The organism is Bacteroidota bacterium, from assembly GCA_016713765.1.
Classification (GTDB): domain Bacteria; phylum Bacteroidota; class Bacteroidia; order AKYH767-A; family 2013-40CM-41-45; genus Pollutiaquabacter; species Pollutiaquabacter aromativorans.
The window spans coordinates 1845483-1903153 of the sequence record JADJON010000001.1 but is presented as its reverse complement, the minus strand read 5'-3'; the positions used below and the strand labels follow the sequence as shown (position 1 = coordinate 1903153).

52 protein-coding genes and 1 tRNA gene (1 of these 53 only partly in view) are annotated in these 57671 nt (G+C 53.6%); 32 read left to right on the top strand and 21 right to left on the bottom strand.

Annotated features, from left to right (window positions below):
- From crcB to IPJ96_07215, 7 genes are all read left to right on the top strand, one after another.
- Window positions 1–37, top strand: partial view of a fluoride efflux transporter CrcB gene (gene crcB / locus IPJ96_07245; GenBank protein MBK7910144.1) — the end only. Its footprint begins 341 nt before the window's first position; 37 of the gene's 378 nt are visible here — the last part of the coding sequence; its start codon lies off the left edge, out of view; it ends in the stop codon at window positions 35–37.
- Between the two features lie 99 nt (window positions 38–136).
- Window positions 137–1597 carry a hypothetical protein gene (locus IPJ96_07240; protein MBK7910143.1) on the top strand — a complete coding sequence of 487 codons (1461 nt, stop codon included), beginning with the start codon at window positions 137–139 and terminating at the stop codon, window positions 1595–1597.
- Between the two features lie 69 nt (window positions 1598–1666).
- On the top strand, window positions 1667–2953 hold the full coding sequence (locus IPJ96_07235) for a T9SS type A sorting domain-containing protein (GenBank protein ID MBK7910142.1): 1287 nt from the start codon (window positions 1667–1669) through the stop codon (window positions 2951–2953).
- Complete coding sequence (locus IPJ96_07230) at window positions 2928–4442, top strand: GIY-YIG nuclease family protein (GenBank protein ID MBK7910141.1); 1515 nt, start codon at window positions 2928–2930, stop codon at window positions 4440–4442. The genes IPJ96_07235 and IPJ96_07230 overlap by 26 nt, the downstream gene beginning before the upstream one ends.
- Window positions 4439–4996 carry a redoxin domain-containing protein gene (locus IPJ96_07225; GenBank protein MBK7910140.1) on the top strand — a complete coding sequence of 186 codons (558 nt, stop codon included), beginning with the start codon at window positions 4439–4441 and terminating at the stop codon, window positions 4994–4996. Before IPJ96_07230 ends, IPJ96_07225 begins: the two co-directional genes overlap by 4 nt.
- Window positions 4978–6354: a cytochrome c gene (locus IPJ96_07220; GenBank protein MBK7910139.1), complete on the top strand. Its 1377-nt coding sequence runs from the start codon at window positions 4978–4980 to the stop codon at window positions 6352–6354. Before IPJ96_07225 ends, IPJ96_07220 begins: the two co-directional genes overlap by 19 nt.
- Window positions 6351–6815 carry a GNAT family N-acetyltransferase gene (locus IPJ96_07215; protein MBK7910138.1) on the top strand — a complete coding sequence of 155 codons (465 nt, stop codon included), beginning with the start codon at window positions 6351–6353 and terminating at the stop codon, window positions 6813–6815. Before IPJ96_07220 ends, IPJ96_07215 begins: the two co-directional genes overlap by 4 nt.
- A gap of 4 nt (window positions 6816–6819) precedes the next feature.
- On the opposite strand, the gene IPJ96_07210 is transcribed toward IPJ96_07215, so the two are convergent.
- The 7 genes from IPJ96_07210 to IPJ96_07180 all read right to left on the bottom strand — a co-directional run bounded on the left by IPJ96_07210 (window position 6820) and on the right by IPJ96_07180 (window position 13569).
- Window positions 6820–7749: a sensor histidine kinase gene (locus tag IPJ96_07210; protein ID MBK7910137.1), complete on the bottom strand. Its 930-nt coding sequence runs from the start codon at window positions 7747–7749 to the stop codon at window positions 6820–6822.
- Between the two features lie 164 nt (window positions 7750–7913).
- Complete coding sequence (locus tag IPJ96_07205; GenBank protein ID MBK7910136.1) at window positions 7914–8609, bottom strand: response regulator transcription factor; 696 nt, start codon at window positions 8607–8609, stop codon at window positions 7914–7916.
- A gap of 86 nt (window positions 8610–8695) precedes the next feature.
- Window positions 8696–10681: a tetratricopeptide repeat protein gene (locus tag IPJ96_07200; protein ID MBK7910135.1), complete on the bottom strand. Its 1986-nt coding sequence runs from the start codon at window positions 10679–10681 to the stop codon at window positions 8696–8698.
- On the bottom strand, window positions 10678–11232 hold the full coding sequence (locus tag IPJ96_07195) for a GNAT family N-acetyltransferase (protein MBK7910134.1): 555 nt from the start codon (window positions 11230–11232) through the stop codon (window positions 10678–10680). The genes IPJ96_07200 and IPJ96_07195 overlap by 4 nt, the downstream gene beginning before the upstream one ends.
- A gap of 111 nt (window positions 11233–11343) precedes the next feature.
- Window positions 11344–12138 carry a diaminopimelate epimerase gene (locus tag IPJ96_07190; protein MBK7910133.1) on the bottom strand — a complete coding sequence of 265 codons (795 nt, stop codon included), beginning with the start codon at window positions 12136–12138 and terminating at the stop codon, window positions 11344–11346.
- Entirely contained in the window at window positions 12135–13034 is a 900-nt protein-coding gene (locus IPJ96_07185; protein MBK7910132.1) for a hypothetical protein, read from the bottom strand. The genes IPJ96_07190 and IPJ96_07185 overlap by 4 nt, the downstream gene beginning before the upstream one ends.
- 4 nt (window positions 13035–13038) lie before the next feature.
- The gene (locus tag IPJ96_07180; GenBank protein MBK7910131.1) at window positions 13039–13569 is read right to left on the bottom strand and encodes a hypothetical protein; all 531 of its coding nucleotides are present in this window, start codon (window positions 13567–13569) and stop codon (window positions 13039–13041) included.
- Window positions 13570–13774: 205 nt separating this feature from the next.
- On the opposite strand from IPJ96_07180, the gene IPJ96_07175 reads away from it, so the two are divergent.
- The 3 genes from IPJ96_07175 (at window position 13775) to IPJ96_07165 (ending at window position 17868) form a co-directional block, all read left to right on the top strand.
- Complete coding sequence (locus IPJ96_07175) at window positions 13775–15217, top strand: Do family serine endopeptidase (protein ID MBK7910130.1); 1443 nt, start codon at window positions 13775–13777, stop codon at window positions 15215–15217.
- A 212-nt stretch (window positions 15218–15429) separates the two neighbouring features.
- Window positions 15430–16293 carry an RNA polymerase sigma factor RpoD/SigA gene (locus IPJ96_07170; protein ID MBK7910129.1) on the top strand — a complete coding sequence of 288 codons (864 nt, stop codon included), beginning with the start codon at window positions 15430–15432 and terminating at the stop codon, window positions 16291–16293.
- Between the two features lie 120 nt (window positions 16294–16413).
- Window positions 16414–17868 carry a glyceraldehyde-3-phosphate dehydrogenase gene (locus tag IPJ96_07165; GenBank protein MBK7910128.1) on the top strand — a complete coding sequence of 485 codons (1455 nt, stop codon included), beginning with the start codon at window positions 16414–16416 and terminating at the stop codon, window positions 17866–17868.
- A 72-nt stretch (window positions 17869–17940) separates the two neighbouring features.
- Here the strand turns inward: IPJ96_07165 and IPJ96_07160 are convergent, their stop codons facing one another.
- The 3 genes from IPJ96_07160 to IPJ96_07150 form a co-directional block, all read right to left on the bottom strand.
- Window positions 17941–18651, bottom strand: coding sequence for a hypothetical protein (locus IPJ96_07160; GenBank protein MBK7910127.1), 711 nt, complete (start codon window positions 18649–18651; stop codon window positions 17941–17943).
- Entirely contained in the window at window positions 18632–19744 is a 1113-nt protein-coding gene (mnmA, locus tag IPJ96_07155; GenBank protein ID MBK7910126.1) for a tRNA 2-thiouridine(34) synthase MnmA, read from the bottom strand. Before mnmA ends, IPJ96_07160 begins: the two co-directional genes overlap by 20 nt.
- A gap of 74 nt (window positions 19745–19818) precedes the next feature.
- The gene (locus IPJ96_07150) at window positions 19819–20559 is read right to left on the bottom strand and encodes a toxin-antitoxin system YwqK family antitoxin (protein MBK7910125.1); all 741 of its coding nucleotides are present in this window, start codon (window positions 20557–20559) and stop codon (window positions 19819–19821) included.
- Between the two features lie 121 nt (window positions 20560–20680).
- Between IPJ96_07150 and IPJ96_07145 the strand changes: the two genes are divergently transcribed.
- From IPJ96_07145 to IPJ96_07115, 7 genes are all read left to right on the top strand, one after another.
- On the top strand, window positions 20681–22243 hold the full coding sequence (locus IPJ96_07145; protein ID MBK7910124.1) for a peptide MFS transporter: 1563 nt from the start codon (window positions 20681–20683) through the stop codon (window positions 22241–22243).
- Between the two features lie 75 nt (window positions 22244–22318).
- Complete coding sequence (locus tag IPJ96_07140; protein ID MBK7910123.1) at window positions 22319–22741, top strand: hypothetical protein; 423 nt, start codon at window positions 22319–22321, stop codon at window positions 22739–22741.
- 56 nt (window positions 22742–22797) lie between these two features.
- The gene (locus IPJ96_07135; GenBank protein ID MBK7910122.1) at window positions 22798–23355 is read left to right on the top strand and encodes a DUF255 domain-containing protein; all 558 of its coding nucleotides are present in this window, start codon (window positions 22798–22800) and stop codon (window positions 23353–23355) included.
- 122 nt (window positions 23356–23477) lie between these two features.
- Window positions 23478–23553: transfer RNA gene (locus IPJ96_07130), tRNA-His, on the top strand.
- Between the two features lie 95 nt (window positions 23554–23648).
- The gene (locus IPJ96_07125) at window positions 23649–25844 is read left to right on the top strand and encodes a cation-translocating P-type ATPase (protein ID MBK7910121.1); all 2196 of its coding nucleotides are present in this window, start codon (window positions 23649–23651) and stop codon (window positions 25842–25844) included.
- The gene (locus IPJ96_07120; GenBank protein MBK7910120.1) at window positions 25841–27001 is read left to right on the top strand and encodes a glycosyltransferase; all 1161 of its coding nucleotides are present in this window, start codon (window positions 25841–25843) and stop codon (window positions 26999–27001) included. The genes IPJ96_07125 and IPJ96_07120 overlap by 4 nt, the downstream gene beginning before the upstream one ends.
- 156 nt (window positions 27002–27157) lie before the next feature.
- On the top strand, window positions 27158–29161 hold the full coding sequence (locus IPJ96_07115) for a T9SS type A sorting domain-containing protein (protein MBK7910119.1): 2004 nt from the start codon (window positions 27158–27160) through the stop codon (window positions 29159–29161).
- 80 nt (window positions 29162–29241) lie between these two features.
- On the opposite strand, the gene bshB1 is transcribed toward IPJ96_07115, so the two are convergent.
- Window positions 29242–29958: a bacillithiol biosynthesis deacetylase BshB1 gene (gene bshB1 / locus IPJ96_07110; GenBank protein ID MBK7910118.1), complete on the bottom strand. Its 717-nt coding sequence runs from the start codon at window positions 29956–29958 to the stop codon at window positions 29242–29244.
- A gap of 77 nt (window positions 29959–30035) precedes the next feature.
- On the opposite strand from bshB1, the gene IPJ96_07105 reads away from it, so the two are divergent.
- The 10 genes from IPJ96_07105 to IPJ96_07060 all read left to right on the top strand — a co-directional run bounded on the left by IPJ96_07105 (window position 30036) and on the right by IPJ96_07060 (window position 39835).
- Entirely contained in the window at window positions 30036–31442 is a 1407-nt protein-coding gene (locus IPJ96_07105) for an MBL fold metallo-hydrolase (protein ID MBK7910117.1), read from the top strand.
- Entirely contained in the window at window positions 31439–32095 is a 657-nt protein-coding gene (locus IPJ96_07100; protein MBK7910116.1) for a heme exporter protein CcmB, read from the top strand. Before IPJ96_07105 ends, IPJ96_07100 begins: the two co-directional genes overlap by 4 nt.
- A 28-nt stretch (window positions 32096–32123) precedes the next feature.
- Window positions 32124–32795: a cytochrome c biogenesis protein CcsA gene (gene ccsA / locus IPJ96_07095; GenBank protein MBK7910115.1), complete on the top strand. Its 672-nt coding sequence runs from the start codon at window positions 32124–32126 to the stop codon at window positions 32793–32795.
- An 11-nt stretch (window positions 32796–32806) separates the two neighbouring features.
- Window positions 32807–34411, top strand: coding sequence for a hypothetical protein (locus IPJ96_07090; GenBank protein ID MBK7910114.1), 1605 nt, complete (start codon window positions 32807–32809; stop codon window positions 34409–34411).
- A 33-nt stretch (window positions 34412–34444) separates the two neighbouring features.
- The gene (locus IPJ96_07085) at window positions 34445–34660 is read left to right on the top strand and encodes a CcmD family protein (protein ID MBK7910113.1); all 216 of its coding nucleotides are present in this window, start codon (window positions 34445–34447) and stop codon (window positions 34658–34660) included.
- Window positions 34661–34748: 88 nt separating this feature from the next.
- Window positions 34749–35156: a cytochrome c maturation protein CcmE gene (locus tag IPJ96_07080; GenBank protein ID MBK7910112.1), complete on the top strand. Its 408-nt coding sequence runs from the start codon at window positions 34749–34751 to the stop codon at window positions 35154–35156.
- A gap of 37 nt (window positions 35157–35193) precedes the next feature.
- Complete coding sequence (gene ccsA, locus IPJ96_07075) at window positions 35194–37614, top strand: cytochrome c biogenesis protein CcsA (GenBank protein MBK7910111.1); 2421 nt, start codon at window positions 35194–35196, stop codon at window positions 37612–37614.
- Window position 37615: 1 nt separating this feature from the next.
- On the top strand, window positions 37616–38380 hold the full coding sequence (locus IPJ96_07070; GenBank protein ID MBK7910110.1) for a DUF2520 domain-containing protein: 765 nt from the start codon (window positions 37616–37618) through the stop codon (window positions 38378–38380).
- 26 nt (window positions 38381–38406) lie between these two features.
- Entirely contained in the window at window positions 38407–38913 is a 507-nt protein-coding gene (locus tag IPJ96_07065) for a 3-deoxy-D-manno-octulosonate 8-phosphate phosphatase (protein MBK7910109.1), read from the top strand.
- A gap of 4 nt (window positions 38914–38917) precedes the next feature.
- A complete protein-coding gene (locus IPJ96_07060; protein ID MBK7910108.1) occupies window positions 38918–39835 on the top strand; it encodes a geranylgeranylglycerol-phosphate geranylgeranyltransferase in 918 nt (305 codons plus the stop codon).
- Window positions 39836–40068: 233 nt separating this feature from the next.
- On the opposite strand, the gene IPJ96_07055 is transcribed toward IPJ96_07060, so the two are convergent.
- From IPJ96_07055 to IPJ96_07035, 5 genes are all read right to left on the bottom strand, one after another.
- Window positions 40069–42096, bottom strand: a complete 2028-nt coding sequence (locus IPJ96_07055) for an OmpA family protein (protein ID MBK7910107.1) — start codon at window positions 42094–42096, stop codon at window positions 40069–40071.
- Between the two features lie 48 nt (window positions 42097–42144).
- A complete protein-coding gene (locus IPJ96_07050; protein MBK7910106.1) occupies window positions 42145–43866 on the bottom strand; it encodes a PQQ-binding-like beta-propeller repeat protein in 1722 nt (573 codons plus the stop codon).
- Between the two features lie 24 nt (window positions 43867–43890).
- A complete protein-coding gene (locus IPJ96_07045) occupies window positions 43891–44253 on the bottom strand; it encodes a hypothetical protein (protein ID MBK7910105.1) in 363 nt (120 codons plus the stop codon).
- Window positions 44254–44378: 125 nt separating this feature from the next.
- The gene (locus tag IPJ96_07040) at window positions 44379–45023 is read right to left on the bottom strand and encodes a response regulator transcription factor (protein MBK7910104.1); all 645 of its coding nucleotides are present in this window, start codon (window positions 45021–45023) and stop codon (window positions 44379–44381) included.
- On the bottom strand, window positions 45016–46989 hold the full coding sequence (locus IPJ96_07035) for a sensor histidine kinase (GenBank protein ID MBK7910103.1): 1974 nt from the start codon (window positions 46987–46989) through the stop codon (window positions 45016–45018). The genes IPJ96_07040 and IPJ96_07035 overlap by 8 nt, the downstream gene beginning before the upstream one ends.
- Before the next feature lie 53 nt (window positions 46990–47042).
- On the opposite strand from IPJ96_07035, the gene IPJ96_07030 reads away from it, so the two are divergent.
- Window positions 47043–47750: a Maf family protein gene (locus IPJ96_07030; protein MBK7910102.1), complete on the top strand. Its 708-nt coding sequence runs from the start codon at window positions 47043–47045 to the stop codon at window positions 47748–47750.
- A gap of 45 nt (window positions 47751–47795) precedes the next feature.
- Window positions 47796–48686: an EamA family transporter gene (locus tag IPJ96_07025; GenBank protein MBK7910101.1), complete on the top strand. Its 891-nt coding sequence runs from the start codon at window positions 47796–47798 to the stop codon at window positions 48684–48686.
- Between the two features lie 9 nt (window positions 48687–48695).
- Here IPJ96_07025 and IPJ96_07020 read toward each other — a convergent pair whose 3' ends face one another.
- The 3 genes from IPJ96_07020 to IPJ96_07010 form a co-directional block, all read right to left on the bottom strand.
- Complete coding sequence (locus tag IPJ96_07020) at window positions 48696–50309, bottom strand: T9SS type A sorting domain-containing protein (GenBank protein MBK7910100.1); 1614 nt, start codon at window positions 50307–50309, stop codon at window positions 48696–48698.
- 110 nt (window positions 50310–50419) lie between these two features.
- Window positions 50420–52327, bottom strand: a complete 1908-nt coding sequence (gene dnaK, locus IPJ96_07015) for a molecular chaperone DnaK (protein MBK7910099.1) — start codon at window positions 52325–52327, stop codon at window positions 50420–50422.
- A gap of 139 nt (window positions 52328–52466) precedes the next feature.
- A complete protein-coding gene (locus IPJ96_07010; GenBank protein ID MBK7910098.1) occupies window positions 52467–53465 on the bottom strand; it encodes a DUF4249 family protein in 999 nt (332 codons plus the stop codon).
- A gap of 56 nt (window positions 53466–53521) precedes the next feature.
- Here IPJ96_07010 and IPJ96_07005 point away from each other — a divergent pair, with 56 nt between their 5' ends.
- From IPJ96_07005 to IPJ96_06995, 3 genes are read left to right on the top strand one after another with little or no spacing between them, the layout of a single operon-like run.
- The gene (locus IPJ96_07005; GenBank protein MBK7910097.1) at window positions 53522–54355 is read left to right on the top strand and encodes a hypothetical protein; all 834 of its coding nucleotides are present in this window, start codon (window positions 53522–53524) and stop codon (window positions 54353–54355) included.
- A 12-nt stretch (window positions 54356–54367) separates the two neighbouring features.
- On the top strand, window positions 54368–55189 hold the full coding sequence (gene panB / locus IPJ96_07000) for a 3-methyl-2-oxobutanoate hydroxymethyltransferase (protein ID MBK7910096.1): 822 nt from the start codon (window positions 54368–54370) through the stop codon (window positions 55187–55189).
- The gene (locus IPJ96_06995) at window positions 55176–55889 is read left to right on the top strand and encodes an RNA pseudouridine synthase (GenBank protein MBK7910095.1); all 714 of its coding nucleotides are present in this window, start codon (window positions 55176–55178) and stop codon (window positions 55887–55889) included. Before panB ends, IPJ96_06995 begins: the two co-directional genes overlap by 14 nt.
- 15 nt (window positions 55890–55904) lie before the next feature.
- Here the strand turns inward: IPJ96_06995 and IPJ96_06990 are convergent, their stop codons facing one another.
- Together IPJ96_06990 and IPJ96_06985 are read right to left on the bottom strand one after the other, a co-directional pair.
- Entirely contained in the window at window positions 55905–57023 is a 1119-nt protein-coding gene (locus tag IPJ96_06990) for a DoxX family protein (GenBank protein MBK7910094.1), read from the bottom strand.
- Window positions 57024–57071: 48 nt separating this feature from the next.
- Window positions 57072–57614, bottom strand: coding sequence for a DUF1599 domain-containing protein (locus IPJ96_06985; GenBank protein MBK7910093.1), 543 nt, complete (start codon window positions 57612–57614; stop codon window positions 57072–57074).
- Between the last annotated feature and the right edge of the window lie 57 nt (window positions 57615–57671).

The window sequence follows — 57671 nt, the reverse complement described above, 5'->3', positions numbered from 1 at the left end:
GTATGCGGGCTACCGGCTGACGATGGGCGGGCGATGAACCATTGTGTTTGATTAGGGAATTGAACATCCGATTGTGATAATTCCGTTCACATTGCCTCCTGGAATGCAATAGTCCCCGGTAACTTTACGGGATTGCATGAGATCACCGTTTCTGCTCGTTTACCTTGCTTGCTGCCTGCTGAGCCTGCCCCGATCCACCGGGCAGTTGTTCCGACCGCAAGCCAGGTTTTCGGATAATGCCGCTGGTGTGACCGTCATGGCGCGTCACCCGGAAGGAAAGATGGTGATCAACGGTGACCGGGATGGCAACCTCTATTTCCGGGATGCAAGCACGGGACAGGTCTTTCGTAAGATCAAAGCCCATCAGTCGCCTGTCAACACGCTTTCGTTCAATTCGAACGGACAACTGCTGATCAGCTCGACCTTCGACGGAGAGATCCGCATCTACGATTTTCAGAAGGACAATTTCGTTCAGTCGATTTACTCTCCGGATTACGCCGGTATCCGGTTTGTCCTGTTCAGCATCGCGGATGGTTTCATCTATTTCAACAGCAACAGCCGACTTTACAAGACACGGTCCGATCTTACCCAAAAGGTGGATCTGATCCGCCAGGAGGACGACACCTTGTACGACGCGGTGATCGCTGCCGATCGCAGCGCGGTCATCTATTCCAAAGGCCATAGCCTCCACGTGCTGAACACACGATCGGATCTCTTACGACAGGAATTCAGCCCAGGGCCTTTTCCAATCCGGTACATGAATTTCCTCAACGACACCACCCTGGTCACCTGGAGTGACGACGGCACACTGGCATTTTGGAGTTTCCGGATGGGGCAACTTGCCCTGAATCCGACTTCCTGGATGAAAGCCGGACTACCCTGCAGGATGGCCTTCTCCTCCGATGGCAAATTCATGGCGACGGGCATGGTAGGCAATTGGGCGAGGGTCTGGTCACCCCAGGAACGTGCGATCTTTCAGGAACTTTTCGGTCACCAGCAAACGGTGACTGCAACCTGTTTTGGCAAGAACGATCATATCCTGTTCACCGGGAGCAACGACCGGTCCGTGCGTGTCTGGTCACGTGAAGAAAACAAGACCAGTCCACCCGACACCAATCCGGTTCCGCCGCCCCTTGTTGTCGATACTACGCCGCTTACAGTCAAGCCGCCCGAAATCGACACTGTTCATGTTGCACAACACGAGCAGGTGAAAGCCGTTGAAGTAGCGGATAACAATATCCCGAAATCGCTGGGGGGCCGGCAGGTCATCAGTGCAGGTTCGATTGAAGTGAATTCTCCCACCCTGACGATCTCCGTTTACGACAACTCATTCATTGACGGTGACACCCTTTCACTCTATTTCAACGGCAAGTGCATCCTGGACCACTACGGGGTCGTGAAGCAAAAGCGGATCATTCACTTGCAACTGGAACCCGATATCAACAATTACCTGATCCTCTTTGCGGAAAATCTGGGCCTCCGTCCGCCGAATACCGCCGCCATTTTGGTAAATGATGGGAAAACCGACCGTTTTTTCAGGCTTTCTTCTGATATGAAGGTTTGCAGCTCCCTCAATTTCACCTATAACAAAAAATAAGGGCGACCTCCGGCCCTTCGGCCGCTTTGTCTTATTTTGCGCCTGCTTTACCAAACCGCACTTATTATCATGAAAAGAACCATTACGTTACTTTCTTTCCTCCTCCTGGTCCTGGCGATCCCATCCAAGGCGCAATGGACCGCTATGGGCAGTGGATTAAACGGCCGCATCCGCTCGCTGGTCGTGTACAATAACCAGGTTTATGCCGGTGGCACCTTCACGGGTCACGTTGCGGTCTGGAATGGCTCCACCTGGTCTACGGCTGGCGATGGCCTGGGCACTGCGGCTACCGATTCGGTCAACAGCCTTTGCGTTCACGGTGGTGTACTCTATGCAGGTGGTGTTTTCACTGCATCGGGAACGGGCACTACGGTCAAATACATCGCGAAGTTGAATACCGGCACCAACAAATGGGAACAAGTCGGTTCGCAGATCAACAATTTTGTACGTGGACTCTACAGTGACGGCACGGACCTGTATGCAGGCGGCGCCTTCACGACTCCTTCGTCGACGGTATCTCGTATCGCCAAGTTAAGCGGCGGCACCTGGGTACAGGTCGGCGATCCGAGCGCCTTGACGGGTTTTGTGAATACCATCGTCAAGTTCAATGGTTCGCTATACATCGGCGGTGGTTTTGCCGGTTTGGTCGCAAAGCTGAACGGCAGCACCTGGACCACCATTTCCGGCGTTACCGGAACGGAAGTCAATGCACTGGCAGTATTTGGCAACCGCATTTACATCGGTGGTAATTTCAACCAGTACCTCGTAACCTATAACGGTTCCAGCATCGGCACCGCATTCAACACCGTCAACGGTCGTGTCTGGTCGCTGCTCGCCCTCCCGACGCGGATCTTCGCTGGAGGCTCCTTCACTTCCTCCCCTTCTACCGGTGCTTCACTTCCGCACTTCCTCTTGTATGATGGCGCCAGCCCGTTCACTGCCTTAGGCAGTGGATTCAACGGAGATGTGTATGCCTTCACGAATTTCAATGGAAAGATCGTAGCAGGTGGCGGTTTCACGACAGCAGGCGGCGTATCCGCCACCAACGTGGCCATCTCTGCCCAAACGATCGATGTTCCGGAAACCGATGCGGTCGTTGCGCACGCGTTCTATCCGAACCCGATGATGGACCGCTCCGTATTCGAGCTCGAGACGCGTGAAACGCTCGTCCAACCAGCCGTCCAGATCTACGACGCGTCCGGACGCCTGGTCCGCTCTCTGGAAACTGACATGGAGATCAACGGGAACCAGCTTCGGGTGATCGTACTCCGCGACCAACTCACCGCCGGTTACTATTTACTTTCGGTATCGGACAATGGTCGCCCGGTCTATGCCGAGCGATTCCTGGTCAGGTAATACCTGCCGTAAACGGCACAACAATGAAAAAGCACACCGCCCGGTGTGCCTTTTCATTTACAAGGGCGGCCACTTTCGTATCTTCGGGCTGCTGAAGACCGTGCGCTACGCCATTTTAGATATTGAAACGACCGGTGGAAACGCCAACACCGACCGGATTACAGAGATCGCCATCTACCTGCACGACGGTGAACGCGTCGTGGATGAATTCGTTTCCCTGATCAATCCAGAGCGAAGGATTCCTCCTTTCATCTCCCGATTGACCGGCATCGACGATTCGATGGTCGCGGAAGCGCCACGCTTTTTCGAAGTGGCGAAGGATATCGTGAAAATGACGGAAGGCGCGGTAGTGGTTGCCCACAACGCCCAATTCGATTATTCCTTTATCCGGGAAGAGTACCGCTCGCTGGGCTTCACCTTTTCCCGTGATTACCTCTGTACGGTCCGGCTGAGCAGAAAACTGTTGCCCGGACACCGCAGCTACAGCCTGGGCAACCTCTGCGAGCGACTCGGCATCACGATTGAAAACCGTCACCGCGCCGCCGGGGATGCCCTCGCCACCGTCCGGCTCTTTGAAATGCTCATCGCGAATGACCGGAACGGCGACATTCTCAAATCGGTCAAGAACGATTACCTGCACCTGCGCTTCCCTCCCAACATCGACCGCAGCCTGTTGGACAAATTGCCGGAATCACCCGGCGTCTATTACCTCCACAACGAAGACGGGTCGATCCTGTACGTCGGGAAGAGTAACAACATTCGGAAGCGAGTCCTCTCCCATTTCGTGAACAAGCAGAACCGGAAAGCCCTTGAATTGCGTAACGCCATCCACGATGTGACCTTCACCGAAACGGGCAACGAACTGATCGCGCTCCTGTTGGAATCCGATGAGATCAAAAAGCTGCAACCGCGTTTCAATCGTGCCCAACGACGGACCTTTTTCCGTTTCGGCATCATCAGCGAAACAACGGAGGCCGGCTACTTTCGGCTGAAGCCGGCACGCGTCAATGCGAAGGACGAGCCCCTGGTGGTTTGCGGATCGGCGGAAGAAGCGCGCACCATGTTGGAACGGCTTTGCCGGAAGTTCCAGCTTTGCCAGAAACTCTGCGGCTTGTACGATATCCAACACGCCTGCTTCCAGCACAGCATCGGTCAATGCAACGGCGCCTGTGTAGGAAAAGAATCGGCCGAGGCATACAATGAACGGGTCGAATCCGCCATCGCGAGCCTTCGCCTGCAACATCCTAACTTTTTCCTGTTTGGCCGGGGAAGAACAACCGGCGAGCGTTCGGTGGTGCATGTGGAGAACGGTCGGTACCGCGGCTTCGGCTACGCGGATGAAGGGACGGGGCAGCTACTCGACGACCTTCGATCCGTCATCACCCTGCGCGACGACAACCGGGACATCCAACGGATCCTTCGGCAACAACTGATGAACACCTTGCCCAGAAATCTCCTGATCTATCAGGACGAATTGAGGTACGAATGAGATTGTTGTTGATCATCGGTCTATGGCTTCCGATTTGGGCTTCGGCACAGTCGGTGTTTCCTTTGTCGCTTTCCGATCTGAAGGATCATCCTGCCACTTACCGACCCGCACAGGATGCTAAAGGCGTAGCTATTGTATTTTTATTACCCGATTGCCCGTCGTGCCAGTCGTACAGCAAAACACTGAACGATCTCTATCGCGAGTTTCAGCCGCAGGGACTTGAAGTGATCGGTGTATTCCCCGGCAAGTACGCCTCCTTTTCCGAAGTGGAAGTATTCAGAAGCGACTTCCGGATCGCATTTCCCCTCTTCGTTGACAAGGACCAGGGGCAAGTGAGAAAGGTCGGAGCTGCCGTCGCGCCGGAAGTATTCTTGTTCGATCGTCAGGGTCATTCCGTCTATTCGGGAAGGATCGACGACTGGATGGTCGCACCCGGGAAAAAACGACTGCAGATCCGAAATCACGAACTCCGGGACGCCATGAAAGCGCTCAGTGAAGGAAGAAAAGTCAGGGTACCACGCACGATTCCCATCGGATGCATCATCGAACAATGACCGCTTTCCGCTACCCCCTATTGGTCTTTTACGTCCTGGCGCTGTTTGCCTGCAACCGGTCGGAGCAAGTCGAAAGCCGGGAACTGACCTTCAACGACTCGATCGCACCCATCATCTTCAGGAACTGCAGCCCATGCCATCGTCCGGGCTCCGCCGCTCCATTCAGTCTGCTGTCCTATGAGGATGTGAAGCGTCACGCGCGGACGATCCAGTTGACCGTCAGTAACCGCAGCATGCCGCCCTGGCCGGCTGACCCGGAGTACACACATTTCCGAGAAGAAAAATGGCTGAGCGACCGGGAGATCGAAGCGATCAATGCCTGGCTCGGTGCCGACATGCCGGAAGGAGATCCGAAAGATCTGCCGGCCGCACCGGTATTCACAGCGGGAAGTGCCTATGGAAAGCCCGATCTCGTCGTCAGCATGCGAGCGCCGTTTCCCCTGCCAGGCGATAACAAGGACCGGTTCATGATGATGAAGATCCCGATCGAATTACCGCAAGACACTTTTGTCCGCGCCATCGAGATCGTTCCGGGTAACAGGAAACTCGCGCACCATATCAACGGTCACCTCATCGTCTACCAGGCGGGTAAAAAACGTGACATCCAAGGAGGAAAGGAATATGTTGATACGGAAATCATGGACAAGCACAGCGCGTACCAGGCGCTGGACCTTCCAAACGACGATGGATCCTACCCCCTGCTGATCCCGTCCGTCACGAATTACCTGCCCGGCGTTGAGCCGGTATTGTATCCTGATGACATCGGGGGATATCAACTGAGGAAAAAGACCATCCTGCTACTCGACAACATCCACTACGGTCCCAGTCCCGTCGACACGAGCGACCTCAGTCACTTCAACCTGTTCTTCGCCCCGCGGCCTTCGAAGCGTCCAACACGTGATTTCATCCTGGGCACCAGCGGAATATCCCCCATCATCCCGCCACTCGTCATTCCACCCGATTCGGTTACCCGTCACACGACGCGGTATACGCTACCTGAAAAGATCTCCCTCTTATCCGTAAACCCGCACATGCACCTGCTGGGGAAATCGTTCAATGCCTACGCGCTGACCCCAAGCGGCGACACGCTACGCATCATCTCGATTCCACGTTGGGACTTCCGGTGGCAATATGTTTACACCTTCAGGAAACCCCTCGTAATTCCGGCCGGCAGCACCCTGGTTGCCGAAGGCGAATTCGACAATACGGAAAATAATCCGCTCAACCCATTCCACCCACCGCAGACAGTATCGGAACGCGACGGCAGCATGCGGACGACCGATGAGATGTTCCAACTGATCGGAACATTCTTACACTACGAACCGGGCGACGAGAACCGGGATCTTTCGAAACAATGAGCCAGCTACTTCCCTTTACTCCACACCTCGTCAGTCCTGAGGATTCCACCAACTGGGAAAGGTATCTCGGTTTGCGTTATTCGATCTTGCGAAAACCCTGGGGACAATCACGCCAATCCACCACCGATCCGGGAGAAGACCGTTCGCTTCATTTGCTGATAGTCGACCATGATCAAGAAGCCGTAGCGTGCGGAAGACTGGAAATCATCGATGCGTCGCAGGCGAAGATCCGGTCCATGGCTGTGCGGGAGGATGCGCAAGCTCAGGGATGGGGACGGATCATCATCGAACACCTGGAAGCCCTGGCTGTTGAACGTGGATTAAAAGAACTGATACTGGATGCCCGCGAACCGGTGGTAGGATTTTATCTCAAGTTGGGATACCGGGATCTCGGACCATCCTATCTCCTCTTCGGCCTGATACCACACCGGAAGATGGGGAAGCAACTATACCAAGTCTAAAAAATCAGCGCGCCTTTTTGAGCGTAAACGTAAAGGTCGTTCCGATACCATAGGTACTCCGGACATTAATGACCTGCTTGTGCGCTTCCAGGATATGCTTGACAATGGCCAATCCCAGGCCCGTCCCGCCCTGCTCCCTGGATCTGCTTTTATCCACCCGGTAGAATCGTTCAAACACCCGTGGCAAATGTTGCGGTTCAATCCCGATGCCGGTATCGGTCACTTCGACCAGGATGTTCTCGTCCATGTCGTAAAATCCGAACAGGGTACTCCCTCCGTCCCGGCCGTACTTGATCGAGTTGACCAGCAGGTTGACCAGCACCTGACGTATCCTGTCCTTATCCGCGTAGACATAGACCGGTCGGTCGCTGCCTTCTTTGAAACCAAGGCGGATGTTCCGTTCCCGCGCACGCATTTCCAGCGAGTCGATGGCATCCTTGCACAACTCGTGCAGATCGAAGGTCCGCTGGTCCAGCACCAGTTCACCACTTTCGAGTTTGGATATGGCTTCCAGATCCTCCACGATCAGACACAAGCGATCCGCTGATTTGCTGGCGCGTTGCAGATAGTGCAGGTTGACTTCCGGATCGTTGATTCCACCTTCCAACAGCGTATGGATGTATCCCTGGATGTTGAAGAGCGGTGTCTTGAGCTCGTGCGAGACGTTCCCCAAAAATTCCCGTCGAAAAAGTTCCTGTCGTTTCAGTTGCTCGATCTCTTCGGTACGGTCCTTCTCCCAGCCCATCACTTCCTTGCTGACATTCCCAAGGATATCGGCGTCCAGATCGACGCGCTCGAGCGCCTTTTCCTTACTGTCTTTGAATGTACTGATCGTCTTATAGATCAGTTTGATCTTTCGATAAATGAATACCTCCAATAAATAGGAGAAGATCAGAAAGGTGGTGACAAAGGTGATGACAAATACCACCAACATACTCAACCAGTTCTTCTGAAAGTACGTGGAGACCGTGGTGACGTACTCGGCCGCCAGAACGACTACCGACGCCGCGAGGGCGGCGATCAACGCGAGTATGCGGGGTGTGGGGTTCTTCAAGCTACGTTCAATTGCCCCCCAAAGTACGAAAAGCGGCTTGTTGCTCAGAAATCAAATTTGTAGCCAATCCCTTTGACGGTTCGGATCAGTTCTTCGCCAAGCTTCTCCCGCAATTTGCGCACATGAACGTCGATCGTCCGGTCACCTACGATCACGTCATTACCCCACACACGTTCCAAGATCTCTTCGCGCGTAAACACCTTCCCAGGCTTGGAAGCCAGTAAGGCGAGCAATTCGAATTCCTTCCTGGGCAGCTCGATCTTTTCTCCGCCTTTTTGGATGAGGTATTGTTCGCGATCGATCTGCAGGTCGCCAATCGTCAACACCTGGGCCTTAGCATCCGAAGACGCGCCGGTAGGATCGTAACGACGAAACAACGCGCCGATCCTGCTAATCAACACCCGCGGCTTGATCGGCTTGGTGATATAATCATCGGCTCCTACATCAAAGCCTGCGATCTGGGAATAATCTTCGTTACGCGCCGTCAGGAACGCGATCATGGTCTTCCGGAACTCCGGCATTTCCCGGAGCGTCCGGCAAGTCTCGATGCCATCCATTTCCGGCATCATGATATCGAGAATGATCAGGTCGGGACGTTCCGTTTTGGCGATCCGAATGGCATCCCGCCCGTTTCCCGCCTTAAAGACCGTGTAATTCTCTTTTTTCAGGTTGTATTCCATGAATTCGAGAATGTCCGGTTCGTCGTCTACCAACAGGATCTTATACCGATGATCGCTCATAATTTCGTTTCCCGAAGGTACTCAGGCCATCCATTCGGCTTGTTAAGCGAATGTAAAGAAAAGATAAAGTCAGCGTTGCGGATATCTTAACGCGTACTGGTTTCCTGCAGCGCCTTTATCCTGATCCGAGCTTGTTGATTAGATGGTTCGAGCACCAGCGCGCGTTGCAATAAGCGTTTTGCCGCATGCACATCGCCCGACAATACCTGCGTGCCAGCCAGGTTGATCAGGGCCTGTACATGGTCCGGTTCGAGGGCCAGCGCGGTCCGATAACATCGCTCGGCCGCCTTCAGATCATGCAGCGCCGACAAGGAAAGGAATCCAAGATTCACCCATGCGGACAGGTGCTCCGGATTTTCGCGCAGCACGAACTCCAACTGCTCCCTGGCCTCTCCGAACTTTCCAAGGTCGATCAACACTGATGCCAATTCGTTCCTGAAATCCAGCTGTAGCGGCAGGAGTCGGATCGCGCGACGGAAAGCGGTCGCTGCCGCTTCCTTTAACCCGGTCTCGCGGTAAGCCACCCCGATACGGTAATCGGTCCAGGCCCGATTAACTGCCGTCAGCTCCGATTGTCCTTTCCCGTCATCCAACTCCGCCCACCGAAGAAGTTGCTGATAATCCTCTTTCAGGTAGGCCCATCGCACAAGCGAGGAAAAATTCCGTTGAACATCCGCAGGTGAAGCATCCGCCAACAAGGCACGGGCGCTATCCAGGAACTGACCGTCACGCGTGAACTTTTCAAACTGATTCAGGTAAGCGACCGCCCTGCTCCGCCGGTCCGGTTCCGGATTGTTGATACAGGCTAATCGTACGAACTCCCGTATTCGCTCCACCTCCCGTTTTTGCGCCGGCTTCCGGATGCGGTGGTCCGTCGTGACAACATGCGGAATATCCAGCGTGCCGTTCTTCGGCATGTGACAACCGACACAGTTATCCGCTTCACGATTCCGCTCCGTCACCGAGGCGGTACACTGCACTTTATCCCGATCACCATGACAACCATTGCAGGCGGCGTTGAACACTCCGCTGCCCGTTTCACGAACGCTCACATGGGGATTGTGACAAGTCACACAGGTCATCGCATCCTGATAGGGCTTCAGCGCTCCCTGCTTTGCTTCAGCCTGTTTGGCCGAAACTATATAACACCGGCTTTGCTTCATGCGCTCGGCATGGGAAGCCATGATGTGCGCGTCTTCATTGCCTTTGTAAACGGGCATGTAGATGTCCATCACATCCGACAATCGCATGCCGGGTCGGAAGTCACGAAAAGTTTTTCCGGGTTGCAACACCGCGTTTCCCTGGATATGACATCGCTGGCAGACGTCCAACTGCCGGTCGATCGACAGCTTCGCCGGATTTACGATGGAATAGTCGATTGCTACAGATGTATCGACCAATTCACCCAGGAGCTTCTTCCGGACGTGTTCGCCTCCCGGGCCGTGGCATCGTTCACAGTCAATTCCGTTCGGAATCTCCGTGTACTTCGTTTCCGATCCTTCGACAAGCGTAGGATAGGCATTGTGGCAGGAGATGCACTCAAACTCCAGCTTCCGGCTGAACCGGCTGTTGTGACCGTTTTCAAAACCCGGCGGGAGATCCCATTGACCCTTCTGTGTATAATAAGTCAAGGGTGCCTGATAGAGATAACCATTGACCTGCCGCAAGTGTGAATTCGTATGCTGTCCGGACCCTATGATGAAATCAATGCGCGCATCCCGACTGTAAACGGTATCCTTCCCGGACAAGCGGAACTCCAGCACATGCAGGGAATCTCCTCGCCAAAATGGAAAATAATGCAAGTCACGATAACGATCGAACACCGGTGCCTGATCCGGAAAACGCGCCGATGACTTCTGCCGACCGGCAACATCAAACGATTTCCCCATACCGGTTTTAAGAAACGACTCGTAAATGTCCGCGTGGCAGTTGCGACAGGTCTGCATGCCCACATAACGCACCGTATCGGAGAGCGCGGCATATGCTGGGGCGTCCGTCTTTTGTTCGTCCGGTGATGTGCAGGAGAACAGCAGCGTTACCAGAAGCAAAGTCGCTGCGGTCCGGAACATCATCCCTTACGGATCAATTGAAGCAGGTACTCATCGTAATACTTACCCTGCTCGTATAACCAATCCTGCTTCAATCCGGAAACCTCAAAGCCGAGTTTCTTGAAGAGCGCGACGCTGTTTTCGTTGTCCACCCGGACATTCGAATAGAATCCGTGCAGGTCCAGCATGTCGAATCCGTAGTCGATGAGCAGGTGCAAGGCCTCGGTAGCATAACCTTTTCCGCGATCGGCCCGGTTGGCGATCAAGACCCCGATGCCGGCCCGCCGGTTCTTGGGATCGAAATCGAACAGATCCACACAGCCGATGCTGCGGACCTCTTCCGTTACCCCGTCCTCTTCGTCGTAGTACCGAAGGTCGATCATCAGGCGCAACTGCTTGTTCGTGTAGATATCCTGGTGCGCCTGGCTGACGAACTCCTCCAGCACATAGCGTGAAAAGGGGGCCAACGTACCGCTGACACTCCAGATGGACGTATCATTCTCCCAACGGTAGAGAAGATTAAGGTCGGCAGGCTCCATGGCCCGCAATTGAATCAATTCACCGATCAGCAACATACCGGATTCCTTCGATGCCCAATTGGGCTTGCATTTGACACGACGAAAATAAGGAAGGGAATGCCTGTAGCGCTTCGCTCGCGCTCTTTTTTTAACCGGTTGTTGTGAACCTTATCGGGTATAGGTTCCCTCGAAAACCCGCTGCGCCGGACCTGTCAGCCATACGTTTGAAAAACCCATCTCCGAACGGTCGAACGCGACGGATAAGGCTCCGCCGGGTGTCATCACCTGCGCTTCGCGTGCGGAGGCCGGCAGCTGAGCCAGCGCGGCAAGGGTCAGCACTACGGCAGTCACTCCGGTTCCACACGACATGGTTTCGTCTTCCACTCCCCGCTCGTACGTGCGAATGAAAAAGCTGTCATTGACCGCTTCCACGAAATTGACGTTGGTACCTCCGGGTGCGAACTCCGGCAGGTTCCGGATCGAACGACCGTTCGCCACGACCGGGTAGCCGGCAAGATCGTGTACGGCTACGACAACATGCGGGGAGCCGGTATCGATGAAGTCGTAACCGTCTCGTTTCCGTGGCGCGGCTACATCCGACATTTTCAAGCTCACGAATCCGGGCTTGTCCGGAAGGAACATCGCTTCGTGATAACCGTCCACTCCGATGAAGCGGGTTCGCTCCCCGATGACCCCCAGGCTGCGGGCGAAGGCGACAATGCATCGACCACCGTTTCCGCACATGGAACCTTCCCGGCCATCGGCGTTATAGTAGACCATACGGAAGTCAGCATCCGGTGCTTTACGTAACGAGATCAGTCCGTCGGCTCCGATCCCGAAATGCCGATGACACAGCTTGCTGATCTCTTCTGTATTCAACTGATAATCGATTTCCCGTTCATCCAGGAGGATGAAATCATTACCGGTACCATGGTACTTCAAGAACGGAATGGATGGGATCATCGGTTTTCGCTGCGTGCGGCTTCCTGGGCGCGAGGATATGGTTGAAACGCTTCGGATTCCGACAAGATGAATAGTTCATTCCCGTACTTCAGGAGCAATCGATCATTGGAGCGCAGCAGGCTGACCCGATCAGGGGATTCGATGCCATAGAGGATCAGCTTATTATCAAGAAGACGATAACCGCGGTAATTGACCGGTGATATCCAGAACTCGGTAGCAATGGTTGGTTCACGGCTTTCGCTTTTTACGAGACCCGCAGCAGGGTTGAGTCGTTCCAGCGCCTTATCCTCGAGCGTTGGCGCGTTCTCCCCGGGCTCATCACTGGATACGTGGAGATCCATGGAGATGAGCAACTGGTCTTTCCTAACGACGATCTCACCCGCGGCGTCGTATATGGTATCCTTTCCCTCGGCGGTCTGCCCGGAATCGATGGGCAGGACCGACTCATCGCCCGTCTTCTCCTCCGCTGGCTCCACCTCCGTCGAAGGTTTGTTCGCAGGCGCCTTTGCGACAGGCGGAGCAGGGACGATCGTTCGTTCCTCCGCTTTCCGCTGTTTGAGCCAACCGAGGCGCAGGAATGCTTTGTCGGAATCGCTGTTAACACCCGTATAATTCCAGAGAACAATACCGGCGGTGGTAACCAGCAGGAAGGTGGCCAGTAGTTTCAAGCCGACCGGAACTCTTGGCTTTCGGTAGCGAATGCTTGCTTCGATTCGTGCCTGCAACTCTTCATCGGCCGCCTGTCGGATCCCTTCGATCATCAGATTGCGCAGGCTTACCCGGTGGCGAAACTCCACATCCTGTTCCAACTTGTCCATGAACTGCTGCAACTCGATGCCGCTGAGCGAGCCTTCGAGATAACGATCCATCCACCGTGCCTGTTCCAGAGCGTTCATGCGATCAGGTATCATTGCGTAAACGGGCTGACAGGATGCGCTCCATCAGGCTGCCGGCTTTCTCGACTTCCGTTTGGGCGATGACCGGATTCGAAAACTGAAATCGTGAAGCCAGTTGTTCGAAGTTCAGATTCTCCGCGTACCGTGCGAAGAGGAGGGCTTTGCTGCGTTCGTCGAGGATGGAGATGCACCGGGCGGCAACGATCCGATCCTCTTCCAGCACCTCATTCAGGTCACGCGCGTTCCTGGATCGTCGTGCTTCCCTGTTTTCCTTAGCGTACTGCCGAAGGACGTTGACGAGGTAACTGGTAATATCGGTCTGCTCCGCGACCTTCTTTTGCCGGACATCCCGGGCGAATTCGGTCAGGACCCCTGAAAAGACCCTCGGCGTCTCGCTGTCTTTGACACCGCGTGTCCGCAACAGCCTGCGGGCGGTGGAGAAAAAACGTCGCGCGATGTCAAACAAAGGCTCGTTGGAACCGTTGCGGATATTGCGGATGACGGCATCGTCTGACTTGCCCCGTAATGCGCTCATGGGAAGGCAAAGTTACGCCAAATCAGTCAGCCGGATCGTCGCGGAAGCCGCCGGGAAACTGAAATGTTGACAGTTTCATTAACAGTCGTTAACCAACACCTTAACCCAACTTAACCGCTCCATTCACCCTGATTTCATTCCTGTCAGTGGAAATTTGCTGGCACAAATTTTGAAAAAAGGGCACCATCAAATCTGAAAAACCATGATGAAGCAAAGTCGGAAGTACCTCGTTCTTTTCCTCGCCGCCGCCCTCTCAGGCGCAGCCGGCGCATTCGTCTTCGACCGTTTGCAGGATTCGACCCAGGCACCCAGCGAGCGCAACGCCTGGGGAGGGATCGTGCGACCGGTGAGCCTGAGCGCCACACCGGAACAAGGTGTACAGGATTTCACCAAGGCAGCCGAATCCAGTGTTCATGCAGTGGTTCACGTCAAGACTACTTTTTCCAATCGAGTCGCCTACAATCCGTTCAGTTTCGACCCCTTCGATTTCTGGGGTCGACCACGCAGTCCGCAACAGGCTGAGGCCACCGGCAGCGGGGTCATCATCACCGACGATGGGTACATCATCACCAACAATCACGTCGTGGAGAATGCCGAGAAAGTCGAAGTGACGCTCAACGACAACCGGACCTATAAAGCACGCGTGGTCGGCACCGACCCGAGTACCGACCTCGCACTCCTGAAAGTTGACGAGAAGAACATGCCGTACATCGTTTACGGGAACTCTGACGATCTCAAAGTCGGCGAATGGGTGCTTGCCGTCGGCAATCCATTCAATCTCACCTCGACCGTGACGGCCGGTATTGTCAGTGCCAAGGCACGTAACATCGGTATCCTGCCGGATCAGTTCAAGATCGAATCGTTCATCCAGACCGATGCCGCGGTCAATCCCGGTAACAGTGGCGGTGCCCTCGTCAATACGCGGGGCGAATTGGTGGGCATCAACAGCGCCATCGCCTCCAACACCGGCAGCTATACGGGATACTCGTTCGCCATTCCGGTTAACCTCGCTAAAAAAGTGGTGGACGACCTGGTGGAGTTCGGCAGTGTCCAGCGCGCGTTCATCGGTGTGAGCATCCGCGACATTGACTCCAAACTGGCTGACGAACGCGGCCTCCGCGAAACGCAAGGAGTGTATGTGGCCGGTCTGACGCCGGGCGGCGCGGCCGAAGAAGCCGGACTGCGGGAAGGCGACATCATCACCCGCGTCGGTGATATCACCGTGAACAACACCCCACAGTTGCAGGAACAGATCGGCCGCTTCCGTCCGGGCGACCGCGTCAGCCTGAGCATTCTGCGCGAAGGCAAGGAACAACAGCTGGCCGTGACCTTGCGCAACAAGGATGGCGATACGCGCATCGTGAAGGCCGAAGAATCGCTGAATCTGTTGGGCGCATCGTTCGAACAGGCATCGGCGGAAGAACGTGGCAGGCTTGGCCTGCAGGGTGGCGTGAAAGTCTCCAAACTGTATTCCGGCAAACTCCGGAGTGCCGGTATCAAAGAAGGATTCATCATCACGTCCATTGATAAAAAACCGGTCCGGAACACCCAGGAACTCGACCAGCTTCTAAAAGAAAAACAAGGTGGCATCCTGATCGAAGGGGTTTACCCGAACGGAATGAAAGCCTACTATGGCTTTGGCATCTGAGCCGGGATAAGCCTGAAATCGATCAAAAAGAGGCCCTGAATCCGCCGATTCGGGGCTTCTTTTTTTTCAACAAATAAGGCAGAGTTATCCACCGTTTATGAACAAAAAGTTGCTTCGCCTAGGCCGGAGTCGTATCTTTGCAATACGTCTAAACCAAACATTTTTATTCGATTTCTGTTAATTTTCTAACGAAATCGATTGCCTTCTCTCTCATGCGTCAGCTAAAAATCACCAAATCAATTACCAACCGGGAAAGCCAGTCCCTGGAAAAATACTTGCAGGAGATCGGACGTGAAGAATTGATCACGGCCGAAGAGGAAGTGAAGCTGGCCCGGTTGATCAAGCAGGGAGACCAGAACGCGCTGGATCGTCTGACCAAGGCGAACCTCCGTTTCGTGGTTTCGGTTGCCAAGCAATATCAAAATCAGGGCTTGTCCCTCCCCGACCTTATCAACGAAGGCAACCTCGGCCTCATCAAAGCAGCCAAGCGCTTTGACGAGACGCGTGGCTTCAAGTTCATCTCGTATGCGGTCTGGTGGATCCGTCAAAGCATCCTGCAGGCATTGGCCGAGCAATCGCGTATCGTGCGTTTGCCACTGAACCAGGTAGGATCGCTCAACAAGATCGCCAAGGCATACAGCAAGCTCGAACAGGAATACGAGCGCGAGCCTTCTCCGGAAGAACTCGCCAAGGTGCTCGACATCCCGACCGAAAAGATCGCCGACACCATGCGGGTAAGCGGCAAGCACGTGTCGATGGATGCTCCGTTCGTACAAGGCGAAGACAACAGCCTGGTGGACGTGCTGGAAAACCATGATTCTCCGCGTGCCGACGGCTCGCTGATGAATGAATCGCTGCAGCGCGAGATCGACCGTTCCCTGAGCACACTCACCGAGCGCGAACGCGAAGTGATCAAATTGTTCTTCGGCATCGGCATGCCGCACGGCCTTACCCTCGAAGAGATCGGCGCCAAGTTCGACCTCACACGCGAGCGGGTACGACAAATCAAAGAGAAAGCCATTCGACGGCTGCGCCATAAGTCGCGTAGCCGGTTGTTAAAGGCTTACCTCGGATAATCATAGCGCCCCGGGCGCAGGAACAGCTTTCACCACCATGAAAGCTGTTCGCGTTTAAAAGCAAGACTCAACCATCCCTAACTACCAATCATGGCACTTGAAGAAGCGAACAAGACGGTGATGAATCACAAAGACAATTACGAAACGGAACTGGCAGACTGGATCCAACTGGAGAAAGCGGCAATCGCGCTGATCCACGTGACGGGCAGTCTCTGGTTCGACAAATCGGTCGAGCTGGTGCTCTTCCGCAACCAACTCGTCGACCGCAGCGCGAGCGAGATCCTCAACCTGCACCAGTACGCGAAGGAAGTCGTCAAGAAACCCATCAACGTACTGGACACCCTGGCGCTGGCCAAGGAAATGAATAAACTCGATCTGGCGCCGGCCCGTATCGATATCGGTCGCCTGTCTGCCGAATGGCTGGCCGAGCGCGCCAAATACAAGGGGGCGGAGGATTTCGTTGCCGATAAGATGAAAGGATTCATTGGCAAGGAAAAGCGTTCCATCATCCCGCGCGACGTCGTCTTGTATGGCTTCGGTCGAATCGGACGTCTGCTGGCCCGCGAGCTCATCTCCCAAGCCGGTAAAGGAGAACAGTTACGTCTCCGCGCCGTGGTGACCCGAACCAACACGGATGAAGACATCACCAAACGCGGTGACCTGCTGCGCAACGACTCCGTTCACGGAGCATTCCCCGGAACGGTGATCGAAGACTTTAAGAACAAAGCACTGATCGTGAACGGCCACACCGTCCACATGATCGCCGCGAATGATCCCGCTTCCATCGATTATACCAGCTATGGCATCCACGATGCCCTGGTGATCGATAATACCGGTGTGGTGCGTGACCGGGAAGGGCTTGGCAAGCACCTGCTGGCAAAAGGCGTCAGCAAAGTGTTGCTGACCGCTCCGGGCAAAGGGGATGTGCCGAACGTCGTGTATGGCGTGAACGAAAACGCTTTCGATCATCACAAGGAAACCGTGTTCTCGGCAGCCTCCTGCACGACGAACGCCATTGTACCGGTGCTGGCCGTAATCGAGAAGAACCTCGGTATCGAGCGCGGACACATCGAAACGATCCACTCCTATACGAACGACCAGAACCTGCTCGACAACTTCCACAAGAAGTACCGCCGGGGACGCTCCGCCGCGCTCAACATGGTCATCACGGAAACCGGTGCCGACAAAGCGGTTGCCAAGGTGTTGCCGCAACTGGCGGGCAAGCTCACCGGTAACGCGGTCCGGGTCCCTACCCCCGATGTTTCACTGGCAATCCTCAACCTCACCCTGAAGTCCGAGACCAGCAAAGAGGGTATCAACGAAGTCTTGCGCAATGCCGCGCTGTCGGGAGACCTGGTCGAGCAGATCCAGTATTCCGTCTCGAACGAGCTTGTCTCGACGGATTTGGTCGGCAACTCCTGCGCCTCGATTGTTGACTCCCCTGCTACCATCGTTTCCAAGGACAACAAGAGCGCCGTGCTGTACGTCTGGTACGACAACGAGTACGGTTATAGCCGCCAGGTGATCCGTTACGCCAAGTATTTGGCCGACGTGATCCGGCTGCGCTACTATTGATCCCTCACCGATAAAGAAAAAAAGCCGCCTGGACATTCTCCGGGCGGCTTTTTTCTTTATCGGTCATCCTGCCTATCGCGGTCCGTAATCCTTTACCTGCATGGTAAATTCCGTCCCTTTCACAACGATTCCGTTTCGCTTACCCAGGTCGTCGCGCTGACGCCGGATCAACCCCACACCGTTCGCGTAGATCTCCTGCCCATAAACACGCTCCACGAAGTTATTGTCGTCGCGTTGGAGTACGGAAAGGGTCGAATCGAATGCCATTCCGTTCACCGAACGGCTGACATGATAGTCTTCGTAGGCATACAACTCTTCATCCAGTGTATTCATGTCGTTACCGTCCCAGGTCGTGTTTTCTGAAATGGGGAAGGCCAGCTTATGAAAGGTGATGTTGTCTTCGAACCGGTAGGCGGCTGAAACCGTCAGGGTCTGGGTCCATACAGAGGTCAGGTTCCAGGGATCCCCATCGGTCAACCTGTGATAGCGCTTCAGTACCTGTGCGGAGCGGCCGGAGCCATCGATGAAGGACGAATCGATCAATTCCATAACCTCGTAGTGGTAGGCATAGACCGAATCGTCGTTGTTGTTGTCGTTCTCCGCATGCACGACGGAATCCACCTCGAAGATCACATAACAGCCGCGCTCGGTCGGGAAATAATCGAAGGAGATGGGCAGCGGATCCTGTTTTTCCTTTTTACACGAAAGCAGGAACGGCACCAGCAGGCCGCAGAAACAGACCAGACGAAAAAGCGGGAAAGGGTTAGTTCGATTGAAGGTCATCGGCCGGCGCGATAAAACCGCCACCTACCACATCATCGCCTTCGTAGAAGACGGCGCTCTGACCGGGGGTGACAGCAGCCACGGGTGCATGGAACAGCACCTTGAGGCGATCACCATCCGGAACCAGGGTACTGGGAGTCCCCTTGTCTTTGTAGCGGATGCGCGTGACGGTTTCCAATGGATTCTCTAACGAAGCGTACTTCATAAGGTTCAGGTCACGAACGCGCATTTCTTGCTTTTGGAGCTCCTCGAAGCTACCCAGCACTACAACATTGTCAGATGGTTGAATATCAATGACATAAGCTGGTTCACCCAAAGCGATATCCAAGCCTTTTCGCTGCCCGATCGTATAGAATGGATAGCCCTTATGCTGCCCGAGGACTTCACCTTTCCGGTTGATGAATTTCCCGCCTGCCAGCTTTTCCTCGATCCCTTCCACCCTACGCTTGAGGAACGAACGGTAGTCGTTGTCGGGGATGAAGCAGATCTCGTAGCTCTCCGGTTTATTGGCCAATTCATGGAAGCCCATTTCAGCCGCCATTCGACGGATCGCGGGCTTTTCAAAACCACCTACCGGAAATAAGGTACGCGACAAGCACTCCTGTTTGACGCCCCAAAGGACATAGCTTTGATCCTTCCATGCATCCAGGCCTTTGCTGACTACGTAGCGGCCATTGTCGTGCCTACGGACTTTGGCATAGTGTCCGGTCGCGATATACTCACAATCGAGCATGTCGGCGCGCTTGAGCAACGCCTCCCATTTAATGTGGGTGTTGCAGCGGACACAGGGATTCGGTGTTCTGCCGGCCAGGTACTCGTCGACAAAATTGTCGATTACATGCTGTCCGAATTCTTCCCGGATGTCGAGGATATAATGCGGGAAACCCATGGAGACCGCGATGGAGCGCGCGTCGTTGATGGAATCGAGCGAGCAACAACCGGTTTCCTTCTTTGAACTTCCGGAGCTGACGTAGTCCCAGGTCTTCATGGTAATGCCCACCACTTCGTACCCCTGCTCGTGCAGCAGTACGGCGGAAACAGAGGAGTCGATTCCTCCGCTCATGGCCATTAAGACACGTCCTTTTTTACTCATGAATTTCCGGAATAGCCCTATAAACGGCTCAAAAACAAGCTATTATTTGGCTTTCAACAGCCTGCAAAGATAGCTTATTTTTCGGGTTCCGCGATCGGGGTTTCCGGTTCCGCTACGGGGTTCAGGAGAAAGCCGGACTTATAAATTTCCTCCCGTTCCGTCTTCCCTGCTTCGTCCAGTACGATCCACTTGCCATCTTTCACGCCATTCTTATATACCCCCTGTTGCCACACCTTTCCGCTGGGGTGATAGACCGTGACCTTTCCTTCAAAGGCATCGTTTTTCATAACACCTTCGATCTTGGTCTTCCCGTTTTTAAAGAACTCCTTGTATAAACCGTTCTTCTTATCCGCTTTATAGAAGAGCGTCTGCGATGGATTTCCTTCCGGGTAAAAGACCTCCCATTTCCCTTCCTTTTTTCCCTTCTGGTACTGTTCCAAAGACTGAAGCTTTCCCTGTTCGGAGAAATAGCTCCACACACTGTCTTTCTTCTGACTTTGGTAAACGCCTTTTGCCATCAGATGTCCGGCTTCCGCATACACGATGGCATCGCAACGCTCGGTCATGCCGCGATAGGTCATGATAGCCTGTTGCTTGCCATTCTTGTAAAAAGTGCGGAATGTACCGATCGCCTTGCCATCCTTGTACTGTCCTTCGGAGAACAACGTATCATTGGCATAGTAACGCTTCCATACCCCTTGCTTACGTCCTTTCGCGTCCGACCGGTTGATGGTATCGCCCTTGAAGACCGAGTATTTCTGTGCCGGGGCAGCCAGACTGCCGAGCAGCAAAGCCAGGAGAAGGTATCGAAACATGGAGCAAAGATAGTTTGCTGAGCGAACCTTTTTCCGGGCTTTCAGCAACCGTACAACGCTGAGGAGGGTATTAAAATTTCGCTACATTGCGGCTTATCCTTCTAAAAACAGACTAATTCATATGAGTCAAACCGCTTCGAAAGGGCACCCGAAAGGCTTGTATATCCTCTTCATCACCGAGATGTGGGAGCGATTCAGCTATTACGGTATGCGTGCCATCCTGATGCTCTTCCTGGTGAAGGCATTGATGATGAGTGAAAAGGACGCATCGAACATTTATGGCAGTTATACCGGTCTGGTTTACCTGACACCATTGATCGGAGGATACATCAGCGACCGTTATTGGGGAAACCGTCGGAGTATCCTCGTGGGAGGTATCCTGATGGCAATCGGACAGATCCTGATGTTCATGAGCGGCAACTCGCTTGGTACCGCGACATCGAACACGGCCATGCTTGCAGGACTGGGCTTTCTGATCATCGGGAACGGATTCTTCAAACCGAATATCTCCACCATGGTGGGCCAGCTCTATCCGAAGGGTGACGCAAGGGTCGACGGGGCGTTCACGATCTTCTATATGGGCATTAACCTGGGCGCATTCTTTTCTCCGCTTGTCTGCGGAGGCTTAGGCGACACCGGCGATATTCACGATTTCCGCTGGGGCTTTCTCGCTGCGGGAATCGGGATGATCATCAGTGTAATCATCTTTGAACTGACGAAGCACAAGTACCTCATCGATCCGGAGGGGAAACCGGTTGGAATGCCTCCGGCGCACTACCGTAAGGGAGAGCCCGCCGCGGCGAAGGCGGCAGGTTCCACGAACATGAACAAGATTCTCGCGATCCTGGTCATCGGTATCGGATTGGTATGGGCCTTTAACAAGTTGATGGGACTTGATCTCATCGGCGCACTCATCTTCTCTTCCGCTATTGCTGTTCCCGCTTTGATCATCACCGACGGTTCCCTTTCCGGAAACGAGAAAGAGCGCATATGGGTGATCTTTATTCTGGCATTCTTCGTTGTATTCTTTTGGTCAGCTTTCGAGCAGGCCGGAGCTTCACTAACGATCTTCGCCGACCAGCAGACCAACCGGCATATCGGGAGTTGGGAGATGCCGGCTTCCTGGTTCCAATCCATCAATCCACTTGGGATCATCCTGCTGGCACCCTTGTTCAGCAGCCTGTGGGTCAGCCTCGGCAGACGCGGTGCCGAGCCACCTTCGCCGCTCAAGATGGCGATTGGCCTCGCGCTCCTTTGCGTCGGTTATATCGTGATTGCCATTGGCGTAAAAGGCGTTGATGCATCGATTAAGATCTCGATGTGGTGGCTGATCGTCTTGTACGTATTGCACACCATGGGCGAACTTTGTCTTTCACCAATCGGCTTGTCGATGGTATCCAAACTGGCTCCCATCCGCTTCGCTTCCCTGCTGATGGGCACCTGGTTCCTCGCCAATGCCGCCGCCAACAAACTGGCAGGATCACTCAGCGCCCTGATCCCTCCGGGAGCCGGAGAACATGCCGCTGCTGCTACGGGACCAGTCGAGATCCCCTCCATTTTGGGATTCCAAATCGCGGATCTGTACAGCTTCTTCATGATCTTCATCGTCATGAGCGGGGCCGCTGCCTTGTTGCTGTTCGTACTGTATCGTTGGCTGAGCAGAATGATGCACGGCGTTCACTGATCCAACGTTTTACATCTTTCAAACGGCGGCGCTTTTTTAGAAAAGCGTCGCCGTTTGCATTTTTACCTTTACCGAATGCAACTACCAAAAGCAGGAACTGAACTGGATCTGGGTGTCCGTTCCTTGAGCCGTGATGCAATCAGGGACTTTGCCCGCGCGTATGATCCGTTGGAATTCCATCTGGATGAATCCACCGCGAAGCGCCATATGTTCAAAGACCTGGTCGCCAGCGGACCACATATATTTAATCTGTTCTATAAGGAAGTCTGGGTGCCGCGGTTTGGTGCCAGTGTACTTTGCGGATTGGCGCTGGATAATTGGAAATTCCTACGTCCTGTTTACCCCGACCAGCCGATCCGTTGCCGACTGGTCATCAGCGAAGTGATTGAACATCCGGAGAAAAAATCACGCTCGATACGCTGGAATTTCAATTTTGAGCAGGCTGACGGCAGCCTCGTACAACACCTTGAAATGCTGGTCCTACACCGGGATAGCTAGATTGTAGGAAAAGCTCGAATTTGGATTTTTACCCTGATCCGATTATATTTAACGGAATGTTTGTCAGCCCCGCACTCGTTTTTCGTCCTCGCCTGATCCTTCGTCTTGTTTTGGTTTGGATCGCCGTTTACCTGATTCCAAGCTATTTGCAAGCCCAGGAATCCGGTGAACAAGTGCAATGGTATACCTGGCAAGAGGCCAGTAAACTGCAACAGGAAAAACCCAAAAAGCTCCTGCTTGATATTTATACGAATTGGTGCGGATGGTGTAAAAAAATGGACGCCAGCACCTATCGGGATAAGGCAGTGGCAAAGTATCTCAACGAACATTTCTACGCGGTTAAAATGGATGCAGAGACGAAAGACTCGCTGCATTTTCAGGGAAAAACATATGGCTTCAAACCTGAATACCGATCGAACGAACTTGCTGCCGTCCTGCTGAATGGACAGATGTCGTATCCTACTACCGTATTTCTCGATGACAAGATGAATCCGATCGGCCCTGTACCCGGTTACATGGACAACCGGCAGATGCTGATCGTGATGCGGTATTTCGCGGAGGATCTTTACAAGACCAAGCGCTGGGAGGATTATCTGCAGGATGAACTGAAGTGAGCTTCCCTTTAGTGGAGGTCAGGCCCGGATTCCGTTTCGCATTAACGGCAATGGGCGTCTTTGTTTGATAATCCTAAAAATTTCCTATTTTTGCGGCCCCGCTTGCCCGTCAGGCGGTTCATGGTGATTGTAGCTCAGTTGGTTAGAGCGCCAGATTGTGGCTCTGGAGGCCGCGGGTTCGAGTCCCGTCTTTCACCCGAAACAGTGGCTGTCGATGAGACAGCCCTTTTTGTTTTCTGCCCATTTCGCCCGGCACTGGGTAGAGGTTCCGTACCTTTGAACGTATTCCGGCCATGCAGGAAGTAACGGATCATACGCAACTCCGTGTAGAAGGAATGGACTGCGCGAACTGTGCGCAAACCATTACCCGATCACTCAGAAAATCCGGGTTTCAGGACGTGTTCGTCGACTTCGCCACCGGCGAGGTGACCTTTGTACAAGTCGGCCCAGAAAAGGTCGATGCCGCGGTCGACGCGATCCACGACCTCGGTTACAAAGTTACTTCCCGTTCGGATCAGCGAACCACACAAGACGACTCCCTGGAGTCGCACGGCCTGGAGACCGTGACCGATCTGAGCCGAAAGTTCTGGTTCTGCTTTGCATTCACCCTTCCGCTTTTCCTCCACATGTTCCTGCCCTTTCATTGGCTGCATTCACCCTGGGTTCAGTTCGGTCTTGCCACACCGGTCATGTTGATCGGCTGGATGCACTTTGGCCGTTCTGCCTGGAAATCCATCCTCGCAGGATTCCCAAACATGGATGTCCTGATCACAATGGGTGCCAGCTCGGCCTACTTCTATTCGTTGGCGGGTTTGATCCGCTTCTCTGGTTCGGCAGCCGCGCAAGAATTTTTATTCTTTGAAACGGCCGCCACCATCATCACCCTGATCTTCCTTGGCAACCTGATCGAGCACCGTTCGGTTGCACGAACAACCAGTGCCATCCGTGAACTCAACCGTTTGCAACCGGAACAGGCGCTTCGCGTTGTGACCGGTGCATCGGGAGCAGTACAACTCGAGCCGGTATTGGTGAGTGAACTACGGATTGGCGATAAGGTTCAGGTCAACGAAGGGGATCGGGTACCGGTGGATGGTCGAATTGTGTATGGTTCGGGTTCACTGGACGAGTCCTTTCTTACCGGTGAGAGCCTGCCGGTGGACCGGACGATCAATGAATCGGTGACGGGTGGTTCCATCGTCGTGAAAGGCAATTTCCAAATGATCGCGGAACATGTCGGGACTTCCACCACCTTGTCGAAGATCATCGCCATGGTGAAACAAGCACAACGCGACAAACCCGCCATCCAACGCCTTGGGGATCGTGTCAGTGCGATCTTCGTTCCGGCGGTGGTAGCCATTGCGATCATTACATTTTTAGTTTCGTGGCTATGGTTGCAGATCGGCGTCGGGGCTTCGGTGCTGCACAGTGTTGCCGTATTGGTCATCTCCTGCCCTTGCGCTATGGGCCTGGCTACACCGACCGCTGTGATGGTCGGCATCGGACGGGCAGCACGTAATGGTATCCTGATCAAAGGCGGATCGACCCTGGAAACCCTGGCCGGTATCCGCACGGTTGTCTTCGACAAGACGGGCACGCTGACGACCGGCAACTTCCGGATCGAAAAGATCAACGTGCTGCAGGGAAGTTTACAGGAATTAAAGGAAGTACTCCATGCCCTGGAATCTCGCAGTTCCCACCCGATCGGGCGTTCGATCGTTCGGGCGTTGGAGCAGGAAGGATTCCGATCCGGCAACACTCTTGAATGGGAACGAATCGAAGAGGACAAAGGCATCGGTATCAACGGCTGGACACGGCAGGGTGACCTCTACTCGATCGGATCGTTCCGGATGGTGCAGCATTTTCATGCCGATCTCGGCCACAGCATCTATGTCCTGAAGAACAATCAACTGCTAGCAACCGCAGACTTGTCTGACGAGATAAAAACCGGTGCCCATGAAACCGTCCAAACGCTTAAGAGGAAGGGCGTTCGGGTAGTTCTGGTCAGTGGCGACAAAGCTGACGCTTGCAAGCTTGTTGCAGCATTCTTAGGCATTGAAGAAGTTTTTGCCGAGCAACACCCCCGTGAAAAGCTCGAGATCATCGGGAAGCTTTCCGCCAAAGCGCCAACGGCGATGGTGGGCGACGGCATCAACGATGCACCGGCTCTTGCAAAAGCCGGTGTCGGGATCAGTTTGTCGGATGCCACGCAGGTCGCGATCCAATCCTCTCAAGTCATTTTGCTGCGTTCCGATGATCTCCGGAACCTGCTGGACGCGCTTGAGGTCAGCCGGCTCACCTACCGGACGATCCGACAAAATCTCTTTTGGGCATTCCTCTACAATGTGGTTGCGATACCGATTGCCGCCGCGGGTTATCTTAGCCCGATGTTGGGCGCTTTATCGATGGCATTTTCCGATGTGATCGTTGTCGGGAACTCCCTGCGTCTGCGTACCCGAAAGATCCACCGGCCCGGGAGCCGAAGCCTATGACCCCGCATCCTCCTCTTAAACATATTCTGTGGATCTGCAGGTGGTATCCCAACCGTGAGGATCTCCAGTTGGGTGTTTTCATCCAAAAGCAGGCTGAAGCGTTGGCGGATCATTACCGGGTGTGTGTGGTTTACGCGATGGCGGTGGATCAAGGTGAGACAGGATCTGTAATACGGGAAAACGGGAACTTACTCGAGATCATTCAGTATTACCCCAGACGCCATGGATGGCTTTCCCGTTGGATCGCTTATGCGCTTTCAATACAGTCGGCGGTCGCATTGGCCCTGCAGCATTTCGGAAAACCATCGCTTGTCGTTGGCTACATCTTGAATCGCAGCGGCATTATGGCACGCAGGTTGGCCAGAACACATGGGATTCCATTTGTCGTTGCAGAACAGTGGTCGGGTTATGCCAGTGGCGCCTTTGCAAAACGCGGATGGGTGCATCGGCATTTGTCGAAACGATTATGCGCAGAGGCCGCCGGCGTGATGGTTGTTTCCGGTTTTTTACAAACTGCCATGGAGCGACAGGGGCTGAAAGGACGCTACTCGGTCGTGCCGAACATCGTAGCATCGCCTCCCGTCAGCTCCCGACCAGGAAAATCCGCCGATACCATCGAGATACTCCTGGTAGCGGATCTTGTCGACCGCATCAAGAACATCAGTGACGTGATCCGGAGCATGAAGGAACTTTATCGTTTGCATCCACGCATCCGGCTGACGATCATTGGCGATGGACCTGACCGGGGCGAACTTGAAAAATTGGCCGCGGCTCAATCGATGCCGGAAGCACACATTCGATTTCTTGGGCGTCTGCCGAATAACGAAGTTTATCAGCACCTGTCACAATCCGATTTTCTGGTCATGAACAGCCGGGTCGAAACGTTTTCCCTGATTTGTGCCGAAGCGATGAGTTGCGGAAAGCCCGTGGTGGCAACCCGATGTGGGGGACCGGAAAGTTTTATCACCGATTCGGATGGGATCCTGATTGCTCCCGATGCGCCGGACGAATTGTTGGCGGCACTGGAACAGATGTGCAGAACCTTCCAAACATTTCAACCTGAAACGATCAGGGAGCATGCGATTGCACGATTTTCCAGAAAGGCCGTTGGTGCGCAGTTGGCCTCCCTGACGGAAGGTTGGATACGCGGATCATGAGCAGGATTTTACTTAACACTTTGATCGTGACGCTTACGTGACCAAAAACGGTCATAGCGAGGTAAAATCGCCTTCCTGAGGGTTTGGAATCGCCACTTCTTTACCTAAATTTGTCGGAGACATTAACCAACAGTCTAAATCAAAAACCATCGTAAAATGAAAAAAGGTTTACTTGTATGCCTCTCGCTGGCCGTGAGCCTGGGAGTTGTGGCGCAAGAGCGGATTTCACGGCTACCGCAGGGTTTCAAGAAAGCTGAAGTACCTGCAGCGCTGAAGAACCGCCGTGCTCCTGTCCCCCAGCGTGCGACCATGGACAACGGAGTGCCGTTCAACAACATCCAGAGCCGCCCGTGGGTCGCAGCTCCTGCATCCAATCTTCGTTCCGCGACGACCACCTCGTCCGACGACGTAATTGGATACACGTATTATGACTTGCAAACGAATGGTACCACCTCCAATCGTATCGTGCAGAATTCTGACGGTACCATTTCGGTTGCATGGACCTTCTCGCCGGACGCTAACAGCGGTTTCCCGAACCGCGGTACCGGTTATAACTATTGGGACGGTACCCAGTGGATCAACGGTTCGTTGAACACCACCGGAACGCCCGGACCGAGCACCCGCACGGAAGGCGCGAACCGTACCGGTTTCACGAACATCATCGTCACCGAGACCGGCAAGGAAATGAGCATTGCTCACTGCTCCACGACCGGTGGCATGCTGCTCAACTGGCGCGGTACCAAAGGAACCGGCGCATGGACGCAGTTCGCTACGGCCCTGGCTCCGACCACGCCGAACGATGACACCTGGGCTAAAGCCATCTCTGGCGGAAGCAACGGTGAGACCGTACACGCACTTTGGCAGGGTTCCGGTGTATCCGGCACGCCTTACGAAGGACAGGACGGCCCGATCTATTACTCCCGTTCTTCCGACGGCGGAGCTACCTGGCCTGTACTGAAGTCGGTTCTTGCTGAACTCGACTCCACCCAGTACACCGGTTTCGGTGGTGACGCATACAACATCGACGTTCGCGGAGACCTTGTAGCATTCGTTGCTGGCGATTTCTCGACCGATGTAGTGCTCATGAAGTCGACCGACGGCGGTAACACCTGGACCAAGACCATTGTCCAGCGCTTCCCGATCCCGCTGTTCGACAGCGCTACCATGCTGACCGACGTTGACGGTGACGGTATCGCCGATACCCTGCTGTCAAATGGCGGCGACCCCTGTGTCCTCATCGACAACAACAACAAGTGCCACGTATGGTTCTCGGCTAACCGCGTTCTTTGCGACGATCCGGGTACCGGTACCGGCCAGGGTCTCTCCTACTTCCCCGGCACCGACGGTCTGTTCTACTGGAACGAAGACATGGGTCCTGATCCTGGCGACGGTTCCAACTACGTCCTCATCGCCAGCGCAGTGGATTACAACGGCGACGATGTGCTGAATACTCCGGAAAGCGGCACCTGCGATTTCCCGTGGGGCCTCTACCGTGGTCCGATCACCGAGAAGCCCTCTGCAGGTATCAATGCCGCCGGTACGATCTTCATGACCTACCAGACCATCGACGAAGCGTCTGACACGACCTTGTATTCCCAGTCGCACAAGCACGTCTACATGATGACCTCCAGCGATGGCGGTAACACCTGGACCTACCCGATGGACATTCGTCGTACCGTTCCGGGCAACGATGCCAACTTCGAAGAGTGTGTCTTCGCTGCTGTTGGTCGTAACGTAACCAACGAAGCCGTGGTACTTTATCAGCGTGACGGCGCTCCTGGTCACGCGCTTGCAACTGCAGGTACCTGCGATCAGGCCAACAACCTCGGTAACGCCAGCGATATCGTTTACACCCTGGTAGACGCGCTGACGGTCGGCACCGACAATTCGATCGCCAACAACAACTTCTCGGTTTCTCAGAACTACCCGAACCCGTCGAACGGATCGACCTCGATCAACATCACCTTGAAAAAGGCTTCGTCGATCAACTTCACCGTTGCTGACATCCTCGGCAAAGTAGTTTACACCGAGCAACTCGACAACCTTGCTGCAGGTATCCACACCGTTACCCTGAACACCGGTTCATGGGCTCATGGTGTTTACACCTACACGGTACGCACGGCCGACAACGCTGTAACCAAGCAAATGATCGTGAAGTAATACCCAGGGAATACTACCAACTCCCCAAAATAAAAACGCCCCGTCCAAGGACGGGGCGTTTTTATTTTAAAGCAGGAATCTTACAACAAATCAAATATGTCCTCTACGGCAGGGGTCCGGGACGCGATGTAACCTTCCGCATAGGTCAAGCCGGCAGGGCGGGCGAATACGGCAGCCTTGGCTTCGAGATAGGCAAGAAACTCACGGGAAGAGATGGGTGTTTCCGGTTCATTGGATTCCGGATTATAAAACTGGGATTTGAAGGCAAGCACTGCTTCCATCCGCTCTTTCCAGACAGCAGCCACGTCGACGACAAAATCGGGGGTGTCGTAGCGGTCCTGGATGTAATGATACAAGGCTCTGCATTTCCAGGGCGCCTGACTTGTTCCGTTATCGTCCGTCTCGACCTTTAGCAGACCGGCAAGGAAGGCAGCCTTCGCGACCAGCGCCGCACCCCGACCATGGTCCGGATGCCGATCGGAAACAGCGTTGCAGAGGATCAACTCGGGTTGATACCTCCGGATCATCCGGACGACTTGCAGTTGATGTTCCGGATCATTTTCGAAAAAACCATCCCGCATACCCAGGTTCTCGCGACAACTGAGACCCAGAATTCGGGAGGCTTCCCGGGCTTCCTGATCCCGTAGTTCAGGGGTTCCACGGGTACCCAGTTCACCCTTCGTCAGATCCACGACACCGACCTTACGACCGGAACGGACGAGTTGCAGGATGGTGCCGGCACAGGACAATTCCACATCGTCCGGATGAGCGCCAAAGGCAAGCACATCTAATTTCATGGTTCAAATGTAGTAAATGGGGATATTCCCCTTCCCCGGCCTAATTCTTCGTAATTTCGATGCACCAATTGAAATCCATGAAGATCACTTTTCACGGTGCTGCCAGAACAGTGACCGGCTCTAAACACCTGCTGGAATTGGAGGACGGTCGGAAGATCCTGTTGGATTGTGGCATGTTCCAGGGACATGGTGCCGACACGGACCCCCTCAACCGGCATCTGGGATTCGATCCGAAAGAGCTATCCCACGTCATTCTTTCCCATGCGCACATTGACCATTCCGGCCTTCTGCCTTTGTTGGCCAAGGAAGGGTATGAAGGCAATATTTACTGCACGCCCGCTACGAGGGATCTCTGTGCCATCATGCTGGCGGATACGGCACATATTCAGGAGTACGACTCCGTTTATATCAACCGGAAACGAAAACAGAACGGACTTCCCGGAGTGAAGCCGATCTACCGGATGGAACATGTTGAGGCGGTCATGCAGCAGTTTTGTACGGTCCCCTACGAGAAGACCTACAAAGTGGATGACGGGCTGGAACTTCGCTTCACCGATTCAGGACATATCCTGGGTTCAGCGGCGGTAAACCTGATCATTCGGGAGAAAGATAAAGTCACCCGCCTGTGTTTCACAGGTGATATCGGACGTCCGGACGACCTGCTACTTCGTACGCCTTCCCCATTTCCACAACCGGACGTACTGATCTGCGAATCGACCTATGGAAACCGGAAGCACGAAGACCGGGAGATCTCTCAAAAGCGGTTGCTGGAAATCGTTCTTGAGACCTGTATCCAGCGAAGCGGGAAATTGGTGATCCCGGCTTTTAGTCTGGGAAGAACACAGGAATTGGTCTATGCACTGAATAATCTGCACAATGCCGGCCTCCTGCCGCCCATCCCGGTTTACGTCGACAGCCCCTTGTCGGTCAATGCGACCGTTATCATGCGGGCGCACATGGAATGCTTCAACAACGAACTTCGCAAATTGCTACAGAACGATCCCGATCCGTTCGGATTCGATCAGTTGCATTACATACAGCGCGCCGAAGACTCCATGAAGTTGAACGAGATGAAGGAGCCCATGATCATTCTTTCAGCATCCGGAATGGCGGAAGCAGGAAGGATCAAGCATCACATCCGGAATACGATCGAATCCGCGCAAAACACCATTCTCCTGGTCGGTTATTGCACGCCTGACAGTCTGGGTGGCCGCCTGGGTGCCGGCGCAAAGGAAGTTCGGATCTTCGGCAAACCCTATTCGGTCAACGCCCGTGTCGAACAACTGAACGCCTACTCCGCTCACGCGGATTATGAAGAAATGTTGCAGTACCTGTCGTGCATCGAAAGCCGAAAGGTGAAGCATACATTTCTGGTACACGGTGATTACGATGTACAACACGATTGGCGGCAAAAACTGGAAGCTGCGGGTTTCGGGAACATTGAAATTCCGGACATGCACAGTTCCTGGGAGATCCCTGCATGAAGCGACAACTCACCGCGCTGATCGCGAAAGAAGTCAGGCTCGAATGGAAGCAACGGTACGCGCTGGGCGGCATCCTGCTCTATGTGATCGCGACCGTATTCATCGTTTATTTGTCCTTTCGCCAGGTCATTGACCTGCCGACCTGGAACGCATTATTCTGGATCATCCAGGTTTTTGCCGCGGTCAATGCCATTGCAAAGAGTTTCCTGCAGGAATCGCGCGGTCGTATGCTCTACTATTACACGCTGGCCGATCCACGAGCGGTCATCCTTTCCAAGACGATTTACAACCTCGGATTGATGTTCCTCTTGTCGGTCATCAACCTGGCATGTTACTCGCTTTTCATCGGCAATCCGGTTCAGGACATCTTGCAGTTTACCATTGCCGTCCTGCTAGGCAGCCTGGGATTCGCGGCGGTTCTGTCAATGGTTTCCGCCATCGCTTCAAAAGCGGGCAATAACACGACACTTGTTGCCATCCTGGGCTTTCCGATCCTCATCCCGCTTCTGATCACGACCATTCGTTTTTCGAAGAACGCCATGGATGGACTGGCGTGGTCGGTCAGCACGCACTACATCATCCTGCTGGCCGCCTTGAACCTGCTGGTCGTCACCCTCGCATACCTGCTGTTTCCCTATCTTTGGAAAGAGTGAACTACCAACCCAATCAACACCACAACTCATGAAGATTGCCGGACTCGCCTGGTGGAAATGGCTTTCCCTGCTGCTCGTACTCTACGCGATCGTCGGAGGAATGCTCATCCCGGTTCCCCGACTTGCCATCCTGCATGAAACGATCCGCAACCTGTTCTATCATGTGACCATGTGGTTTTCGATGATGGGCTTGATGATGGCCGCACTCATCTTCGGCATCCGTTATTTGCGCAAAGGGAATCTTGATGACGACCTTCGCGCCGACGAGTGTGTCCGGACCGGTGTGGTTGTCGGCATACTGGGCCTGATCACCGGCAGCATCTGGGCCCGCAACACCTGGGGAGCCTGGTGGGTAAACGACGCCAAGTTGAACGGCGCGGCCGCTACGATGTTGGTTTACTTCGCTTATCTCATCCTGCGCGGCTCGATGGAAGATGAGCATAAGCGCGCGAGGATCACAGCCGTTTACAGCATCTTCGCCTTTTCGCTGATGATCGTCTTCATCATGATTCTGCCGCGCATGACCGATTCCCTGCATCCCGGCAACGGAGGGAATCCCGGCTTCAGTTCCTATGATCTGGATTCACGCATGCGGACCATCTTCTACCCGGCCGTACTAGGATGGGGATTGCTCATGGCCTGGATTACGGAAGTTCGCATTCGCATGAAGCGACTGATCCGTGAAAAGGAAGAACTATGAACTACCAGCACATGAGACGTCTTTTCTTCCTGACCTTGCTATCACTGCTCTTTCACTTATCCGCCCAATCCCAACCCTTACAATTCCAGGCGACCCGTACACACGATAACGGTTCGATGGGAAGTATACTGTTAGCGGCACCGGACCAGGGCAGCGTGTTGGCCGGGCATTCAGCCCTGGGGAATACCGGGTACCTCGATCTTGTCAAATACGATGAATTCCGCAACTACGTCTGGTCAGTTTCCTATCAACTGACCGATACCTTATTGTATGTTACTGACGGTTGCTCCTACGGGGATCAAGGCTACCTGTTTGCCGCGAGCGTACATTCCGGTAACGCCAACACATCCGAACTGTTATTGATACGTACGGATACCGCAGGGAACATGCTTTGGAACCGGCGATATTCAATCGGGCTACGCTGTGATTTGTCGAGCCTGCTACCCGTGGCCGACGGGGGCTTCATAGCCGGAGGCACGGTGTTGACCGACTCCACTGCCCGCTACGAGGATATGTTGGTCATTCGCGGTAACGAGGATGGCAATCTGCTCTGGTCACAATCTATCGGTTCCTCGGCGCGTGAATCAGGCAATTCGATGATCCGAACGAGCGACGATCAGTACGCCATTGCCGGAACTACGGAAGACGCCAATGGCAGTAGCGGGGCGTTTCTGAGCAAGCTGGACACCTCCGGGAATTATTACTGGTTCACGCGCTACGCAACCGGGATCTACGATGCCGCCTATTCGCTTGTCCAGGCTGACAATGGCAGCTACCAGTTGGCAGGAAAAGGCGGACCTACCGGAGAAGATGTATTGCTGCTCCGCACGGATGTAAACGGAACTCCTTCCTTCGCCCGAATTTACCAACTCAGTTTCGGGACCTATCAACTCAATGAAACGGCGCTGGGCATGACGGGCACACCGGATGGAGGATTTCTGATCGGTGGTGAAGTACTTCGGCCCGGGACCTTGAATCCCTGGCTGTTCCTGGTAAAATTCAGCGGCAACCTGCTCACCGAGTGGTTCAATTCATACGCATTCAGCACCAGCCGCGATCAGCGCTTCGGGTCAATGTTGCAACAAGCCGATGGCGGAGTATTACTGGGTGGCAGCCGGCGCATTTCCGCTGCCTACCCCTGGAATGCCCTGACGATCGCAACCGATGCATCCGGCATCAGTGGTTGCCTGGAGACTGCTTTGAACGAACACGATTCTACCGTTACCCCGATCGCGATCAACCTTTCACCTGTAAGCAACACGACAGTTCCTACCGCGTACTACAGCCAATTGACGGCGGTGCAACCGAACTGGACAACTGATTCGGCTTGCTACACTTTCACCAACATCGGTCAGACGAACACGTCGCTTGAGACACTTTCCTTTTATCCACAGCCGGCTACTCAACAACTCAGCATACGGGAACCCGGCCTCTTGAAATTCCCCTGCAGCTATCACATCTTCGATCAGGTAGGGCGAAGCAGCCTTCAAGGAACACTCGATTCAATTGACTCCACCCTGCCGCTCACCTCACTCACAGCAGGCATCTATCAGGTATGGCTGGTAGGATCAGATGGAACACCTGCCAGAGCCAGCTTGATAATCCAAAAACCTTAACTTCGTCTCCACCCGCTCAACCGACCTTACACGATGAAACGCCAACTGTCCGTCCTGCTACTTTTCCTGCTAAGCAGTTACACCTTACTGGCACAGTCAACTTCCGAGATCGACATGGCCGACACCTGGCGATCCAATGGAAAAATCAATGTCGTAATTGCCGTACTGGCAGTCATTTTTCTTGGGCTGTTCATTTACCTTATCGGCATAGACCGGAAACTACGCCGCCTGGAGAATAAAAAGAGCTAGTTTTCAATAGGTTACGCCCTCACACTCTATACCTTTTTATCGCTAATTTTGCAGTTCGGAATCCCGCTGCGGATTTCGGGCTGTCCCCATGAAAAAATCCCATATCATCGCCATCGTCATTATCGCGGTGGCCATTGCCGCTATCCTGAGTACCGTAGCGGACTCGAGCACGTATGCTTCCTTCAGTATTGCCGCGGATCATCCCAACAAGACCTACCATGTTGTCGGGAAGTTAGCGAAGGAGAAACCGCAGGAATACAACCCACAGGCTAATGCCGACTTGTTCACCTTTTTTCTGGTCGATAACGACGGGCAAGAGCGAAAAGTGATCTTACATAAAGCACGTCCACAGGACTTCGACAAGTCGGAACAAATCGTTGTGATCGGAAAGATGAACGGAGACGAATTCGCGGCATCCGATGTATTGATGAAATGTCCTTCGAAATACAACAACGGCAGCCCTGAGATGAAAGGCGCCCAAACCGACGGTGTCTGATATCAGCTGACAGACACGACCGTCGAACGCAACTTCTATGGAGATATCTTATATCGGCGAACAGCTTTGGTGGGGTTGGATCGGCAACCTGTTCGTCATACTATCCTTTACCGCTTCGCTGTTGGCTGCGACCGCGTATTGGTATGGTCACAAATCCGGGGACGATAGCTGGAAAAGCCTTGGGCGACGAGCCTTCCTCGTGCACGCAGGCTCGGTGATCGGAATCATCGTTCTCCTGCTCTTCCTCATCACACAACATCGATTCGAATACTATTACGTTTGGGAACACAGCAATACCCAAATGCCGATGCGGTACATCCTTTCCTGTCTATGGGAAGGGCAGGAAGGCAGTTTTCTATTATGGACCTTCTGGCATGTCATGCTGGGCCTGATCCTGATCAGAAGAAGCGGGGTTTGGGAGAATTCGGTCATGTTCATCGTATCGCTTGCGCAGGTGTTCCTTGCTTCAATGATACTGGGGGTTATTGTATTTGGCTATAAGCTCGGCAGTAATCCTTTCACCTTGCTAAGAGAGCACCCGGATTTCGCCCAATTGCCTTTCATTCGTTTTCCCGATTACCTGCAACGGCTAAAAGACGGCCGCGGCTTGAACCCGCTGCTCCAGAATTACTGGATGACGATTCATCCTCCTACCCTTTTCCTCGGTTTTGCGACCACCATCGTCCCGTTCGCCTATGCCATCGGTGGCCTCCTGCGCAAACAATACGATCAATGGATCCGTCCTGCACTGCCGTGGACCTTTTTCAGCATCATGATCCTGGGTACCGGTATCCTGATGGGTGCTGCGTGGGCTTATGAGTCGCTTAGTTTCGGCGGCTTCTGGGCCTGGGATCCGGTTGAAAACGCCTCCCTGGTTCCCTGGATGACGCTCACCGGCCTGGGGCATGTGATGTTGATCTACAAGCATCGTGGTCGCGCCTTATGGTCGAACTACATCCTGGCAGTCGTTACATTCTTCTTTATCCTCTACTCTACCTTTCTGACACGTTCCGGTATCCTGGGGAATTCCTCCGTCCACGCGTTTACCGACCTCGGAATGTCCGGACAGCTTTTGGTGTACATGTTGTTCTTCGTTGTGCTGGCTGCCTTTCTCTTATTCAGAAACCGCAAAGGAATACCCTTGGGACCGGATGAGGAGCATTTCTCTTCACGGGAATTCTGGATGTTCATCGGCATGCTGGTACTCGTCATCGGTTCCCTTCAGATCACCTTTACCACCTCGACACCGGTCATCAATAAATTGTTCGGAACCAAGCTGGCTCCTCCGGCCGACCCGATCGATCATTACAACCGCTGGCAAGTACCTGTGGCGATCCTGCTCAGTCTGCTGATTGCGGTCGCCCAATATTTCCGCTACAAGCAAAGCGACTGGAAAACCTGGTTGAACAAGATCAGTCTTTCCCTCTTGACGGCTTCCATCCTAACGGTCCTGCTCGTATTGGCGCTGGGATCCTTCCGTTACCACTATTATGCCCTTCTGTTCGCTTCACTCTTCGCGGTGACGGCCAACCTCGATTATTTCATCCGGGTGCTGAAGGGGAAATTCCGGAACGCAGGCGCCTCCATCGCGCACATCGGCATAGGATTGATCCTCTGTGGCGCATTGATCTCGAACGGAAAGAAGCAGGTGATCTCACAAAACCTGAAGAACATCGACCTCGGTAAGGATTTTCCCAACCGCGAGAACATCATGTTGGAACAGGGCCTGGACACTTTACCGATGGGGCCTTATTATGTCACCTATACTGGCAAGGAACAGGAAGGCATTCACGTTTATTATAAGATCGGCTATTTTACACAAGATGAAACCGGTCAGAAGCAACAGGCTTTCGAATTGCGCCCGTTCGTCCAGTTGAATGAGCGCATGGGAAATGTGGCAGAACCCGCCACCAAGCATTTCCTGACGCGCGATATTTACACGCACATCACCTATGCCGAATTAGAGAAAAAAGGTTCGGGCGACACCTCGGATTACCAGGCTCCGAAATCGCATATGATGGCGATCGGCGATACGGTCTTTACCAGCAATTCGTTCGTCATCCTGGAAGCACTCGATAAGCAACCCGCTTCCGAGACCGAGCATTTGCATGAACATGACATCGCGGTTGGCGCCAAGCTGATTGTGCAGGACATCAACAAGCGAACCTATACGCCGGAGCCGATCTTTTTGATCCGGGACATGTCGATGTATACGAAACCTGCTTCGGTGGACGAACTCGGGCTGCAGTTCGACTTCAACAAGATCGACCCCAACACCGGAAAGATCGAATTGCTCGTTCGGGAGAAGAAAAGCAACAAGCGCGATTTTGTGATCATGAAGGCGATCATTTTCCCGGGTATCAACATCCTGTGGATCGGATGTCTGATGATGATCCTGGGAACCGTGCTGGCAGTACGTCACCGGATCCGAGTGAACCAATCTTCCGAATCACAATAACATGAACATCGTTCTGATCGGCGCCGGAAACGTCGGGCAACAGCTCGCTCTCGCCTTAAAGAAAGCCGGCCATAGGATCGTTCAGGTACACGGAAAAGGAATGCACCGGGCCAGGAGTCTTGCCCGAAAGCTTGGATCGAATCACCTCAAGGATATCCGGGAACTTGACACATCTGCCGATATCATTCTCCTTGCTGTGCCGGATGACGCGATTCCGGCAATATTGAAATCAATCCCCGCCACGAAACAGCTGATTGTCCATACAGCCGGAAACGTTCCGCTCTCGGTATTCGGGCGAAAATTTCCGAATGCCGGGGTCTTCTATCCGCTTCAGAGCTTTTCCACCGATCGGCCACTTCGAATGCGACACATTCCGATCCTGATCGAAGCGCGCAGCCCGCAGCTACGCCGAAAACTGAACCTGCTGGGGAAATCCATTTCCGAAGAAGTAGTAGCTGTCTCGTCTGAGCAACGTCAATGGTTACACCTGGCTGCGGTCATTTCCAATAATTTCACGAACCACCTGCTTTATTTGTCATCCTCCCTCCTGCAACGACATCGACTGCCCTTCCGCTTGCTTTATCCCCTCATTCGTGAGACGACAGAAAAAGCCATTGCACTGCACCCTTTAGCAGCTCAAACAGGGCCTGCACGGAGAGGTGATCGTAAGACAATGCAAAAGCATTTAAGCTTGCTCGCTTCCGATCCCCGGCTCAGGTCACTTTACCGTTTGATGAGCAATGGCATCGCCGCTGTAAAAAGGTAAATGTCGAAATCGCTATCTTCGGTCGCATGAATTTCAAGGAACTTTTGTCCGGAGTAAAAGCATTCGTGTTCGATGTGGATGGGGTCATGACCGACGGAATGCTGGTCGTTCTCCAGGACGAATTGCATCGCATGATGAATATCCGGGACGGTTATGCTTTGCATGCGGCCATCCATGCCGGTTATCCGATCTGCGTGATCTCCGGAGGAAAATCCGAGAGCGTTCGTACCCGTCTGAACAATCTTGGCATCACCGAGGTGCACCTTGGCGTGAAGGACAAACCATCCATTCTTAATGAATTCCTGAAAGCGCACGATTTGAATGCAACCGAAGTGTTGTATATGGGCGACGACCTTCCGGATCTTGACGTGATGCGGATTGTGGGCGTACGATGTTGTCCTGCGGATGCCGCACCCGAGATTCGGGCAATCAGCTTGTACATTTCGCCCTTGGCCGGAGGACGCGGTTGTGTGCGTGATGTGATCGAACAAGTCATGCGTTTGCACGGAAACTGGCCCGGACTGAACGCCTGAACCCATGTTTCATTTCCTCCGGCTCATCCGACCCCTCAACCTGCTGCTCATCGCCTTGACGCAGTTTCTGGTCCGTTATTGTCTGATTCTTCCGGCCTTCCAGACGGAAAAGAATGTAACGGGTGAATTCCCTGCGCACTTAGACAAGTGGACGTTCTGCCTTCTCGTCTTCTCGACGGTCTTGATTGCAGCGGGCGGCAATGTGATCAATGACGTCTACGACCGATACATTGACGAAAAGAACCGGCCGGGTACGAATCCGATAGGGTCCAGGATCAGTCCGGAACTTGCCCGCAAACTGTTTATGACACTTTCGGTATTCGGGTGTCTGACCGGCTTCCTCGTAGCGTTGCGCATCGGTCGGCCGGGCCTCGGCTTGATCCAGGTATTTTGCGCTTACTCCCTTTACATGTATGCCAGCCAATACAAGCGGAAATTCATTATCGGGAACATCCTCATCGCGTTCTTATCGGCACTGGTTCCCCTGACCGTCGCATTATATGAACCGGAATTCTATCGAAACATCATCTACGTGTTGGTCTACGCGCTGTTTGCATTTCTGATCAGCATCGTCCGGGAGATTTTAAAGGATGCGGAAGATCTAGAAGGCGATCGCCAGGGTGGTTGCGACAGCATTCCTGTACGTTACGGACTACCGACAACACGAATAATCGCGACCGGACTGATCCTTGTAACCGGCGGAGTGATCGCCTATCTCCTCTATCACTTCTTTAACGACAACACCGTGGTCAGCCTCTTCAAACTGGAAGGCATCTTTCTTATTCCGCTGGCGGGCTTGCTCTATCTGGTGTTGACTGCAAAAGAAAAGAGCGACTTTCATTACACCAGTGTTTTCGCCAAGGCGTACCTCGCCATCGGAATTCTCAGCATGATTCCTTTCTACTTCTACTTCCTGAAGTAAGGAACGGCCCCTCCGGTCAGGGGGGAGTTATCAGTTGCAATAAATTGACCTTCGGGGCCGTATGACTCAAAGCATGCCGTCGTTCCTGTTAAACGCTTGCGCAGATTTTAACCCATGAAAAAGTGAGGGCCGTTCCAGGATAATCGGCTTGCGCCTGACTGACACTACCGCTTTTCTTCCGACTGGAACCTTAAGCGCAGCATTGCTCACTTTATCCATGCTTTTCTTCACCGTCACAATTTCAATATCTTGAATTCCACCCGCCGGTTCAGACTGCGTCCTTCCTCGCTGTCATTTCCGGCAATGGGACGGGTTTCACCATATCCCTCCGAAAGCAAGCGGGACGCCTCTACTCCGTTTTCAATCAGGAACCTGATAACAGAAGCGGCTCTTTCCTTCGATAATTGGAGGTTGGCCGCATCAGCCCCCACATCATCGGTATGACCATCGACTTCGATCCGCATGCCCGAATTTGCGCGCATGAACTCGACCACTCGCCTGAGTTCGGGTTCGGATTCCGGTTGCAAGGTGGCCTTTCCGAAATCAAAGAAAATGTTGTTCAACCGTACCACCTGACCAACCTCCATGGGCACAAGTGACAAGTCGCGTGAAAGCTCCTGGTAATCCAACAATGAATCAAGGTTAATAAAGGCGCTGACTGGAAAATAACCCGCCGCCTCGGCTCTGAATCCAAAGCGCGCGCCTCGGGGCAGCACGATCCGGTATTGACCATCTTTCGGTTCACTCCGCGCGAGACCGGCGGAAGCGCCTTCCGGCAGCCGCTCATACCGAATGGTCGCCTCAAGGGGCGCATTTGACTTTGCGTCCAATACTCTTCCCGAGACCAGAACAACCGGTTCCGGCTTCATTTGCTTGGGAAGACGGATCCGGAAAACATCCGTTGCACCCAATGAATTTTCCGAACTGACGAAATAGGCGTACTCGCCGGATGCCGGAAGTGTGAAGTAGGCATCCCAGCCGGCAGTATTCAGTCGCCCTCCAAGATTCACCGGTTCCGACCAATTCTTCCAGGAATTGTCGAGTCGCTTCGACATGTACATATCGCTACTTCCGTAGCCCGCAAATCCATCACTGGTATAGTAGAGCGAAACGCCGTCGGCCGCCAGAAACGGAGTCCCTTCCGAGCCAGCCGAATTGATAACGTGACCCAGATTCACCGGAGCCGACCACGAACTGTCGGCTTGCAGGAAACTAACATACAGATCGGCCGCGCCTTCCGTATCATCGTGTTCAATGCCCATCAACAATGCCCGACCGTCATTGGACAAAAAATAATTGACATACTGGTCGTAGTTCCGATAATTTTCGATCCGGATATTCCTGGGAAACGACCAGCCATCCAGGGCCCGATAAGCGAACGAAACGCCATTCAATTCCTGTCCATCCGCTTCTTCGGAAGTCCGGAAATAGTGATTACCCAACAAGAGCGTATTTCCGTCGGGCGTAACTGATTCCACAAAATTATTGGAAGCGTTATTCAACGGTTCATCCATATTCGTTGCCGGGCCCCAATTCCCCTTTTCATCGATCTCGGAATACCAGATATCATCATTCTCGTCGGAGCCGTTGATGTTGTCCGGGTGATCCTTTCGTGTGAAGTACAGTGTCCGGCCATCCGGTGAGATCACGGGATTCACATCGGAAAAAGCTGAATTAACCTTTCTCCCCAGGTTCTCAGGGCCGCTTGCCCATGCCAGGTCTTTCAACTCATGGATCTCGGCTTGGATCGGTTCCTCCGAGTCGGAGATCGCGATCGCATCAATCTGCTTCTGTCCTCCGAATTTTGAAAAATCGAAGTCGACGCGGACACGCTTATATTGCCTGGTGTCATCTGAATTAAAGACGCGAAAAACGCGGGACTTCTCACTCGTTGCAGCCGCCGGTCCTTTGTAGATGCGGTTCGTCTTTCCCTGTTCGTCGATGAGGGACACTGCTACAACGCCGCCAGGATTCAAATTCTCGAATACGGCGACCTGACGCACCACTTGCAGGGAATCAAAGGAAACTTCCAGATACTCCTTTCCCGAATTCGCCAGCCTTGACATCCAGGCGCAGGGGCTCTTCCCTCCCTGGGGCATGGCATCGGGTTTTCCCAACACCTGGAGGGGGCCGAACTGCTTGTTTCCCACAGAAGAGGAATACTCCTGCATGACCGATGCATACTGCACCTGGGCGCCATCTGCCGTTCTAAACAAGCCCAGAACAAGAAGAAAAAAGAAGATGAATGGATGGTGGCTCATGATCAAAAAATGACTCCCGGGAATGAGGCCATTCCCGGGAGAATCCTCTTACTTGTTGACTTTCAATTTTTGGACATCTTTCCCTTTGAATGTGAAAATGTATTCTCCGTCGGTTGTAATGTCGATTCCATCGCCATACTGTCCGCCACCACCCTTGCCTTTCGATTTGACCTCGCCTTTGATTACGCCGGTTTTTAGATCCACCGCGCAAATGGTGTTACTGCTACCGTTGTCGCGACGAAGAAAGAAATTACCGCCTACGTGGTGGTATGCACTGACACCCCGGAATTTATCGGTCGTATAGAGCTTTGCACCGTCTTTCTTGTTGTAGGCAGCAAGACCCTTATCACAAACCAATGCGACACTTTCACCGTTATCGAAGGCCCACATGGATTTCCCAACTGCACCCTTGGAGTGATCGACGTTAATCTTCATCTCGCCCGATTTCACATCAAACCCGTAGAATTCGTCCCCCGAACCCGCGAAGACCATTCCGTCCCCGAAGACGAGGTCGGTGATGCGTTTGTCGAATTTCTCGGACCGCCAAACCTTGGCTCCAGAAGCCGGATCAAGGGCGATAATGCCGTATCCGCCCATGAAGTCCCACTCGTTGTTGTAGTAGATGGTCGTAACAGTGCCGTTAGGACCGGTCTCCACCTTGTTTTCGATCGTTTGCTTATTCACAATACCGCCGATCTGTGCCACCAGGCGGCCATCTTCCAGGTGCAGATTGGGCATAGCGCCGGCACCGGTGATCTTTTCTGATTCCCAGAGTTTCTTACCGGACTCCAGATCGTACTTGGCGATGAACTTGGTGCGGAGCTTTCCGCTACCCAGCACAACATATACACCGTCGTTGGTATACAATGGCTCGGCAATTGCGCCGTAGATACCACCTTTGATCACCCGTCCGCCATGGGGGCCTCGGTTGAAAAGACCCCTTCGCGTTTCCTCGTCGGATTCATAGACCGCGCTCCAGAGCATTTGACCCGTCTCGTGATCAAACACCTGGATACCGTCCAGCTCCAGGAATACCTTGCCGCCTTTCAGGGTGAGGCTGGCCAAAGCTTCACGCGTCAGGACCTTTCGTTCCACGAAGCCAAAGAAACTCGTGCTCCACTTTACTTCCCCGTTGGCGGCATTGATGCGTATCAACTGGTTCTTGAATCCGCTGAACAAGGCAGCCAGCTGAGAGGGCTTGTAATTGATCATCAGCAACTCATTGCGCGAATCGTCATAGAGGAAGGCCCCGACCGAGCCTTTGAACTTGTCGGTTTCCCAGCGCTGCTGGCCTGTCTTGGCATCCACCAGGACCGTAGTATTCTTCAATGAAAAGAAGAATGCGCCCAACTGCGGGATGTATTCGATGTTATCCTCCGTGAGATCCGAATAACGATCAGTCGTCCACAAGGCTTTTCCTGCCTTGATATCAACGACCGTCAGTTTGTCCTTTCCCATTTTCTTTTCAAACAGAAAAAGCATGCCGGCATCAAAGTAGATATTCTGAAGCTCTCCGTTCTTCACACCTTCCTTGTCGGTCAGGTCCTTGAACCGGCTATACCAAAGTTGTTTCCCTTGACCATCGAGTACACTGACTTCATTTTCGTCGGATCCGACGATCATGGATCCGTCGGAATTCACGACCGAGAGCACTTTGGCCTTATTGGTGAATTCTGCTTCCCATACTTGCGGGAATTCATCGTCTTGAGCGCGGACATATCCCGTTCCGAGCAGCGCGACTGTGACCAGCGCGAGTAATTGCTTTTTCATTTTCGTACGTATTTGTGTTAGGGGTTAATTCCAGACAAAGCGGTGACGCACTTTCTGTCGAGCGCCCTTGTGCAATACCGTCTTTAATTTGTGTTTCTTCACCTGCTTCTGCAGGTACTCCAGGAAGCGGGGTTCCTTGATATCCGTCTCGCTTAGAAAAAAGGTCTCGATGCGTCCCTTTCCGGAAAGGGTGATGTCGGCGACCACCGTTCCACGCACCTCCGGAAAATGTCGGGCTACGAACGACAATTGAGCCGGGTCCTGTTGCCAGGCGTCCAACTCCGCGTGCACACGCTGCTCGATCAATTTAGGGTCTGCTATCGGCTGAGCATAAAGCCCCGCAAAAAACAGGGTACAACAAAGCACCATCAAGAAGATACGATTCATAGACAACTGATATTTCCCGTTGCAAAAATGTATCTGCGAACAGGTCCTATCAATCCCGTCCTCCGGGTAAATCGCATACCCACCAGCACGGATAGCGGCCGGATAATGTTGAAATCAGTAAAATATCAAAGTAAATTCTGCTCCATCGCGAACTTGAGCAAGCCGACGACCGACTTGGTTCCGGTCTTTCGGAAAATGTTCTTCCGATGGGTTTCCACCGTCCGTTCAGAGATGAACAGTGCTTCCGCGATCCGGGCGTTTGAAAATTCCTTTGCGATCAGGCGGACAATCTCAATTTCCCGTGAGGTCAGTACTGGTTGAGGTGCGACGGGCTGCTCTTTACGCGAGGCGAGGGCGCGCATCATTTCGGCAGACACCTCGTCGGAAAAATACAACTCACCCCGGGCTACCGTCCGGATCGCCTGAAGCAGTTCTTCCTGTCCGGTATTCTTGAGGATATATCCGGTTGCTCCGGCATCCAGCAGTTTTCCAATCGTCTCACGGTCGCCTGACATGCTGAGGGCGCAAACCATGACCGATGGGTACAAGCGCTTCACCTCCCTGGTCAGGGCCGCGCCGTCCATTCCGGGTAATTGAACGTCTGTCAGCAACACATCGGGTTGCGAGGATTGGAACGCTTCCAGGGCAGCATTAGCGGAAACAGCAATGCCTGCCACTTCAATGCCGGGCGCCTGCATCAGCAGCGAACGGATACCCTCCAGCAGGACCTGGTGATCATCCACCAGAAACACTCGTATGATCCTATCCATTACCCAGTGGAATTTCAATATTGACGGTTGTCCCCTTCCCTGTCTGGCTATCCCAATAAACCTCGCCACCAAGATAGTGCACACGGGTGCGGACATTTTTCATTCCAATGCCTTCAGCATTCCCGGCCATGTCTCCTGGCATACCCCGGCCGTCGTCTTCCACGAGGATACTAAGCGTATGCTCATGCCGGACGAACTGGACCGAAAAGACGGTGGCTTTCGCATGGCGCAGAATGTTTCCGATCAATTCCTGGATCACCCGGAAGAGAATCGCTTCCTGCTCGCTCGTCAATCGGCCTTCCATAGCTGATGCATCGACACTTCCATGCAGGCCACCTTTGGAGATCTTTTGTACAAAACCGGTGATCGCCTCTACAAGCCCCTTGGAGGAAAGGGCCGACGGCATCATGGCATGTGAAATCGACCTGACTTCCCGTGCTGATTCGTCCAACAATTGCAATCCGGTTTGAAGTGCTTCATGACTCCCGGAGGATTCAAGTCGGGAAATATTCAAACGAGCAGCCGCAAGCAGCTGCCCTACGCCGTCGTGCAATTCACGGGCGATCCTGACGCGTTCGTGCTCCTCAGCTTCCACCACCGCACGCGTACGCTGCTCGCGTTCCTCCAGCAGCGCCTCCCGCATACGCAATTGCTGCCGTTGTTTGAAGCGACTGTACAACAAATAGGCGATCACCCAACCGACGAACAATGCACCGACCAATATCCAGCGCACCGTGGTACTCCGTGCCAACTGAAGGTCTTTGATCCGATTATCCTGTTGCAACAACCTGTTTTCCGCCTCCTTCCGCTCGGTATCGAAACGCGTTTGCATTTCCGCGATGCGTTCATTCAGGTCCTCATCCTGAAGACTATCCTGATAGCGCACGTAACTTCCCAGGTACTCGAACGCTTTCTCGTGCATCTTCAAACCGGCATAACCATCGGCGAGATGACCGTAGGCATCCCGCATCTGTTTCTTCGATTCAATCTCTTCTGCGAGCGCCAATGCGCTGTCCGCAGCGTGTATACTCTCGCGCAATTGTCCGTTCGTGAAATACAGTTCGGACAGCAAGTTCCATCCCTCCGCCATGGACGCCGGATTGCCCAAGGTTTCCCATATCCGAATGGCGCGAAGCTGCAAAGATTCAGCGGCCGTGTAGTTTTTTCGCTTGTACTGCACACTGGCCATTCCGCTGAGGCTCATGGCTTCGCCGTCAAGACTTCCTTTCGTTCGAGCGAGTTCGATAGCCACTTGAAAAGACGAGTCGGCTTCCTTTATCCGCTCCTTGACCAATAAGGCATTCCCGATATTGTTCAACACCTCCACCATGGCCACGTCATCGCCTTGCGGCGTAATGATCTTCAGGTACTGGTAATAATTCGTCAGCGCGTCATCATAGCGCTTCATGGCCATATAGACGTTGCCGACATTGACGAAACCTTCCGCTACGTTCTGCGGCGTACCATAGGTTTGCTCCAGCCGCAATGACCGCAGTAAGAAGTCCAAGGCAGGGCCATAATCGCCGCGAAACAGGTGGACACTGCCGATATCATGATACGTAGCAGCTACCCCTGCGGAATCCCCGAGCGACCGGCGCAATGCCAGACATCGTTCATAGTTGGCGATGGCGGAATCGTATTGCCCCTGGATGGTAAAATAAACTCCGTGGAGAATGTAGGATTTCGCGATTCCCCATTGGTTACCGGATTTATGTGCCAGGACGCCTGCACGATCGGCATAACTGATTGCCCGCTCGATATCGGACGAATGGTATTGCCAGGAAATGTCGTTCAGGTATTTGATCCGGAGACTATCATTCCGTTCCCGTTGCAGGGAATCCTCCAGGAGCCGAATGACAAGCGTATCCTGGGCCGCGGTAGCAAGCGGCAATAACAGCAGAACGAAAAGCAGACGGTTGAACACGAATTCGCAGCGAGTGCCCGGAACCAAAGATACATTTTTCACGCAGGGTGAGCCGCATGAAGCGGGTTGAAGATCCGTATTCGTACTTTCGCCATATGGATCCCCGGAGTGTTCACAAACGCCTGTTAACCAGCTATACAGAACTGCTGTTGGGCTCAGGATCTCCTCGCAGGCGGCAACTCCTGGAAGGGATCGGATGGCCCATCCAAGTCCTCCGAAAGGACGTTCCGGAAGTCCCGCCCGGACACCTGCAAGGAGCCGAAGTAGCCCTTCACCTGGCCGAGTTCAAAGCCATGGCTTTTGACGAGGCTCTGGCTGCCGGTCAATTATTGCTGACAGCTGATACGATCGTCTGGCAGGACGGACATGTTCTCGGTAAGCCGGTCGATCGTGCTGATGCGGTTCGCATCCTCGACCGGCTGCAAGGTAACCGGCACCAGGTGTTTACCGGCGTATGCCTGAGCCTGCTTGGGAAGCGGTATTGTTTTAGTGTAGAAACGACCGTAACCTTCCGACCGCTTTCCAGTTCGGAAATCGAAACCTACATCGATGAATATCAACCCTACGACAAAGCCGGGGCCTACGGAGCGCAGGAATGTCTTCCGAAAAACATGAATCCCTGTTCAACAGAAGAACGTGCATTTCTCGATCATCTTGGCAAACCCCGGCTCTTTGAAGAATCGCTTGCTGCCGATCCCGACAAACATGTACCGATCATTTCATCGATCGATGGGAGTTACTTTAACGTGATGGGTTTGCCGATTTTTGAACTATACCGGGAGCTTGACCGATTTCTCCCCTGACCCCACCGCTTAAACCCTTAATCTTCCAGCATCACCCTCGTCCCGATGAAGCGCGCTTACTTCCAGATGCACCTGGCGATCTTTATATGGGGGTTTACGGGCCTGCTCGGAAAATTGATCCAGTTGAATGAAGGCATGCTGGTGTGGTACCGGATCCTCCTGAGCTGGATCAGCTTTTCGCTCATTGTCCTACCGGGAAAAGGATGGCCGAAACTGAATCGGTCCGAATGGATGAACATTTCGGGTATCGGCATCCTGGTGATGTTGCATTGGCTGACCTTTTACGGCTCGATCAAGCTTTCCAGTATTTCAGTAGCGATGATCTGCCTTTCTTCCATCGCGCTGTTCTCGTCGTTTATTGAACCACTTGTCAACCGGCAGCGATTCGATCATGTCGAGATCCTGTTTTCCGCCATGGCCCTGACCGGGATCTTTACGATCTACCGGTCCGACGCATCCGCTTCGGCAGGTATCCTGGTCGGCCTGATCAGCGCTCTGCTCAGCGCAACTTTTAGTGTCTTTAACCGGCGCATCGCGTCACGTTATGACCCTACGATCATCAGCTTCATTGAATTGGGATCCGGTTTCAGCTTTCTGACGCTGCTATTACCGGTATACGTATTGGTACAACCAACGCATCAGTTCATTCCGACGCTGACGGACTGGATTTACCTCTTGATATTGGCCTTGGTGTGCACGGTCTGGACCTGGATTCTTTCGCTCAAAGCGCTTCGAAAAGTGTCGGCCTATACCATGGCGCTCGCGCTTAACCTGGAACCGGTCTATGGTATCATTCTGGCCGTACTCTTCGCGAATGAAGGTAAGATTCTCAACAGCGGATTTTATTTCGGCGCTGTCATCATTCTGCTGACGGTCGTATTGCACACGATCTACCGCTACAGAAAATCACGCCGGGCGGAGACGCTGCAAACGTGAGGCAGGTCCTTACCTGATCAACAACCGGTGGATGTAACTGCCTTCCTCGTGGCGAACCCTTAGCAGAAAAAGACCCGGAGTCAACTCCGGTAATCTGATCGGATCACCCTCTTCATAACGGATCTGATGGGTTGAATAAACTGCGCGACCCGATACATCGAGGATGCTCAGTTCGAGATCACCCGATAAGCCCGATAAAAAGACACGGTCACTGGCCGGATTAGGATACACCTTGATCACCGCGCCATTCGTATAGGAATCGTTTTCGATCGTTACAGCGAGACATAAATCACCCTCGTGAACGCTTCGGTTTGTAAAACTGATGCCGAGTGTATCGGGCGCAACCGACAAAAATTCCTGATCCGGCGGTGTCATGTGAAGCAACATCAGATTCGCCCCGGCCATCGCAAAAACGAATTGTTCATTCAGATCAGCGCATACGCTCAGTAAGCTGGTATCGGAATGCACCAATGCGGGGGTATAGAGATTCCCGGCATAATAATAGACCGGGTACGTCCAGCTGCCATCCTGCTCGATCAAAAGGTCGGTTGTCGCGTTGCCGCCGAAGGTGAAGACCGGCGCCTTGAACAAGGCCCCATCCAACACATTGCCATCCTGATCCAGCCGTAAGAGGAATGTCCCGTTGTCATTTACCGTACGGTAACAGTTGCCGGTGAGACAAATCCGCCCGAACCGATCGGTCGCCATGGTTCGGACCTCCAGGTCATAGGCAATCTGATAATAACGTCTCGACCAGATCATTTGGCCGGCAGTATCCAATTTAAACACCACCACTTCGTGTTCGTTTCCGGCAATCGTACTTCCGGAAGCAGCAACGAAGAGGGCGGAATCACCGGAGAGGATGATTTCCACTGGACGCAAGCGTGTGTAAAAACTCCCGTCATCCACCTGCAACATCCGAAGCAGGCTGTCTCGATCCGACCACCATGCCAGTTGACTTTGGAAGCGTGCCATTGCCCGGTTCCCCACCTCGCCGACCGAGATTGTACGACCATCACGCAAGATGGCTGCTGCAGTCAGGGTAAAATCAGTTGAATCGTTTCCACTGGCCGAAGCACGTACTACCTGATCATTCGAATCCAACCGCAGCATAGTCATATCAAAGGTGAAGCGACCAAGTCCATCCGGAAAATCCCGATATCCGGCTATCAGACAACTTGCCCTACCTCTCCGAAGAACGACCGGTTCGTTGTAACCACCGAAGTCTATAACCAGATTCGACAGCAGACCACCGGAAGTATCCAACCGGGTAACAAATGTCTTGTAACCATTTTGCTGAAGAGTTCCGGCCATCAGCATACCGGTCGTATCAGCCAGGAGCAATCTGGCCCTCGGCGACACTACACCCGAAAGGGCGATATCGCGGCTCCATTCGGCAGCACCATTGTTTCGGACCTTTGACAGTTGCGGAACGAACAAGGTGGAATCGACGAAATTGTGCAGCAGGAAATAGCCGTCAGGGCCGGATTGGATCCGGTATTCCGGAGGGTAATTACCCGGCGATCCTATGTAACGCGCGAAAGGAGCAGCGGGCTGAGCCAACAAGCTGCCGGTGAGACACAGCCAAAATACGATCAAATGGAAACCACTTCGGGCCATCATAAGGCATTAAAGGTAGCTGTGAATCCACTTGATCGACATGACGAAGAGCATAAAAAAATGGCCGGCCAGGTACGCCTGGTCGGCCATTTCGGAAAAATCGGATCGGTCGATTACTTCTTCTCGTCCTTCACCTCTTCAAAATCAACGTCGGTGACTTCACCATCGGCTTTACCTTGTCCGCCGGCTGCCTGGTCAGCTCCGGGAGCTCCTTGCTGCTGACTGGCTTTGTACATCTCTTCAGAGGCAGCCTGCCATGCGTTATTGAGGTTGGCCAAAGCGGTGTCGATCTTACCGAGGTCGCGTTCCTTGTGCGCATCCTTCAGTTCACTGAGTGCGCGCTGGATGTTTTCGCGGTTACCAGAGGAGAGTTTGTCGCCGTATTCCTTGAGCTGCTTTTCTGTCTGGAAGATCAGCGAGTCGGCCTGATTGACTTTCTCCGTTTCTTCCTTCACCTTACGGTCGGCATCCGCGTTAGCTTCCGCTTCCGCTTTCATCTTCTTGATCTCATCGTCGGTGAGACCGGAAGAAGCTTCGATCCGGATGTTCTGCGATTTGCCGGTGGCTTTATCTTTTGCGGTTACATGCAGGATGCCGTTGGCATCAATATCGAAGGTCACTTCGATCTGCGGAACACCGCGGGGAGCCGGAGGAATGCTGTCAAGGTGGAACCTGCCGATGGTGCGGTTGTCGCGGGCCATCGGACGCTCGCCCTGCAGGATGTGGATCTCTACAGACGGTTGATTATCGGAAGCCGTTGAGAAGACTTCGCTTTTCTTGGTCGGAATGGTCGTATTCGACTCGATCAATTTGGTCATCACACCGCCCATCGTTTCGATACCGAGCGACAGTGGGGTCACGTCCAGGAGCAATACGTCTTTCACTTCACCGGTGAGTACAGCGCCCTGGATGGCTGCGCCGATCGCGACCACCTCATCGGGGTTGACACCTTTGTGCGGTTGCTTTCCGAAGAACTTTTCGACGATCTGCTGAATGGCCGGGATACGGGTGGAGCCCCCTACCAGAATGACCTCATCAATCTGGGATGGCTGCAAGCCGGCATCTTCCAACGCCTTTTTGCAGGGGGCCAGCGTACGCTGAATCAGGTCATCGCACAGTTGCTCGAACTTGGCGCGCGAAAGGGTCTTCACCAGGTGCTTCGGAATACCGTCGACCGGCATGATGTAAGGAAGGTTGATCTCCGTCTGCGCGGAGCTCGACAATTCGATCTTGGCCTTTTCCGCAGCTTCCTTCAGGCGCTGGAGCGCCATCGGATCCTTGCGCAGGTCGATCCCTTCGTCGTTTTTGAATTCGTCGGCGAGCCAGTCGATGATCTTCTGATCGAAATCGTCGCCTCCCAGGTGGGTATCGCCATTGGTGGATTTCACTTCGAACACACCGTCACCCAGTTCGAGGATCGAGATATCGAACGTTCCACCGCCCAAATCGAAGACGGCGATCTTTTCATCCTTCGCCTGCTTGTCGAGGCCATAAGCCAGAGAAGCCGCGGTCGGCTCGTTGATGATGCGGAGCACCTTCAATCCGGCGATCTCACCAGCCTCTTTGGTTGCCTGACGTTGCGCATCGTTGAAATACGCGGGTACCGTGATGACCGCTTCGGACACCTCGTAACCGAGGTAGTCTTCCGCCGTCTTTTTCATTTTCTGCAGTACGATCGCCGAGATCTCCTGCGGTGTATACAGTCGGTCCGTGATCTTGACGCGCGGGGTATTGTTATCGCCCTTTACGACATCATAGGGAACACGTTCCTTCTCTTTGGTAGTCCGGTCAAAGGTCTCTCCCATGAAACGTTTGATCGAATAAACGGTGTTGCGCGGATTGGTGATGGCCTGACGTTTGGCGGGATCACCGACCTTACGCTCGCCATTGTCGAGGAATGCGACGACTGACGGGGTGGTCCGGCGCCCTTCGCTGTTTGGAATTACGATCGGCTCGTTGCCTTCCATGACAGCCACACAGGAGTTGGTGGTACCCAGGTCAATGCCTATTACTTTTCTCATGATGATTGGATTTTCAGGATGTGGTGCGTAATGCGCTCCCCGAAAGTCAATCATAGTGCCAGTCAAAAATCTGGCGAAAAAGTGGCAGAACTGGAATAAATGGCGCTTTTTAGGTCAAAAATGACCTGACAAAGCGGCATTAAAAGCTGAAATTCAAATCGCGCGTATAGGCACTCGTATCGAATGCCGCGAGGGAATTGGCCGTGAGGTTACGGTACTCCTGCTGTAACAAACGGCTGCTGAACAAGCCCAGGCCGTTCTCAACCGTCGTAAAACTCGGCCGGTCCTGAACGACGCCCGTATTGGCCGGATTAACCAATTGCTGGTAGGTATAGACGTCTTCCGTAGCGGAATAAAAACGGAACTCAATGGCACCCAGCCCAACCGTCAGGGTATCGAGTTTACGGGTGACGCCGGCCTTCACCGGTATCTGCGAGCCTATGATCCGGTAAAAGTCCTGACGCTGGTAAACGAATTCCACCTGCTCACCCGTTTGGGTTGCCAATTGGTCCGGGAATAACCAGTCTGCCGTATGACGGGTGACTGCGCCCAACGAATCTATTTCGATATAACGAAAGCGCATGATGAGGCCGAACAATCGCCCATTGTCACCACCCTTGATGCGCGGCCTTGTTTCACCAAAGGCGGAGAAATCAACTACCGGGACAGTGGGAGATGGATTGAACACCTGCATGCTGCCAACGATCCGTGTGGTCGAGCTGGCTTCCACGCCGGTTTCCGTATTGCGCGCAACGATGCGATAAAGCGAACCATCGGTCAGTATCCGCTGGTTGGTCGTATAGATCACCTGATAGGGTGCCGCGAAGACCCCGTTCTCCTTCGGGATCGTATCAATACGCGTCATCGGATAGGTATTGACCACCACGCCATTGGACAACCGTTCCAATCGAACATCCAGCACATTGGCATAGTTGATGGAATCGGACTGCTGGGCCATTTGAAGTGTATTCCCTTCGCCCAGGAAGGCCTTGGAAATCCGAACGTATTGATTGGTCGCGTTGGGATCCAATAAGCCGTAGAGGACCATGGTTTCCTTGTAGTCGGCGGTCAGGTCGATTTCCTCGGAACAAGAGGCCAGTGTCAGGGCAGCGAAAAGGAAGAGGAGAGACTTTTTCATTCTTCGCAAAACTACCGTTTTTCATGGAACAGGAAATGAATTCGTAGGTTTGTAGCATGCGCTACCGGCTCTTTTACATGGCCATGACGGTTACCGCATTAACATACCGCTTTACGATCGCGGATGTTAATGGCCAAAAGGTCCGTCTGGATTTTCCCAAGACCTTCTTCCGCGATGATTTTGTCTCGGATAGCGGCCACTGGAAGGAATTGTCGAATGCCAGCAACTTACTGTTGCTCCAAAAAGGCGAGTACATCCTTCAGCGGAAGTCGAGTGGCTCCTACTCTTCTTTCCCATCGCTTAAAAACATCCAGGCTCCGTTCAGCCTGACCGCATCGCTGCGGATCGATGACGGTACCGATCCGGAGTCGGGTATCGGACTGATCTTTATGGCACAGCCTTCCGGTAACGGCGGATTCACCCTCGAATTGAACGCACGAAAGGAATACCGCATCCGACAACTGGTCGGAGTCAGCTATCGGTTGTTAACGGGCGATAACCGCAACCTGGGATGGACAAAGTGCGAATGGCTAAACGGGAAAAGCACCTGGAATACCATTCAGGTACGCACGGCAGACCGCAATTATGATGTCTATATTAACGGTCAGTTCGTTACCTCGTTTTCCGAACCGCAATACTTCGGCGGGGATTTTGGAATTGCGATCGGGCCGAACTCCAGCGGTCGCGTCGACTGGATCGATGTGCGCACACCGGACCAGAACGAAGAACCGATCATCGTCTTACCAGTGGCCGCCGACGACCCAATCCGACTGCAGGAAGAGCTGGCACACCTGAAAAAGGAGAACCAGGCGCTGCGCGACTCCCTTCAGCGTTGCCGACAAGCTAAACCGGTCATCAAGAAACCGCTCAACAACGGTCACCAGGAATAACACCCTCCCCCCATGTCTTCAGCACAATCTTCCGAAGAAAAAAAGATCACTACACACGTCCTGCAGGAAATGAAGCGGCGGGGAGAAAAAATCTCCATGCTGACCGCCTACGACTATTCCATGGCGCGCATCATCGACGCAGCCGGGATCGATGTGGTGCTGGTAGGCGATTCCGCCTCGAACGTCATGGCAGGCTACGAGACCACCCTGCCCATCACGCTCAACGAGATGATCTATCACGCGGCCTCGGTGGTTCGTGCCGTCAGCCGGGCTTTGGTAGTCGTCGACCTCCCCTTCGGATCCTATCAGGGAAATTCGAAGGAAGCCCTCAACTCTTCGATCCGCATCATGAAGGAATCCGGCGCACATGCCGTGAAGCTGGAAGGCGGTCGTGAAGTGAAAGAAAGCATCGAACGCATCCTGACGGCGGGTGTGCCCGTGATGGGCCACCTGGGACTGACCCCACAGTCCATTTACAAATTCGGCACCTACGTCGTGCGGGCCAAGGAAGATACCGAGGCTCAACGGCTCATCGAAGACGCGCACATCCTGGCCGAATCGGGCTGCTTTGCCATCGTGCTTGAAAAGATACCTGCTCAACTCGCGGCGCGTGTGGCAGCCGAGGTGAAAATTCCGATCATCGGTATCGGTGCCGGAGCCGGTGTGGACGGACAGGTCCTGGTCTTGCACGATATGCTGGGTATCACCCACGAGTTCAGTCCGCGATTCCTCCGCCGATACATGAACCTGTACGACGATATCAAAGCAGCCACCGAGCGCTACATCAGCGATGTAAAGTCGAAGGATTTCCCGAACAAGCATGAGCAGTACTGAGCGTACAGGACTTCCGGAGATCCTCTACGAAGACAATCACCTGATCGCGGTCAACAAACGCCCCGGCGACATTGTACAAGGCGACAAGACCGGCGACGCGCCGTTGGGCGATCTGCTCAAAGCCTACATCAAGGAGAAATACAAGAAGCCCGGAGAGGTCTTCCTGGGGGTTGTGCATCGGCTGGACAGGCCGGTGAGTGGTGTTGTGGTTTTTGCTCGCACCTCCAAGGCCCTGGCCAGGATGAATGAACTCTTCCGGGAACGCCGTACCCAAAAAACCTACTGGGCGGTGGTTCGTACCGCACCACCGCAAGCATCCGGCTCCTTGATCCATTATCTGAAGAAAGACGAGAAAAACAACAAGAGCCGCGCCTACGCGCAAGAGGTTCCGGGTTCGTCGCGAGCCTGGCTGGATTACCGGCTACTCGGAAAATCCGACCACTATTACTTGCTGGAAGTTTTACCGCATACCGGAAGGCACCATCAGATCCGAGTCCAGCTTTCAACCATGGGATGTCCGATAAAAGGTGACGTCAAGTACGGCGCTGAGCGAACCAATGAGAACGGCTCGATCCATCTCCATGCCCGCCGGTTGGTATTCCTGCACCCGGTAAAAAAGGAAGAGATCATCCTGACGGCTCAGCCGCCCGACGATGCTGTCTGGAATTATTTCAGCAGGTCGCTGAGCGAAGAAAGCTGAACGTGGCTGCCTGAATTATTTTGACAGATACATCGAATTGACCTCGTCGAATGCCGGCAAATCGTTGTGATGCCACATGGCCGCAACTGTACCCTTTTTCAATAATAGTAGGCCGGGGTTCGAACGTATCATGGTCTTCAGGGTAGTTCCATCCGTGAAATAATATTCGAAAGCCGAATGGTGCTTTTTCTTGAAGGCATCAACCGTAGCAGGTGCGCTGGACGTGAGCCCGATGAACTCCACGCCTGCTTTCTGAGACAAGGCGACAAAATCGTTGATCCTGCTCTGAGCGTCTTCATCGGATTTCTCCAGGTCATATGCGACCAGCAGGAAGACACGGTCCATGCTCAGCACATCCGCTGTCACGTCGGTTCCATCCGCTGAAACAATGGAGAAATCATGGATCGGCGCCTTGTCACCTTCGCGGATGACCTTGTCGGTCCGGTCAACAAACTTGTAGGTGCTGTCGATTCCGCTGATCTGATCCATGGACAGTTCCATCCTTTTCCCGTCCTTCTCATAAATGAAGACCATGACCACGCTATCGGTTACTGCGTTGGGCGGGAGTTTCATGCCTTCCGGAATGCTCTTCCCGATCGCGTAAGGACGGAAATCGATCATGGGCAGGTGCCGGTAACAGTAGATGGAAAAAGTGAGGGAAGCAACAAAGCCGGCATACGCCAGCCAGGTAGAACCGCTCTCACCAAACAAGGGCTTGATTTCATTCCGTTTGATGAAGATGAACAGAATCAAGACGAAGAGAATGACATCCTTCATGAACGACTCGAACGGCTTGAGGTGCAATGCGTCACCGAAACAACCGCAGTCCTTGACGACGTCGAATTTCCAGGAATAGAACGTCAGGAAAGTAAAGAAGACGATCATGAGCAGCAGCGACCATGCGGTGAATCGCATTTTCGCGCCTAGCAGCAACGCGACACCCAGACCGATCTCAAACGCGCAAATACCGATGGCCAACGCCAGCGAAACCGCGCTCAGCCAGGGCATATGAAAGACCTGGAAGTACTCGTCGAGCTTGTAGGAGAAGCCCAAGGGGTCATTCGCCTTAATGAACCCGGAGATGATGAAAAGAATGCCGACGAAGACGCGGGAGATCTGGGCCAGTACTTTCATGATCGGTGATTGCTATAGTTGAATCGATGAATGGATATGCAACAGTGATCAGGCCGGCTCCGCCAGTTTGATCATGGCGAACACGGCGTAGTTGATGATGTCGTGGTAATTCGCGGCGATGCCTTCCGAGATGAGGGTTTGTCCCCGATTGTCTTCGATCTGCTTGATGCGCAAGAGCTTCATCAAAATCAGGTCGGTCATGGAACTGGTTCGCATTCCCCGCCAGGCTTCGCCGTAGTCGTGGTTCTTGTCTTCCATCAGCCGCTTGGCTGTCCGTACCTGTTCATCGAACCGCTTCACCACATCCTGTTCAAGCATGTTGGTCTCATCATTGACCCCCAGTTCCAATTGGATCAGCGCGATGACCGCGTAATTGATGATACCGATGAACTCCTGGTCAATGCCGTCATCGACCCGTTGCGTACCTTTTTCCTCGATACTGCGGATGCGTTGCGCCTTGATGAAGATCTGGTCCGTGATGGATGGAACCCGCAGGATCCGCCAGGCGGTCCCGTAGTCTTTCATCTTCTTCAGAAAAATATCTTTGCAACGAGCAACGACCGCGTCGTACTGCCGGGAGGTTTCTGTGATCATCGGCTTTCCGGTAGTTCGGTGAACTGAGTTGGGGACTAAAGACTCAACCTTCGT

Excerpts from the sequence above, each read along its gene's own strand:
- ccsA (MBK7910115.1), top strand. The coding sequence starts at position 32,124 with ATGAAGATTGCCGGACTCGCCTGGTGGAAATGGCTTTCCCTGCTGCTC.
- ccsA (MBK7910111.1), top strand. The coding sequence starts at position 35,194 with ATGGAGATATCTTATATCGGCGAACAGCTTTGGTGGGGTTGGATCGGC.
- IPJ96_07225 (MBK7910140.1), top strand. The coding sequence starts at position 4,439 with ATGAGATTGTTGTTGATCATCGGTCTATGGCTTCCGATTTGGGCTTCG.
- IPJ96_07170 (MBK7910129.1), top strand. The coding sequence starts at position 15,430 with ATGCGTCAGCTAAAAATCACCAAATCAATTACCAACCGGGAAAGCCAG.
- IPJ96_07065 (MBK7910109.1), top strand. The coding sequence starts at position 38,407 with ATGAATTTCAAGGAACTTTTGTCCGGAGTAAAAGCATTCGTGTTCGAT.
- IPJ96_07005 (MBK7910097.1), top strand. The coding sequence starts at position 53,522 with ATGCGCTACCGGCTCTTTTACATGGCCATGACGGTTACCGCATTAACA.
- IPJ96_07105 (MBK7910117.1), top strand. The coding sequence starts at position 30,036 with ATGAAGATCACTTTTCACGGTGCTGCCAGAACAGTGACCGGCTCTAAA.
- IPJ96_07120 (MBK7910120.1), top strand. The coding sequence starts at position 25,841 with ATGACCCCGCATCCTCCTCTTAAACATATTCTGTGGATCTGCAGGTGG.
- IPJ96_06990 (MBK7910094.1), bottom strand. The coding sequence starts at position 57,023 with ATGAAAGTACTGGCCCAGATCTCCCGCGTCTTCGTCGGCATTCTTTTC.
- IPJ96_07150 (MBK7910125.1), bottom strand. The coding sequence starts at position 20,559 with ATGTTTCGATACCTTCTCCTGGCTTTGCTGCTCGGCAGTCTGGCTGCC.
- IPJ96_07140 (MBK7910123.1), top strand. The coding sequence starts at position 22,319 with ATGCAACTACCAAAAGCAGGAACTGAACTGGATCTGGGTGTCCGTTCC.
- IPJ96_07070 (MBK7910110.1), top strand. The coding sequence starts at position 37,616 with ATGAACATCGTTCTGATCGGCGCCGGAAACGTCGGGCAACAGCTCGCT.
- IPJ96_07175 (MBK7910130.1), top strand. The coding sequence starts at position 13,775 with ATGAAGCAAAGTCGGAAGTACCTCGTTCTTTTCCTCGCCGCCGCCCTC.
- IPJ96_07205 (MBK7910136.1), bottom strand. The coding sequence starts at position 8,609 with ATGAGCGATCATCGGTATAAGATCCTGTTGGTAGACGACGAACCGGAC.
- IPJ96_07125 (MBK7910121.1), top strand. The coding sequence starts at position 23,649 with ATGCAGGAAGTAACGGATCATACGCAACTCCGTGTAGAAGGAATGGAC.
- IPJ96_07145 (MBK7910124.1), top strand. The coding sequence starts at position 20,681 with ATGAGTCAAACCGCTTCGAAAGGGCACCCGAAAGGCTTGTATATCCTC.
- IPJ96_07020 (MBK7910100.1), bottom strand. The coding sequence starts at position 50,309 with ATGATGGCCCGAAGTGGTTTCCATTTGATCGTATTTTGGCTGTGTCTC.
- IPJ96_07180 (MBK7910131.1), bottom strand. The coding sequence starts at position 13,569 with ATGAGCGCATTACGGGGCAAGTCAGACGATGCCGTCATCCGCAATATC.
- mnmA (MBK7910126.1), bottom strand. The coding sequence starts at position 19,744 with ATGAGTAAAAAAGGACGTGTCTTAATGGCCATGAGCGGAGGAATCGAC.
- IPJ96_07100 (MBK7910116.1), top strand. The coding sequence starts at position 31,439 with ATGAAGCGACAACTCACCGCGCTGATCGCGAAAGAAGTCAGGCTCGAA.
- IPJ96_07030 (MBK7910102.1), top strand. The coding sequence starts at position 47,043 with ATGGATCCCCGGAGTGTTCACAAACGCCTGTTAACCAGCTATACAGAA.
- IPJ96_07055 (MBK7910107.1), bottom strand. The coding sequence starts at position 42,096 with ATGAGCCACCATCCATTCATCTTCTTTTTTCTTCTTGTTCTGGGCTTG.
- bshB1 (MBK7910118.1), bottom strand. The coding sequence starts at position 29,958 with ATGAAATTAGATGTGCTTGCCTTTGGCGCTCATCCGGACGATGTGGAA.
- IPJ96_07230 (MBK7910141.1), top strand. The coding sequence starts at position 2,928 with ATGCCGAGCGATTCCTGGTCAGGTAATACCTGCCGTAAACGGCACAAC.
- IPJ96_07210 (MBK7910137.1), bottom strand. The coding sequence starts at position 7,749 with ATGTTGGTGGTATTTGTCATCACCTTTGTCACCACCTTTCTGATCTTC.
- IPJ96_07165 (MBK7910128.1), top strand. The coding sequence starts at position 16,414 with ATGAATCACAAAGACAATTACGAAACGGAACTGGCAGACTGGATCCAA.
- IPJ96_07185 (MBK7910132.1), bottom strand. The coding sequence starts at position 13,034 with ATGAACGCTCTGGAACAGGCACGGTGGATGGATCGTTATCTCGAAGGC.
- IPJ96_07190 (MBK7910133.1), bottom strand. The coding sequence starts at position 12,138 with ATGATCCCATCCATTCCGTTCTTGAAGTACCATGGTACCGGTAATGAT.
- IPJ96_07080 (MBK7910112.1), top strand. The coding sequence starts at position 34,749 with ATGAAAAAATCCCATATCATCGCCATCGTCATTATCGCGGTGGCCATT.
- IPJ96_07235 (MBK7910142.1), top strand. The coding sequence starts at position 1,667 with ATGAAAAGAACCATTACGTTACTTTCTTTCCTCCTCCTGGTCCTGGCG.
- IPJ96_07090 (MBK7910114.1), top strand. The coding sequence starts at position 32,807 with ATGAGACGTCTTTTCTTCCTGACCTTGCTATCACTGCTCTTTCACTTA.
- dnaK (MBK7910099.1), bottom strand. The coding sequence starts at position 52,327 with ATGAGAAAAGTAATAGGCATTGACCTGGGTACCACCAACTCCTGTGTG.
- IPJ96_07040 (MBK7910104.1), bottom strand. The coding sequence starts at position 45,023 with ATGGATAGGATCATACGAGTGTTTCTGGTGGATGATCACCAGGTCCTG.
- IPJ96_07215 (MBK7910138.1), top strand. The coding sequence starts at position 6,351 with ATGAGCCAGCTACTTCCCTTTACTCCACACCTCGTCAGTCCTGAGGAT.
- IPJ96_07240 (MBK7910143.1), top strand. The coding sequence starts at position 137 with ATGAGATCACCGTTTCTGCTCGTTTACCTTGCTTGCTGCCTGCTGAGC.
- IPJ96_07115 (MBK7910119.1), top strand. The coding sequence starts at position 27,158 with ATGAAAAAAGGTTTACTTGTATGCCTCTCGCTGGCCGTGAGCCTGGGA.
- IPJ96_07060 (MBK7910108.1), top strand. The coding sequence starts at position 38,918 with ATGTTTCATTTCCTCCGGCTCATCCGACCCCTCAACCTGCTGCTCATC.
- IPJ96_07135 (MBK7910122.1), top strand. The coding sequence starts at position 22,798 with ATGTTTGTCAGCCCCGCACTCGTTTTTCGTCCTCGCCTGATCCTTCGT.
- panB (MBK7910096.1), top strand. The coding sequence starts at position 54,368 with ATGTCTTCAGCACAATCTTCCGAAGAAAAAAAGATCACTACACACGTC.
- IPJ96_07200 (MBK7910135.1), bottom strand. The coding sequence starts at position 10,681 with ATGATGTTCCGGACCGCAGCGACTTTGCTTCTGGTAACGCTGCTGTTC.
- IPJ96_06995 (MBK7910095.1), top strand. The coding sequence starts at position 55,176 with ATGAGCAGTACTGAGCGTACAGGACTTCCGGAGATCCTCTACGAAGAC.
- IPJ96_07045 (MBK7910105.1), bottom strand. The coding sequence starts at position 44,253 with ATGAATCGTATCTTCTTGATGGTGCTTTGTTGTACCCTGTTTTTTGCG.
- IPJ96_07050 (MBK7910106.1), bottom strand. The coding sequence starts at position 43,866 with ATGAAAAAGCAATTACTCGCGCTGGTCACAGTCGCGCTGCTCGGAACG.
- IPJ96_07010 (MBK7910098.1), bottom strand. The coding sequence starts at position 53,465 with ATGAAAAAGTCTCTCCTCTTCCTTTTCGCTGCCCTGACACTGGCCTCT.
- IPJ96_07085 (MBK7910113.1), top strand. The coding sequence starts at position 34,445 with ATGAAACGCCAACTGTCCGTCCTGCTACTTTTCCTGCTAAGCAGTTAC.
- IPJ96_07160 (MBK7910127.1), bottom strand. The coding sequence starts at position 18,651 with ATGACCTTCAATCGAACTAACCCTTTCCCGCTTTTTCGTCTGGTCTGT.
- IPJ96_07220 (MBK7910139.1), top strand. The coding sequence starts at position 4,978 with ATGCATCATCGAACAATGACCGCTTTCCGCTACCCCCTATTGGTCTTT.
- IPJ96_07025 (MBK7910101.1), top strand. The coding sequence starts at position 47,796 with ATGAAGCGCGCTTACTTCCAGATGCACCTGGCGATCTTTATATGGGGG.
- IPJ96_07195 (MBK7910134.1), bottom strand. The coding sequence starts at position 11,232 with ATGTTGCTGATCGGTGAATTGATTCAATTGCGGGCCATGGAGCCTGCC.